Annotated in this window: 32 protein-coding genes and 1 pseudogene; 14 read left to right on the top strand and 19 right to left on the bottom strand. The window is 69.3% G+C overall.

Annotation, left to right across the window (positions count from 1 at the left end):
* Window positions 1–93: 93 nt before the first annotated feature.
* From ASF45_RS35510 to ASF45_RS21145, 3 genes are all read right to left on the bottom strand, one after another.
* Window positions 94–246 (bottom strand): hypothetical protein, encoded by a 153-nt coding sequence (locus ASF45_RS35510; protein ID WP_235580992.1) that lies wholly within the window; start codon window positions 244–246, stop codon window positions 94–96.
* Window positions 243–1,118, bottom strand: coding sequence for a branched-chain amino acid ABC transporter permease (locus ASF45_RS21150; RefSeq protein WP_056667446.1), 876 nt, complete (start codon window positions 1,116–1,118; stop codon window positions 243–245). The genes ASF45_RS35510 and ASF45_RS21150 overlap by 4 nt, the downstream gene beginning before the upstream one ends.
* 128 nt (window positions 1,119–1,246) lie before the next feature.
* On the bottom strand, window positions 1,247–2,383 hold the full coding sequence (locus tag ASF45_RS21145; RefSeq protein WP_056667442.1) for an ABC transporter substrate-binding protein: 1,137 nt from the start codon (window positions 2,381–2,383) through the stop codon (window positions 1,247–1,249).
* A 247-nt stretch (window positions 2,384–2,630) separates the two neighbouring features.
* Here ASF45_RS21145 and ASF45_RS21140 point away from each other — a divergent pair, with 247 nt between their 5' ends.
* Window positions 2,631–3,419: an enoyl-CoA hydratase-related protein gene (locus ASF45_RS21140; RefSeq protein WP_235580991.1), complete on the top strand. Its 789-nt coding sequence runs from the start codon at window positions 2,631–2,633 to the stop codon at window positions 3,417–3,419.
* 616 nt (window positions 3,420–4,035) lie between these two features.
* Here the strand turns inward: ASF45_RS21140 and ASF45_RS21135 are convergent.
* Window positions 4,036–5,124, bottom strand: coding sequence for a substrate-binding domain-containing protein (locus ASF45_RS21135; protein ID WP_056667439.1), 1,089 nt, complete (start codon window positions 5,122–5,124; stop codon window positions 4,036–4,038).
* Window positions 5,125–5,282: 158 nt separating this feature from the next.
* Here ASF45_RS21135 and ASF45_RS21130 point away from each other — a divergent pair, with 158 nt between their 5' ends.
* Together ASF45_RS21130 and ASF45_RS21125 are read left to right on the top strand one after the other, a co-directional pair.
* Complete coding sequence (locus ASF45_RS21130; RefSeq protein ID WP_056667436.1) at window positions 5,283–7,598, top strand: FdhF/YdeP family oxidoreductase; 2,316 nt, start codon at window positions 5,283–5,285, stop codon at window positions 7,596–7,598.
* Complete coding sequence (locus ASF45_RS21125) at window positions 7,598–7,861, top strand: hypothetical protein (protein WP_056667433.1); 264 nt, start codon at window positions 7,598–7,600, stop codon at window positions 7,859–7,861. The genes ASF45_RS21130 and ASF45_RS21125 overlap by 1 nt, the downstream gene beginning before the upstream one ends.
* On the opposite strand, the gene ASF45_RS21120 is transcribed toward ASF45_RS21125, so the two are convergent.
* From ASF45_RS21120 to ASF45_RS21110, 3 genes are read right to left on the bottom strand one after another with little or no spacing between them, the layout of a single operon-like run.
* Window positions 7,842–8,897 carry a 2-oxoacid:ferredoxin oxidoreductase subunit beta gene (locus tag ASF45_RS21120; protein ID WP_056667430.1) on the bottom strand — a complete coding sequence of 352 codons (1,056 nt, stop codon included), beginning with the start codon at window positions 8,895–8,897 and terminating at the stop codon, window positions 7,842–7,844. The genes ASF45_RS21125 and ASF45_RS21120 overlap by 20 nt on opposite strands.
* Window positions 8,894–10,717 (bottom strand): 2-oxoacid:acceptor oxidoreductase subunit alpha, encoded by a 1,824-nt coding sequence (locus ASF45_RS21115; RefSeq protein ID WP_056667428.1) that lies wholly within the window; start codon window positions 10,715–10,717, stop codon window positions 8,894–8,896. The genes ASF45_RS21120 and ASF45_RS21115 overlap by 4 nt, the downstream gene beginning before the upstream one ends.
* Complete coding sequence (locus tag ASF45_RS21110) at window positions 10,714–12,519, bottom strand: FAD-dependent oxidoreductase (protein WP_056667424.1); 1,806 nt, start codon at window positions 12,517–12,519, stop codon at window positions 10,714–10,716. Before ASF45_RS21110 ends, ASF45_RS21115 begins: the two co-directional genes overlap by 4 nt.
* 214 nt (window positions 12,520–12,733) lie before the next feature.
* Here ASF45_RS21110 and ASF45_RS21105 point away from each other — a divergent pair, with 214 nt between their 5' ends.
* Both ASF45_RS21105 and ASF45_RS21100 read left to right on the top strand, forming a co-directional pair.
* Window positions 12,734–13,246 (top strand): molybdopterin-dependent oxidoreductase, encoded by a 513-nt coding sequence (locus ASF45_RS21105; protein ID WP_056667422.1) that lies wholly within the window; start codon window positions 12,734–12,736, stop codon window positions 13,244–13,246.
* A gap of 55 nt (window positions 13,247–13,301) precedes the next feature.
* Window positions 13,302–16,322 (top strand): response regulator, encoded by a 3,021-nt coding sequence (locus ASF45_RS21100; RefSeq protein WP_056667419.1) that lies wholly within the window; start codon window positions 13,302–13,304, stop codon window positions 16,320–16,322.
* Here the strand turns inward: ASF45_RS21100 and ASF45_RS21095 are convergent.
* The 8 genes from ASF45_RS21095 to scpA all read right to left on the bottom strand — a co-directional run bounded on the left by ASF45_RS21095 (window position 16,319) and on the right by scpA (window position 25,647).
* Window positions 16,319–16,798 (bottom strand): VOC family protein, encoded by a 480-nt coding sequence (locus ASF45_RS21095; RefSeq protein ID WP_056667417.1) that lies wholly within the window; start codon window positions 16,796–16,798, stop codon window positions 16,319–16,321. The two genes, ASF45_RS21100 and ASF45_RS21095, sit on opposite strands and share 4 nt — an antisense overlap.
* A complete protein-coding gene (bioB, locus tag ASF45_RS21090) occupies window positions 16,795–17,850 on the bottom strand; it encodes a biotin synthase BioB (RefSeq protein ID WP_056667414.1) in 1,056 nt (351 codons plus the stop codon). The genes ASF45_RS21095 and bioB overlap by 4 nt, the downstream gene beginning before the upstream one ends.
* A gap of 288 nt (window positions 17,851–18,138) precedes the next feature.
* The gene (locus ASF45_RS21085) at window positions 18,139–20,187 is read right to left on the bottom strand and encodes an acetyl/propionyl/methylcrotonyl-CoA carboxylase subunit alpha (protein ID WP_056667411.1); all 2,049 of its coding nucleotides are present in this window, start codon (window positions 20,185–20,187) and stop codon (window positions 18,139–18,141) included.
* Between the two features lie 16 nt (window positions 20,188–20,203).
* Window positions 20,204–21,736: an acyl-CoA carboxylase subunit beta gene (locus tag ASF45_RS21080; RefSeq protein ID WP_056667410.1), complete on the bottom strand. Its 1,533-nt coding sequence runs from the start codon at window positions 21,734–21,736 to the stop codon at window positions 20,204–20,206.
* 26 nt (window positions 21,737–21,762) lie between these two features.
* Window positions 21,763–22,776 carry a methylmalonyl Co-A mutase-associated GTPase MeaB gene (gene meaB / locus ASF45_RS21075; RefSeq protein ID WP_056667408.1) on the bottom strand — a complete coding sequence of 338 codons (1,014 nt, stop codon included), beginning with the start codon at window positions 22,774–22,776 and terminating at the stop codon, window positions 21,763–21,765.
* A 2-nt stretch (window positions 22,777–22,778) separates the two neighbouring features.
* Window positions 22,779–23,198: a PIN domain-containing protein gene (locus ASF45_RS21070; protein ID WP_156473123.1), complete on the bottom strand. Its 420-nt coding sequence runs from the start codon at window positions 23,196–23,198 to the stop codon at window positions 22,779–22,781.
* Window positions 23,179–23,466, bottom strand: a complete 288-nt coding sequence (locus ASF45_RS21065) for a hypothetical protein (RefSeq protein WP_156473122.1) — start codon at window positions 23,464–23,466, stop codon at window positions 23,179–23,181. The genes ASF45_RS21070 and ASF45_RS21065 overlap by 20 nt, the downstream gene beginning before the upstream one ends.
* A gap of 30 nt (window positions 23,467–23,496) precedes the next feature.
* Entirely contained in the window at window positions 23,497–25,647 is a 2,151-nt protein-coding gene (gene scpA, locus ASF45_RS21060; protein ID WP_056667396.1) for a methylmalonyl-CoA mutase, read from the bottom strand.
* Window positions 25,648–25,763: 116 nt separating this feature from the next.
* On the opposite strand from scpA, the gene ASF45_RS21055 reads away from it, so the two are divergent.
* The 6 genes from ASF45_RS21055 (at window position 25,764) to ASF45_RS21030 (ending at window position 35,371) form a co-directional block, all read left to right on the top strand.
* The gene (locus ASF45_RS21055) at window positions 25,764–27,209 is read left to right on the top strand and encodes a short-chain fatty acyl-CoA regulator family protein (RefSeq protein ID WP_200932186.1); all 1,446 of its coding nucleotides are present in this window, start codon (window positions 25,764–25,766) and stop codon (window positions 27,207–27,209) included.
* An 88-nt stretch (window positions 27,210–27,297) separates the two neighbouring features.
* On the top strand, window positions 27,298–27,945 hold the full coding sequence (locus tag ASF45_RS21050; RefSeq protein ID WP_056667393.1) for a GntR family transcriptional regulator: 648 nt from the start codon (window positions 27,298–27,300) through the stop codon (window positions 27,943–27,945).
* Window positions 27,942–29,156 carry a CaiB/BaiF CoA transferase family protein gene (locus ASF45_RS21045; RefSeq protein WP_369802152.1) on the top strand — a complete coding sequence of 405 codons (1,215 nt, stop codon included), beginning with the start codon at window positions 27,942–27,944 and terminating at the stop codon, window positions 29,154–29,156. The genes ASF45_RS21050 and ASF45_RS21045 overlap by 4 nt, the downstream gene beginning before the upstream one ends.
* Window positions 29,157–29,197: 41 nt before the next feature.
* Window positions 29,198–30,172 (top strand): tripartite tricarboxylate transporter substrate binding protein, encoded by a 975-nt coding sequence (locus ASF45_RS21040; RefSeq protein WP_056667387.1) that lies wholly within the window; start codon window positions 29,198–29,200, stop codon window positions 30,170–30,172.
* 5 nt (window positions 30,173–30,177) lie between these two features.
* Window positions 30,178–31,095, top strand: coding sequence for a hydroxymethylglutaryl-CoA lyase (locus ASF45_RS21035; protein WP_056667450.1), 918 nt, complete (start codon window positions 30,178–30,180; stop codon window positions 31,093–31,095).
* Window positions 31,096–31,261: 166 nt separating this feature from the next.
* The gene (locus tag ASF45_RS21030; RefSeq protein WP_162244040.1) at window positions 31,262–35,371 is read left to right on the top strand and encodes a PAS domain-containing hybrid sensor histidine kinase/response regulator; all 4,110 of its coding nucleotides are present in this window, start codon (window positions 31,262–31,264) and stop codon (window positions 35,369–35,371) included.
* 8 nt (window positions 35,372–35,379) lie between these two features.
* Here ASF45_RS21030 and ASF45_RS21025 read toward each other — a convergent pair whose 3' ends face one another.
* A complete protein-coding gene (locus ASF45_RS21025) occupies window positions 35,380–36,504 on the bottom strand; it encodes an ROK family protein (protein WP_056667380.1) in 1,125 nt (374 codons plus the stop codon).
* Window positions 36,505–36,672: 168 nt separating this feature from the next.
* On the opposite strand from ASF45_RS21025, the gene ASF45_RS21020 reads away from it, so the two are divergent.
* The 3 genes from ASF45_RS21020 (at window position 36,673) to ASF45_RS21010 (ending at window position 41,745) form a co-directional block, all read left to right on the top strand.
* The gene (locus tag ASF45_RS21020) at window positions 36,673–38,184 is read left to right on the top strand and encodes a glycine betaine ABC transporter substrate-binding protein (RefSeq protein WP_056667378.1); all 1,512 of its coding nucleotides are present in this window, start codon (window positions 36,673–36,675) and stop codon (window positions 38,182–38,184) included.
* Between the two features lie 173 nt (window positions 38,185–38,357).
* Window positions 38,358–40,313 carry a secretin N-terminal domain-containing protein gene (locus ASF45_RS21015; RefSeq protein ID WP_156473120.1) on the top strand — a complete coding sequence of 652 codons (1,956 nt, stop codon included), beginning with the start codon at window positions 38,358–38,360 and terminating at the stop codon, window positions 40,311–40,313.
* Window positions 40,314–40,677: 364 nt separating this feature from the next.
* Window positions 40,678–41,745: an Ldh family oxidoreductase gene (locus ASF45_RS21010; RefSeq protein WP_056667369.1), complete on the top strand. Its 1,068-nt coding sequence runs from the start codon at window positions 40,678–40,680 to the stop codon at window positions 41,743–41,745.
* Between the two features lie 80 nt (window positions 41,746–41,825).
* Here the strand turns inward: ASF45_RS21010 and ASF45_RS21005 are convergent, their stop codons facing one another.
* The 3 genes and pseudogenes from ASF45_RS21005 to ASF45_RS35495 all read right to left on the bottom strand — a co-directional run.
* Window positions 41,826–43,262 (bottom strand): aldehyde dehydrogenase family protein, encoded by a 1,437-nt coding sequence (locus tag ASF45_RS21005; protein WP_056667366.1) that lies wholly within the window; start codon window positions 43,260–43,262, stop codon window positions 41,826–41,828.
* Window positions 43,263–43,277: 15 nt separating this feature from the next.
* Window positions 43,278–43,430, bottom strand: a pseudogene (gudD, locus tag ASF45_RS35500) (glucarate dehydratase); the annotation flags it as partial.
* 1 nt (window position 43,431) lies between these two features.
* Window positions 43,432–43,686 (bottom strand): enolase C-terminal domain-like protein (locus tag ASF45_RS35495; RefSeq protein ID WP_304440569.1); only part of this gene is annotated, 255 nt, incomplete at both ends.

The following is a 43,686-nucleotide window of genomic DNA, read 5'->3' as shown; positions in this document are numbered from 1 at the left end:
ACCGAAGAAGTTATCCACACCATGAGTCCCGCTGGGCTCTATCCAGGGTGGGTCAAGGTTCGATGGAAATGGCGGGTCAGGAATACGTGGAAATCAACAAGCGTAGCCCACCGTGAGGTTCAGCCCCATGGTGGCGATGATGTAGACCAGCCAGGACGTCAGCAGGTAGATGCCGTAGCTGCGCAGGAAGTGCGGCGTCAGCAACAGGGCGAGCGCCACAGTCGCGGCAATGGCGAGCTTCTTCATACCTTGCGCTCCACTTGTCTGCCCAGCAGGCCTTGCGGCTTGAACAGGATCACGACCATGAAGATCACCAGTGCGACGGCATCCTTGTAGGCCGGCGAGATGTAGGCCGCGGCCAGGTTCTCGCAGACGCCGACGATGAGCCCGCCCAGCAGGGCACCACGGCTGTTGTTGAAACCGCCGATGATGGCGGCGAAGAAGGCCTTCGTTCCCAGGCTCTCGCCCATGTCGAACTTGGCTAGGTAGGTGGGCGTGACCAGCAGTGCGGCCGCCGTGGCGAGCACGGCATTGATCGCGAAGGTGTAGAAGATCATGCGCGGCACGTTGATGCCCAGCACCGAGGCGCTCTCGGTGTTCTGCGCGACGGCCTGCATGGCCCGGCCCGTGACGGTTCTGGCCAGGAAGGCCTGGACCACCAGGACCAGCGCCAGCGCAAATGCGAAGGTGCCGATGTCGGTGGCAGAGACCGAGACGCCGAAGACATTGAACACGGTATCGGGGAACAGGCCGGGAAATGCATGCGCCTCGGCGCTGTAGCCCGCCCGCACCCCGTTGCGCATGGCGATCGACAGGCCGATGGTCGCGACCACGATGGGCATCATCCCGAACTTGAACAGCGGGTCGACGATGCCGCGCTTGAAGACCCAGCCGAGCACGAAGACCGCCACGCAGCACGACAGCACGAACCCCAGCCAGAGCGGGACGCCCGCCGACAGGAACATCAGCATGGTGAACGCCGGCAGCATGACGAACTCGCCCTGCGCGAAGTTGATGGTGCCGCTGGCCTGCCAGAGCAAGGTGAAGCCGAGCGCAGCCAGGGCGTAGATCGCGCCCGTGGACAGGCCACTGAAGAAGAGTTGGATGAAGTCGGTCATGTGGAGTTCAAGCCCGCCAGTGCGCGCGCTGCGGCCCGGCCCGGTCGGACGGCCGGGCACAAGGGAGGTGCTGTGCAGGAAGCGGCGCCCAACAACGGCGCCGAACGGAAAGCGGATCGGAGCCCGCCCTACCTGGCCGGCTTGAGCGTCTCGATGACCTGCGTCTTGCCGTTCGCGACGCGCACGAAGAAGCTCTCGCGGTCCAGGTCGCCCTTGTCGTCGTACGTGACATCGAAGAGCACGCCGGGGTACTTGTCGGCCGAGATCGAGATGCCGTGCATGGTCTTCGCGAAGGCCTTGGGATCGATCCTGCCGACCTTCTCGAAACCGGCGCGGGCCACGTGCATGCCGATGTAGCCCTTCATGGCGTTGTGGTCGGCCTTGATCTTGTACTCGGCCTGGTAGCGCTGCGCGAACGCCTGGACCGTCGGGTTGGGCGCATCGGCCGTCAGGCCCACATGCGCGATCACGCCATTGGCGGCCTCGCCGGCCAGTTCGATCACCTTGTCGTTGGCCAGCGTGGTCTCGCCGACGATGGGCTTGTCGTAGCCCTGCTTGCGCAACTCCTTCAACAGGCGTGCGGACTCTTCTTCGTTCGAATAGACGAACAGCGCATCCGCGTTGGACTGCTTTGCCTTGAGCACGGCGCTCGAAAAGTCCACCTGGCCCTGGTCGGTCGAAATGTCCGCGGCCACCTTGATGCCCTTGGCGTCCACCGCCTTGCCGATCATGTCCCGGCCGCCCTTGCCGAAGTCGTTGTTGACGTAGATGACCGCCAGCGTCTTGACCTTCAGGCTCTCGCTCAGGTAGCGCGCCACCTTGGGCATCGCCGCGGCCTGGGTGAACGAAGCGCGGAACACGTAGGGGTTGCCCTGCTGGGTGATGGCCGCGGCTTCGCCGCCGATGATGTTCGGCACCTCGGCACGCCGCGTCTCGTTCATCGACACCAGGATGGAGCCGGAGAAGACAGGCCCGATCACGAGCGGAACGTCCTGGTCGACGGCCTTGGCCGCCAGGCCCTTGGCGACGCCAGGCTGGGTTTGCGAGTCGAGCGCGGTGTACTGGATCTTCTTGCCCAGGATGCCACCGGCTGCGTTGATCTCCTTGACGGCCAGCTTCACGCCGTTGTCGAAGTTCACGCCCGCCGTGGCGCCGGGGCCCGACAGTTCGACGATGCCGACGATGGGCACGGTCTGCGCCGTAGCCATCGCACCGATGCCCGCCATCGCCATTGCGGCGGCCATCTTCTTCACGCGCTTGTTCATGATGTCTCCTGGTTGCTCGCGGCGACTCTAGGAGAACGGGCCACATTTGAAAATTGGCGCACGGACATAGCGCCCATGTGGAGAGCACATAGTGGGTGCAGGGCAAACCTGGGTCGCTCCGCCCTGCGCATGTCGATTCGTGATGAGGCCCATGCCGCGCACGGCATGGACATGCCCTTGCGGCCGTTCCCACAATGGGGAACGGGCCGCCCGGCCCCGGCTTGCCGACGACTTCCGAGGAGACACCTTGCGCAACTTCGCGTACCGCCACTGCCTGTACGAGACCGAGGGTCCGCTGCTGGTCCTGACCTTGAACCGGCCCCAGGTGCTGAACGCCTTGCACCCTGACGCCCACCGCGAGTTGGCCGACGCCTTCGACCGCTACGCAGCCGATCCCGGACTGCGCGTGTGCATCGTCACCGGCGCAGGCGACCGGGCGTTCTGCGTCGGCACCGATCTCAAGGAACTGGCGGCGACGGGCGACCATGCCAAGCCCTCGACCGGCTTCGCGGGAATCACCCACCGTTTCGACCTGTGGAAACCGCTGATCGCGGCCGTCAACGGCCACTGCCTGGGCGGAGGCATGGAAATCCTCGCCGCCTGCGACATCGGCGTGGCGTCCCGCAGCGCGAAGTTCGGCTTGCCGGAGCCACGCGTCGGGCTGGCGGCATTGGGCGGTGGCCTGCTGCAACGGCTGCCACGCCAGATCGGCACCAAGGACGCCATGGCGCTCGTGTTGACCGGCGCCTCGATCAGCGCTGACGAGGCCAAGCGGATCGGCTTGCTCAACGACGTCGTGCCCGCCGAGTCCGTCATGGCGCGGGCCAGGCAGTACGCGGCGGACATCCTGGCCTGCGCGCCGCTGGCGGTGCAGGCGTCCAAGCAGATCATGCTGCAGAGCCTTGCCGTCGCGAACCTGCAGGAGACCATGCACGAGAACTACCCGGCGGCCGTGCGCATGCTGGGGAGCAACGACGCCATCGAAGGGCCGCTGGCGTTTGCAGAAAAGCGCCGACCGAACTGGTCGGGGCAGTGAAGCTGCGACCTGCTGGCCCAGCGGGTCGAGGCGGCGCGTGGCGCCGCCCCATCGCACCGGCCTGAACTTCGGTGTCCCCACCCCCCTCACGAGCGTCATCGCGGAACGCGGCGGGCTGCTCTTTCCCCAGATCACAGACGTGTTCTCTGGCCAGGAGGCGATCGATCGCACCATGGTCAACACCTGGGAGGACAAGAAGGTTGCCGATGCCGTCAAGGTGGCGGAATGCCAGCGCGGCTGGGCGCGACTGGACACCGCCGCCGGCATCACCGAAGTGATCAAACAGCATGGAGGTGGAAGCGGTATCGCCTACCTGTGGGAGCAGCAGCTCTTGAACACGCCGGTTCCAGGCCGAGGGGCGACAGACGAGGGCCTGCCATGCGGATGCGGCCGCAGGTGCAGGGGCGACGCAGAGCGGCGCTGTCCAAGAAGAACGGGCCGCTGCTGCCGACATGCGAGCCTTCGGCCAAGGGCGGGCCGCTCAGAGTGCGCGGCGAGCTGGCGCTCAACGCCCCCTTGTCGCGCTGCGCACTGGCATCGCCGGGGAACAATTGCTGGCGGCCTCGGCACCACACGCACGGCCAGAACCCCGCGGTCCGCACAGCTGCAGGGCTTTTCACGGCTGCCCGTGCGATGCCAGCACCGGGTAGGCCTCGGCCAAGGGTGTCACCGCGCCCGCGGCCGCCGGGTCGTAGCCCGGCAGCGCGGCCAGCAGTTGCCGGAAGGCCGGATCGTGCAAGGCCTGCAGCACCGCCTGCAGCGCGGGCGTGGCCATGACGCCGCTGCGGCACAGCAGGAAATAACGCTCGGTCGCCACCGGCACGAAATCGAGCTTGAACTGGCGGGCGGGTGGCTCCAGACCGAAGCCCGCATCGGCCATGCCGCTGGCCACGTGCGCGGCCACGGCCGCATGGGTGTACTCGCCCTGCTCGAAGCCGGCAATCGCCGTCGACGCGAGCTGCTGGCCTGCCAGCAGCTGCTCCAGCAGGAAACGCGTGCCCGAGCCGGGTTGGCGATTGACGAAGCGCACGCCGGGACGCGCGAGATCGGCCAGGGCGAACAGTTCCTTGGGATTGCCCGCACGCACCATGAGGCCCTGGCGGCGCACGGCAATGTCGACCAGCTGCAGGTCCTGCCCGCGCAGCCAGCGCCCATAGTGCGCCAAGGCCGCCGCCTGCGTCGCTCCGATGGGAATGTGCAGGCCGGCCACGTCGCAGTCGCCGTCGCGCAGCGCCGCGGCGGCGGCCGAGCTGCTCGCGTACGAGAACGCGAGCGGGAGCCCGTCCGCGGCCAGCCGGTCGATCAGGCGCTCGATGGCGAAGCCGTGGCTGGCATGGATGCGCAGGGCCGCCGGCGCTTCCGCCAACGCGCCGCGCAGCTCCTGCGCCAGTTCCGACGACAGTGTCTCCAGCACCGGCCGCAGCCGGGCCTGGATGCGCCGGTCGGCCCAGGCGATGCGTGCGCCCAGCTCGGTCAGCGTCGAGCCCTTGCCGCGCGCCATGCGCATGAGTGGTGCCTGGAACAGCGCCTCGCCCTGCCGCACCAGCGCCCAGGCATGGCGGTACGACAGGCCCAGCACGCGGGCGGCGCTCTGCAGGCTGCCGGTCTCCGCCACCTGGACCAGCAGGTCGATCAGGCGCGCCGGCAGCGGCGCGCCCTGCGCGCCCTGGATGGTCCAGACCGGAACGATGGAGACCTGCTGCATCTGCGCTTGCCCTTTATGAACTCGACTTCCTATGCACCGGAGGCGTTGCCTCATATTGCCGCGCCGAGCGTTCGGCGCGAGGATGGCCGCCCGCACTCGGCCTGCGGCATTGTCGGTGCCGCCGCGGGCGGCGCCGGCACCACCGGGCCTACCACCCCATGAGCGAACAGAAGATCGAGTTCTACACGGGCCCCGCCGGCGGCTGGGGCGCGCTGAACAGCGTGAAGAACGCGCTGCTGCGCCAGGACATCCCCATCAAGGGCGCCAGGACGCTGCTGTCGGCCAACCAGCCCGATGGCTTCGACTGCCCGGGCTGCGCCTGGCCCGACCGCAACCACGCCTCGACCTTCGAGTTCTGCGAGAACGGCGTGAAGGCCGTGGCCGCCGAGGCCACGGCCCGGCGCGCCGGGCCCGAACTGTTCGCGCGCCACACGGTGGCCGAGCTACTGCAGCAGAGCGACTTCTGGCTCGAGGACCAGGGCCGGCTCACGCATCCCATGGTTTACGACGCAGCCAGCGACAGGTACCTGCCCATCGCCTGGGACGATGCCTTCGCGCTGATCGCGCGCCACCTGAACGCCCTGCCCGATCCCGACCAGGCCATCTTCTACACCTCGGGCCGGGCCAGCAACGAGGCCGCCTTCCTGTACCAGCTGTTCGTGCGCGAGTACGGCACCAACAACTTCCCCGACTGCTCCAACATGTGCCACGAGCCCAGCGGCAGCGGCATGAAGCCGCAGATCGGCGTGGGCAAGGGCACGGTGACGCTGGACGATTTCGAGCAGGCCGACGCGATCTTCATCTTCGGCCAGAACCCGGGCACCAACCACCCGCGCATGCTGGGCGAGCTGCGCGCCGCCTCCAAACGCGGCGCGCGCATCGTGAGCTTCAACCCGCTGCGCGAGCGCGGGCTGGAGCGCTTCCAGGATCCGCAGAGCAAGATCGAGATGGCGACGCTGGGCTCTACGCCCATCAGCTCGCACTACTTCCAGCTGCACAGCGGCGGCGACTTCGCCGCCGTCAAGGGCATGCTCAAGCGGCTCATCGAGCGCCAGGACGCGGGCGAGGAGGTGCTGGACAGCCGCTTCATCGCCGAGCACACCGTGGGCTTCGAAGCCCTGGCCGCCGATGTGCGCGCCGAATCCTGGGATGTGATCGTCCAGGAGGCCGGCCTCACGCTGGCCCAGATCCAGCAGGCCGCCGACATCTACATCGCCGCCGAGAGCGCGATCTTCTGCTGGGGCATGGGCATCACCCAGCACCAGAACTCCGTGGCCACCATCCAGATGATGGGCAACCTGCTCATGGCGCGCGGCAACGTGGGCCGGCCCGGCGCCGGCTTCTGCCCCGTGCGCGGCCACAGCAACGTGCAGGGCGACCGCACCATGGGCATCTGGGAGAAGCCGCCGGCCGCGCTGCTGGACCGCCTCGCCAAGGTGTTTCAGTTCGAGCCACCGCGCCGCAATGGCTACGACACGGTGGAAGCCATCCGGGCCATGCTTGCTGGCCAAGGCAAGGTGTTCTTCGCACTGGGCGGCAACTTCGCGGCCGCCACGCCAGACACCTACGCCACCTGGCGCGGCCTGCGCCAGTGCGCGCTGACTGTGCACGTGACCACCAAGCTCAACCGCAGCCATGTGGTGCACGGCAAGGAGGCGCTGATCCTGCCCTGCCTGGGCCGCACCGAGATCGACATGCAGGCCACCGGCCCGCAAGGCGTGACCGTGGAAGACTCGATGAGCATGGTGCACCTCTCCATGGGCATCAACCCACCGGCCAGCGAGCTGCTGCTGTCCGAGCCGGCCATCGTGGCGCGGCTGGCCGCCGCGACATTGCAAGGCCGCAGCCAGACACCCTGGCTGTGGTTGATCGAAGACTACGCGCGCATCCGCGACAAGATCGAAGCCGTGTTCGACGACTTCAAGGACTTCAACCAGCGCGTGGCGCACCCGGGCGGCTTCCGCCTGCGCAACACGGCCAGCGAGCGCGTGTGGAACACGCCCACGGGCAAGGCCACCTTCTTCCCGCACGCCGTGCCGCAGGACACGCCCGTGCACCGCGCGCGCCGCAGCGACAAGGCCCGCGACACCATCGTCTTCACGCTGCTGACCACGCGCTCGCACGACCAGTACAACACCACCATCTACGGCATGGACGACCGCTACCGCGGCGTGTTCGGCCAGCGCCGCGTGGTGTTCATCCACGCCGAGGACATCCGCGCGCTGGGGTTCGAGGACGGCGACCGGGTCGACATCCACACCGTCTGGGACGACGGACAGGAGCGCCGGGCCGACCGGTTCAAGCTCGTGGCCTACGACATCCCGCGCGGCTGCCTGGCGGCCTACTACCCCGAGACCAACCCACTGGTGCCGCTGTCAGCCACGGCCATCGCGGCGGGCACGCCGACCTCCAAGGCCATCCCGGTGGTGCTGACGCCGCATGCGCTGGCCGGCGCCACCGCCGCCGCAGCCTGATGCAGGACGAGGCGCCGCTGTCGACCCGCATCCTGCAGCAACTGGCCCAGGCGCCCGTGGGCGGCGGCATGTCGCTGCCGCGCCTGGGCAAGCGCCTGGGCCTCAACGCCAGCGTGCTGATGCGCGAGCTCGCGCTGATGGGCGATGCCGCCATCGGCGGCGTGCGCGGCCCCGGCTGGGCGCACGTGGTGCAACTGGACGGCCGCTGGGTCGTTCACATCACGCCCGCGGGACGCGCCTGGCTCAGCGCAGACCCGCGTTGATCCGGTCGAGCGCCTTGGTGCCGGGGCACAGCTCCGGTGCCTGCAGCCGGTTCAACGGCGTCTGGCTGGTCTGCAGCATGGCGTGCAGGTCCTCGACCTCACGGTCCACATAAAGCAGCCCGGTCAGCAGTTCACCGCGCGCCTGCTGCGCCACCACATGCTGCAGGGCCGCGGCACGGTCGCTGGGGTCGTGGTCGTCGCGCAGCTTGCGCAGGCGCAGCAGCGAGCCGTCGGCCTGCGGCAGCGTGAGCAGCTCCCCGGGAGCCGGCTCGGCCTGGATCTCGTCGGCCAGGCGGATGAAGTCGATGCGGTTCACGGCCTCGTTGTGGCCGCGCACGTAGTCGTAGCTCTTGGTGCTGCCGGCGTGGTTGTTGAAGGCCACGCAGGGGCTCACCACGTCGATGAAGGCCGCGCCACGGTGGCCGATGGCGCCGCGGATCAGCGGCACCAGCTGCGCCTTGTCGCCCGAGAAGCCACGCGCCACGTAGCTGGCGCCCAGCTGCAGCGCCAGGCCCACGAGGTCGATCGGGCTGTCGTGGTTGACCGCGCCCTTCTTGCTCTTGGAGCCCTGGTCGGCCGTGGCCGAGAACTGGCCCTTGGTCAGGCCGTAGACGCCGTTGTTCTCGACGATGTAGACCATGTTCACGCCGCGCCGCATGGCGTGCGCGAACTGGCCCAGGCCGATCGAGGCCGAGTCGCCGTCGCCCGAGACGCCCAGGTACAGCAGCTCGCGGTTGGCCAGCTGCGCGCCGGTCAGCACCGAGGGCATGCGCCCGTGCACGGTGTTGAAGCCGTGCGAGGCGCCCAGGAAGTAGTCCGGCGTCTTGGAGCTGCAGCCGATGCCCGAGAGCTTGGCCACGCGGTGCGGCTCCACGTCGAGCTCCCAGCAGGCCTGGATGATGGCGGCCGAGATCGAGTCGTGGCCGCAGCCGGCACACAGCGTGGAGATCTTGCCTTCGTAGTCGCGCCGCGTGTAGCCGACCTGGTTCTTCGCGAGCGAGGGGTGGTGGACCTTGGGTTTGGCCAGGTAGGTCATGCAGCGGTCTCCGGCTGGCGGTCCAGCGCCGAGGTGATGGCGCGGGCAATGAAGCGCGCCGTGATCGGCGTGCCGTCGAAATGCAGCACGCGCACCAGGCGCGCGGGGTCGGCATCGAGCTCGTTGACGAGCAGGCTGCGCATCTGCGCGTCGCGGTTCTGCTCGACCACGAACACACGTTCGTGCGCGGCGATGAAGCGGCGGACCGATGCCGGGAACGGGAAGGCGCGCAGGCGCATCGCGTCCACGTGCACGCCGGCGGCGGCCAACTGCTGCAGGGCCTCGTCCATGGCCGGGCTGGTGGACCCGAAGTAGAGGACGCCGAGCGGTGTGGCCTGCGCGGCCGCGCGCTCTGCGGGCGCAGGCACCAGATCGGCCGCGGTGGCGAACTTGCGCAGCAGCCGCTCGACGTTGTAGACGTAGTCCGGCCCGCGCTCGGAGTAGCGCGCATAGGCGTCGCGCGTGGTGCCGCGCGTGAAGTAAGCGCCCTTGCTTTCGTGGGTGCCCGGCAAGGTGCGCCAGGGGATGCCGTCGCCGTCCACGTCCTTGTAGCGGCCGAAGTCGCGGCCGGCCTCCAGCATCTCGGCCGTCATGATCTTGCCGCGGTCGTAGTCACGCCCCTCCTCCCACACGAAGGGTGCGCACAGGCGCTGGTTCATGCCGATGTCCAGGTCGGTCATCACGAACACCGGCGTCTGCAGGCGGTCCGCCAGGTCGAGCGCGGCGGCGGCATGCTCGAAGCACTCGCGCGGATCTTCCGGGAACAGCAGCACATGCTTGGTGTCGCCGTGCGAGGCATAGGCGCAGGCGAGGATGTCGGCCTGCTGTGTGCGTGTCGGCATGCCGGTGGACGGGCCGCCGCGCTGCACGTTGACGATGGTCACGGGAATCTCGGCGAAGTAGGCCAGGCCGATGAACTCGGTCATCAGCGAGACACCGGGACCGGATGTGGCCGTGAACGCGCGCGCGCCGTTCCAGCCCGCGCCCACCACCATGCCGATGGAGGCGATCTCGTCCTCGGCCTGCACGATGGCGTAGCGGCGCTCGCCCGTTTCCTTGTCTTCGCGGAATTGGCTGCAGTAGGACTGGAAGGCCTCGGCCACCGAGGACGAGGGCGTGATCGGGTACCAGGCCGCCACCGTGGCGCCGCCGTACACGCAGCCCAGCGCGGCTGCGCTGTTGCCGTCCACGAAGATGCGCTGGCCGACCTTGTCGGCCCGGCGCACGCGGATCGGCAGCGGCGCCTGCAGGTGCTCCTGCGCGAAGTCGCGGCCCAGATGCAGTGCGCGCACGTTGGAGGCCAGCAGCTTCTCCTTGCCCTTGTACTGCTCGCCGAACAGGTCGACGATGACCTGGGCCTCGATGTCCAGCAGCACCGACAGCGCGCCCACGTAGATGATGTTCTTGAACAGCTGGCGCTGGCGCGGGTCGCTGTAGACCGCGTTGGCGATCTCGGTCAGCGGCATGCCGATGACCGTGATGTCGCTGCGCAGCTGCGCAGGCGGCACGGGCCGCGTGCTGTCGTAGAAGAGGTAGCCGCCCGGCTCGATCTCGGCCAGGTCGTCGGCCCAGGTCTGCGGGTTCATGGCCACCATCATGTCGATGCCGCCGCGCCGGCCCAGGTGACCGGCCTCGCTGACGCGCACCTCGTACCAGGTCGGCAGGCCCTGGATGTTGCTCGGGAAGATGTTGCGTGGGCTCACGGGCACGCCCATGCGCAGGATGGCCTTGGCGAAGAGTTCGTTGGCCGAGGCCGAGCCCGAGCCGTTGACGTTGGCGAACTTGACGACGAAGTCGTTGACGGCGGCAATGGGGGTCATGCGTGGGCTCCCTGGCCGCTACCTGCCTGCGCCGTCTTGAACAGGAACTTCTGCATGTCCCAGGCGCCGGTGGGGCAGCGCTCGGCGCACAGGCCGCAGTGCAGGCACAGGTCCTCGTCCTTGGCCATCACGCGGCCGGTCTTGAGCGGGTCGGAGACGTAGAGGTCTTGGTCCGGGTGCAGGGCCGGCGCCTTCAGGCGCTCGCGCAGGTCGGCCTCCTCGCCGGGCGCCGTGAAGCTGATGCAGTCCATGGGACAGATGTCCATGCAGGCATCGCACTCGATGCAGGCCTCTTGCGCGAAGACGGTCTGCACGTCGCAGTTCAGGCAGCGCTGGGCCTCCTTGAAGGCGGTGGCGGCGTCGAAGCCCAGTTCCACCTCCACGCGGATGCTGGCCAGCGCGACCTCGGCCTGCGCCCAGGGCACCTTGAAGCGCGCCTCGGGCGCCACGGCGTTGTCGTAGCTCCACTCGTGGATGCCCATCTTGGTGGACACCAGGTTGCTGGTTCCGGCCGGGCGCGCCTGCACATCCTGGCCCTGCAGGAAGCGGTCGATGGACAGCGCCGCCTCATGCCCATGCGCGACGGCGGTGATGATGTTCTTGGGTCCGAAGGCCGCGTCGCCGCCGAAGAACACCCGCGGCAGCGAGGACTGGAAGGTCTGCGCGTCCAGCACGGGCAGGCCGTTCTCGTGGAAGGCGATGCCGCAGCTGCGCTCGATCCAGGGAAAGGCGTTCTCCTGGCCGACCGCGATCAGCACCTCGTCGCAGGGCAGCAGCACCTCGGGCGCGCCGGTCGGCACCAGCTGGCGCCGGCCCCGCGCATCGATCTCGGCGCGCACGATCTGAAAGCGCATGCCGGTGAGCCGCCCGCCTTCGTGCACGAAGGCCACGGGCACGTGGTAGTTCAGGATCGGGATGCCTTCGTGCTGCGCATCCTCCTTCTCCCAGGGCGAGGCCTTCATCTCGTCGAAGCCGCTGCGCACCACGACCTTGACGTCCTCGCCGCCCAGGCGACGCGCCGAGCGGCAGCAGTCCATGGCGGTGTTGCCGCCGCCCAGCACCAGCACCCGCCGGCCCGTGCGCGTGACATGGCCGAACGAGACCGAGGCCAGCCAGTCGATGCCGATGTGGACGTGGGCGCCAGCCTCTTGCCGGCCGGGCAGGTCCAGGTCGCGCCCGCGCGGGGCGCCGCAGCCCACGAAGACGGCGTCGAAGTCCTGCGCCAGCAGGTCGGCCATGGAGCTGATGCGCTCGCCGCCGCGGAATTCGACGCCCAGGTCCAGCACATAGCCGGTCTCCTCGTCGATGACCTCCTCGGGCAGGCGGAAACGCGGGATCTGCGTGCGGATGAAGCCGCCCGCCTTGGCCTCGCCGTCGAACACCGTGACGGCATAGCCCAGCGGTGCCAGGTCGCGCGCCACGGTCAGCGCGGCCGGGCCCGCGCCCACGCAGGCCACGCGCTTGCCATTGGGCGGCGCGGCCTGTGGCATGCGGTGCGCCACTTCGCCCTTCATGTCGGCCGCCACGCGCTTGAGCCGGCAGATCGCCACCGGTTCAGGCTGCTCCTGGCTGGCCTCCTCGACGCGGCCGCGCCGGCAGGCCGGCTCGCAGGGCCGGTCGCAGGTGCGGCCCAGGATGCCGGGGAACACGTTGGAAGCCCAATTGACCATGTAGGCATCGGCGTAGCGGCCCTGGCCGATCAGGCGGATGTACTCGGGAACGGGGGTGTGGGCGGGGCAGGCCCATTGGCAGTCGACGACCTTGTGGAAATAAGACGGACTGGCTACTCGCGTTGGCTGCAATCTTTGTCTCCTTGCCCAGCGGTGCCGGTGGCCCACTGGTCAGACCAGTCTACGCGCGGGGGCGGCGCCAGGCCTACGGTGAATCCCGCACCCGTGGCGCCCGCGCAAACGCACGCCTGGCGCACCAATTCGTCCAGGTATTCGCTATAGTTGTGCGCAGTAACGCCTTGAAACGCGGGGCGCTGCCGCACCATTTTTTTGCACGAGGTTCGCCATGACCCAGCCCCTGGCCAAGCTGCTCCGCCTCTTCGCGCTCCTCTTGGCCTGCCTGGCCCCGGGCTGGTCCGCCGCCCTGGACAAGCCCTCGGGCGAGGTGGTGCTGACCATCAGCGGCAAGGTCGCCCAGCCCAACGCCGGCCAGCGCGCCGTGTTCGACATGGCGATGCTGGAGAAGCTGCCCCAGCACAGCTTCTCGACCAACACACCCTGGCACTCCGGCCCCACGCGCTTCACCGGCCCGCTGCTGCGCGACGTGCTGGCCGCCGCCGGTGCCAACGGCAGCAAGCTCGTGGCCGTGGCGCTCAACGACTACAAGACCGACATCCCGTTCACCGACGCCGCCCGCTACGAGGTGATCGTGGCCCGGCTGCTCAACGACAAGCCCATGCCCGTGCGCGAGAAAGGCCCGCTGTTCATCGTCTACCCCTTCGACAGCAAGGCCGAACTCAAGGCCGAGACCTTCTACAACCGTTCGGCCTGGCAGCTGCACCAGTTGCAGGTGCAGTGACGCCACCGAACGCACCAGCGACCACCGGGCGCCGCCCGGCCTCTCGCCCCTCCGCATGCCGCGCAGCCAACGCCTCCTGCGCCTGCTGATCGCCAGCCTGGTGCTGGTCTACATCGCCATTGGCGTGCTGCAGTACCGGCAGTACCGGGCGCTGGACGACGTGATGCGCCGCGGCGACATCAACGCGCTGTGGACCTTCGCGCAGCTCAATGTCGAGTACGAGCGCTTCGACCACGCGCTGAACGCCCACCTGCTGGATGCGGTCGCCATGCCGCACAGCCAGCTGCAGCTGCGCTACGACGTGTTCATCAGCCGCGTGGGCGCGGTCGACAAGGGCACGGCCTACGAGCTCATGCGCGAGGATCCGGCCTACCAGCAGGGCATGGAGGAGCTGCGCCGCTTCATCACCGCGGGCGACCAGGTGCTGGGGCCGAACGCGGCGGCGAACCAGCCACGGGCGGCGCTGGAAGCGTTGCGCGAGCAGTACATGGCGATCCGCTCGCCGGTGCGCGACATGTCGCTGGCGGCCACCCAGTCCTCGGGCGAGCTGACCGACCAGCGCAACCGCGAGGTGCAGGCCCAGACCCTGCAGACCGGCATCCTGACCGCCTTCCAGTGCGTGCTGACGCTGCTGCTGGCCGGCGCGATGGCGCGCCAGTTCGCGGCCCGCCAGCGCGCCAGTGCCGAAGCGCTCCAGGCCCAGCGCGAACTCGTGGCCTCGCTCAAGCGCAACGAGGAGGCGCTGGAGGCGCGCGTGCAGGAACGCACCGCCGCACTCGGGGCGGCCAACGACAGCCTGCGCGCCCAGGAAGGCGCGCTGCGCCAGGCCCAGGCGCGTGCGGAGCAGGCCTCGCAGATGAAGTCCGATTTCCTGGCCAACATGAGCCACGAGATCCGCACGCCGCTCAACGCCGTGATCGGCATGAGCCACCTGATGCTGCGCACCGAACTCACGGCGCGCCAGCGCGACTACGTGCGCAAGACCCAGCGCTCGGGCCAGCACCTGCTGGACCTCATCAACGACATCCTGGACTTCAGCAAGATCGAGGCCGGCAAGCTGGAGGTGGAAAGCGTGGACTTCGACCTGCAGAACGTGCTGGACGGCGTGGCCGACCTGGTCGGCGAGAAGGCCACGGCCAAGGGCCTGGAACTGGTGTTCGACACCGAGGGCGCGCTGCTGCCGCGCCGGCTGCGCGGCGACCCGCTGCGCCTGGGCCAGATCCTCATCAACTACGCCAGCAACGCCATCAAGTTCACCGAAGAGGGCGAGGTCGTGGTGCGGGTGCGCCACCAGGTGCTGGCCGATGGCGCCGTGCTGCTGCGCGCCGAGGTGCAGGACACCGGCATCGGCATGACCGAAGAGCAGAGCACACGGCTGTTCCAGTCGTTCCAGCAGGCCGACAGCTCGACCACGCGCAAGCATGGCGGCACCGGCCTGGGCCTGGCGATTTCCAGGAAGCTGGCCGAGCTCATGGGCGGCGAGGTCGGTCTGGAAAGCCGCGAAGGCCAGGGCAGCACCTTCTGGTTCACCGCCAGGCTGCTGTTCAGCCAGCAGGCCGAGACGCCGCGGCTGTCGATCCCCGACCTGCGCGGCCGCCCCGTGCTGGTGGTGGACGACAGCCCGACCGCGCGCGAGATCCTGGGCACCATGCTCGAGCAGATGCATTGCAGCGTGGTCCAGGCCGCCGGTGGCGCCGAGGCGCTGGACCTCGCACGCGCGGCGCAGCAGGCCGGCCGGCCGTTCGAGGTGGCCTTCCTGGACTGGCGCATGCCGGGCATGGACGGCATCGAACTGGCCGGGAAGCTGGCGCGGCTCCCCTCCCCGCCCACGCCCGTGATCGTGACGGCGCATGGCCGCGAGGAAGTGCTGCAGGACGCGCAGCGGGTGGGCGTGGAGCTGCTGCTGGTCAAGCCGGTCAATCCTTCGCTGCTGTTCGAGACCGCGATGCGCGCACTGTCGGTGGCCCAGCCTGTCACCGAACCCGTGCCGCGCGCGGCGCTGCAGTCCGACGCGCCGCACCTGGCGCCGCTGCGCGGCGCGCTGGTGCTGCTGGTGGACGACAACGACCTGAACCGCCAGATCGGCACCGAACTGCTGCAGGCCGTGGGCATCCAGGTCGAGGTGGCCGAGGACGGCCAGCAGGCGCTCGACCGGCTCGCCGCCAGGCCCTGCGAACTGGTGCTGATGGACATGCAGATGCCGGTCATGGACGGGCTGGAGGCCACGCGCGCGATCCGCCGCAACCCGCTGTGGCAGCAACTGCCGGTGCTGGCCATGACCGCCAACGCCATGGCCATCGACCGCCAGCGCTGCCTGGACGCCGGCATGAACAGCCACATCGCCAAGCCGATCAACCCCAACGAGCTCTACGCCCAGCTGCTGCAGTGGCTGCCCCGGCGCGAGCGCGCGGCTGCGGCAGCCACTGCCGCAGCGCCGACGCGGGACACCCCGCTGGCAGACGACGACGCGCTGCTCCGCATCCCCGGCCTGGACGCCGCCGCCGGCCTGCGCCGCGTGCTGCAGCGGCGCAGCACCTACGACGGCCTGCTGCGCCGCTTCGTCGACGGCCAGGCCCAGACCGTCGCCACGGCGCGCACGGTGCTGGCTGCGGGCGACCGCGCGCAGGCCCAGCGCCTGCTGCACACGCTCAAGGGCACGGCCGCCACCATCGGTGCCGGACCGCTGGCCCAGGCGGCCCAGGCGGCCGAGACCATCCTGAGCCAGCCGCTGCGCGACGCGGCCGAGGAAGAACGCCTGCTGGTCGCCTGCGAGACGCTGTGCGCCCCGCTCGTGGCCGCGCTGCGCCAGGCGCTGGTGGCCGACGAAGCAGTCGCCACCCCGACCGCGGTGCAAGAGGTGGACTGGGCCACGGTGCGCCCGTTGACCGACCGCCTGCAGGCCCTGTTGGAGCAGGACGACGCCGATGCCATCGACCTGTTCCAGAGCAACGCCACCGTGCTGCGCCCTGCCCTGGGCGAGCACTACGACGGCATCGCAAACGCCATCGGCGACTTCGACTTCGGCGGCGCCGCGCAGCAGCTGCACAGTGCGCTGCCGGTTGCCGTACGAACCTAGGCCGGCAGCGCCAGCGCGGCAGCCACTTCCGGCGGCGCCTGCACCAGTTCGATCAACACGCCTTCGCCCGCGATCGGGAAGGCCTCGTTGGCCTTGGGGTGCAGGAAGCAGATGTCGTAACCGGCCGCGCCCTTGCGGATGCCACCCGGCGCGAAGCGCACGCCCTGGGCCGTGAGCCATTCCACGGCCTTGGGCAGGTCGTCGATCCACAGGCCCACATGGTTCAGCGGCGTGGTGTGCACGGCGGGCTTCTTTTCGGGGTCCAGCGGCTGCATGAGATCGACCTCGACCTTGGTCGGGCCGCTGCCGATGGCGCAGATGTCCTCGTCCACGTTCTCGCTCTCGCTGCGGAAGTTGCCGGTGACCGTGAGGCCCAGCATCTCGACCCAGAGCTTTTGCAGGCGCTGTTTGTCGGGCCCGCCGATGGCGATCTGCTGGATGCCCAGCACGCGGAAGGGGCGGTGGTTCGTGCTCATGCGTGTTCTTCCTGTTCGATGGAAATGGAGCGGGTGGCGTAGCCCAGCTTGTCCAGCAGCCGGCGGTCGGCATCCGCATCGGGGTTGCCGGTCACGAGCAGCTTGTCGCCGTAGAAGATCGAGTTGGCCCCGGCCAGGAAGCACAGTGCCTGCACCGGCTCGCCCAGCTGCTGGCGGCCGGCGGACAGGCGCACGCGCGCGGTGGGCATGGTGATGCGCGCGACCGCGATCACGCGCACGAAGTCCAGCGGGTCGATGGGCGGCGCATCGGCCAGCGGCGTGCCGGGCACGCGCACCAGGCTGTTGATGGGCACCGACTCGGGATACGGCTCCAGGTTGGCCAGTTGCGCGATCAGGCCGGCGCGGTGCACCGGTGCCTCGCCCATGCCCACGATGCCGCCGCAGCACACGCTGATGCCGGCCGCGCGCACATGGGCCAGCGTGTCGAGGCGGTCCTGGTAGGTTCGCGTGTCGACGATGTCGGCGTAGTACTCGGGGGCGGTGTCCAGGTTGTGGTTGTAGTAGTCCAGCCCCGCGTCGCGCAAGGCCACGGCCTGGTGCTTCTCCAGCATGCCCAGCGTGGCGCAGGACTGCAGGCCCAGGTCCTTGACGGTGCGCACGAGCTCGGCCACCTTCTCGATGTCGCGGTCCTTGGGCGCGCGCCAGGCTGCGCCCATGCAAAAGCGCGTGGCGCCGGCGTCCTTGGCGGCCTGGGCCGCATGGCGGACCTCGTCGACGGACATGAGCTTTTGTGCCTGCACGCCGGTGTCGAACTCGGCCGACTGCGGGCAGTAGCCGCAGTTCTCGGGGCAGCCGCCAGTCTTCACCGACAGTAGCGTGGCCAGTTCGATGTCGCCCGCGGGCCAGTGCGCGCGGTGCACGGTCTGGGCGCGGAACAGCAGTTCGTCGAACGGCAGGTCGAGCAGGGCCTGCACGTCCTCGACGCGCCAGCGCTGCGAGGCTGCGGGTGCTGCCCGGCGCGGCGGCGCGAAGTGCAGGGGCTGCGCTTGCGCGTCCGGGGCGGTGGAGGTCAACAGGGATTCTTGAGGCATCGCGTCCTTCCTGGTTTCAACGGCATCTGCGGCGATTGTGGAAGGCCCTCGCCGCGCCTGGGAAGCTTGCGGCCGCAGAAAGTCGGCCCTTTTTTCATGCCGCCAAGATCGTCCAAATCCACCGGGTCGATGGCAGACGATGCATGGCGTTGTGCCCCCGTTCGCGGCACTTGCGCACGGCCATTTTTGCGGCGCACGGTACTGCCGCGAACGTGCGGCGAACCCCGCGGAACCCAGGCCCGGGCCGCCGGACGATGGGCGCACTTGCGTGCACCCAGCGGCCCGGCTTCAGGCGAACTCGACGATGGGCTGGTCCACGGCCAGGCTTTCGCCCTTGGTGGCCAGCACCTTGCCGACCACGCCGTCGGCCGCGGCGAACAGCACGTTCTCCATCTTCATGGCCTCGATCACGGCCACGCGTTCGCCGGCCTGCACCTTCTGGCCCGGCTGTACCGCCACCTCGACCAACAGGCCCGGCATGGGCGAGAGCACGAAGCGGCTCATGTCCGGCGGCGCCTTGTAGGGCATCAGCTGGAACAGCTCGGCGCCGCGCGGCGACAGCACCAGTGCGTCGAGCTGCGTGCCGTTGTGCTGCACGCGGATCGCGAGCGGGTTCTTGGGCGTACCGCGCTCGACCTGGGCGCTGAAGGGCGCGCCATTGCTGGTACCGGCCAGGCGGATCGCGCCGAGCCGGCTGCCGCTTTCCAGCGCATAGCTGCGCGAGCCGACCTCCACGGTGCTGCCGCCGGTCTGGCCTTCGTAGCTGGTCACGCGCACGGGCGTGGCCTTGTGGTGGCCGTCCGCGCCCAGCGCTACGACCACGAAGTCCTGGCCCACCTTGAGGCCATGGCCCGCCATCTGGCCGCTGATGCCGCTGGCGCGGCCCAGGTAGCGCCGGTTGGCAAAGGCCGCCAGCGCGATCAGGAACTCGGGCTCGTCGTGCGGCACGTCCTCGGCATGGAAGCCATGGCCGTAGTGCTCGGCGATGAAGCCGGTGTTGAAGTCGCCCGCGACGAACTTGGGGTGCGCCAGCAGCGCGGCCTGGAATGGGATGTTGCTGCTGATGCCGCGGATGATGAAGCCGTTGAGTGCTTCCCGCATCTTGGCGATGGCCTCGTTGCGGTCGCGGCCGTGCACGATGAGCTTGGCGATCATCGAGTCGTAGTACATCGGGATCTCGCCGCCGTCCTGCACGCCGGTGTCCACGCGCACGCCTTGCAGCTGCTCGGTGTCGGCCGAGAACATGGTCTCCTGCGGCGGCGCGAAGCGCACCAGCCGGCCGGTGGACGGCAGGAAGTTGCGGAACGGATCCTCGGCGTTGATGCGGCACTCGATGGCCCAGCCGTCGCGCTTCACGTCGGCCTGCGTGAGCGGCAGCTTCTCGCCAGCGGCCACGCGGATCATGAGTTCCACGAGGTCCAGGCCCGTGATGCACTCGGTCACCGGGTGCTCCACCTGCAGCCGCGTGTTCATCTCCAGGAAGTAGAAGTCCTGGTTCTTGCCGACCACGAACTCCACCGTGCCCGCGCTCTGGTACTTCACGGCCTTGGCCAGCGCCACGGCCTGCTCACCCATGGCCTTGCGCGTGGCATCCGAGATGAAGGGCGACGGCGCCTCCTCGATGACCTTCTGGTGGCGGCGCTGGATCGAGCATTCGCGCTCGTTCAGGTAGATCACGTTGCCATGGCTGTCGCCCAGCACCTGGATCTCGATGTGGCGCGGCTGCTCGACGAACTTCTCGATGAAGATGCGGTCGTCGCCGAAGCTGTTGCGCGCCTCGTTCTGGCAAGCCGTGAAGCCCTCCAGCGCCTCCTTGTCGTTGAAGGCCACGCGCAGGCCCTTGCCGCCACCACCGGCGCTGGCCTTGATCATGACCGGGTAGCCGATGTCCCTGGCGATCTGCACGGCGCGCTCGGCCGATTCGATGGCGTCGTTCCAGCCCGGAATGGTGTTGACCTTGGCTTCGTTGGCCAGCTTCTTGGAGGCGATCTTGTCGCCCATGGCCGCGATGGAGTAATGCTTGGGGCCGATGAAGGCGATGCCCTCTTCTTCCACGCGCTTGGCGAATGCCTCGTTCTCCGACAGGAAGCCGTAGCCCGGGTGCACGGCCTCGGCGCCGGTCTGCTTGCAGGCTTCGATGATCTTGTCGGCCAGCAGGTAGCTCTCGCGCGAGGGCGCCGGGCCCAGGCGCACGGCCTCATCGGCCAGCTCGACATGGCGCGCGTCCTTGTCGGCGTCGGAGTAGACGGCGACGGTCTTGATGCCCATCTTCTTGGCCGTTTTGATCACGCGGCAAGCGATCTCGCCGCGGTTCGCAATCAGGATCTTCTTGAACATGTTCCTGTTCTCCGTCTCAGAGGGGGATGTTGCCGTGCTTGCGCCACGGGTTGTCGAGCTTCTTGTCCTTGAGCATCACGAGACTGCGGCAGATGCGCTTCCTCGTCTCGTGCGGCAGGATCACGTCGTCGACGAAGCCGCGCGCGCCGGCCACGAAGGGGTTGGCGAAGCGGGCCTTGTACTCGGCCTCGCGCGCAGCCAGCTTCACGGGGTCGGCCTTGTCTTCGCGGAAGATGATCTCCACCGCGCCCTTGGCGCCCATGACCGCGATCTCGGCGTTGGGCCAGGCGAAGTTCACGTCGCCGCGCAGGTGCTTGGAGCTCATCACGTCGTAGGCGCCGCCATAGGCCTTGCGCGTGATCACCGTGATCTTGGGCACCGTGCATTCCGCATACGCGTACAGCAGCTTGGCGCCGTGCTTGATGATGCCGCCGTACTCCTGGCTCGTGCCCGGCATGAAGCCCGGCACGTCGACGAAAGTGACCACGGGGATGTTGAAGGCATCGCAGAAGCGCACGAAGCGCGCGGCCTTGATCGAGCTCTTGATGTCCAGGCAACCGGCCAGCACCAGCGGCTGGTTGGCCACGATGCCCACGGTCTGGCCTTCCATGCGCGCGAAGCCCACCACGATGTTCTTGGCGTACTCGGGCTGGATCTCGAAGAAGTCGCCGTCGTCCACGGTCTTCGTGATCAGCTCCTTCATGTCGTAGGGCTTGTTCGGGTTCTCGGGCACCAGCGTGTCCAGGCTCAGATCCTGGCGGTCGGCCGGGTCGTTGCTGGGCCGCACGGGCGGCTTCTCGCGGTTGTTGAGCGGCAGGTAGTTGTACAGGCGGCGCAGCATCATGAGCGCCTCCACGTCGTTCTCGAAGGCCAGGTCGGCCACGCCCGAGCGCGTGGTGTGCGTGATGCCGCCGCCCAGCTCCTCGGCCGTCACTTCTTCGTGCGTGACGGTCTTCACCACCTCGGGGCCGGTCACGAACATGTAGCTCGAGTCCTTGACCATGAAGATGAAGTCGGTCATGGCCGGCGAGTACACGGCGCCGCCCGCGCAGGGGCCCATGATCATGCTGATCTGCGGCACCACGCCCGAGGCCATCACGTTGCGCTGGAACACGTCGGCATAGCCGCCCAGCGAAGCCACGCCTTCCTGGATGCGGGCGCCGCCCGAATCGTTGAGGCCGATCACCGGTGCGCCGACCTTCATGGCCTGGTCCATGACCTTGCAGATCTTCTCGGCATGGGCCTCGGAGAGCGCGCCGCCGAACACCGTGAAGTCCTGGCTGAACACGAACACCAGGCGGCCGTTGATCATGCCGTAACCGGTGACCACGCCGTCGCCCGGGATCTTGTTGTCGGCCATGCCGAAGTCCACCGAGCGGTGCTCGACGAACATGTCCCATTCCTCGAAGGTGCCGTCGTCCAGCAGCAGCTCCAGCCGCTCGCGCGCGGTCAGCTTGCCCTTCTTGTGCTGGGCGTCGATGCGCTTTTGCCCACCACCCAGGTGCGCCAGCGCGCGCTTCTTTTCCAGTTGTTCCAGGATGTCCTGCATGTCACTCCTCTAGCGGTTGTGTCTCTTCACGTCGATACGGATGCGCTGGCCAGCAGCTGGCGCGCGGCGGTGGATGCGGCGATGCGGCCTTCGGTGACGGCGGCCACCATGTCGGGCAGCTGCCCGCGCACGGCGGGGTGGGCGCGGAAGGCCTGCTTGAGGCCGGTCTCGATGCGTTCCCACATCCAGGCCAGGGCCTGCTTCTGGCGCCGGCTCTCCAGCCGGCCATTGGCGGTCTGCAGCGCGCGGAAGTGTTCGACCTTCTCCCAGAAGCGGTCGACGCCTTCGTTGCGCAGGGCGCTCAGCTGCATGGCGCGCGGGCGCCACAGGCTCTCGTCGTGGTGCGCATGGCCGGCGTTGCCGTGCATGCCCAAGAGGCGCAGCGACGAGGTGATCTGCGCCTGCGCGCGCGTGGCGGCGTCGGGGTCGATGTCGGCCTTGTTGATGACCACGAGGTCGGCGATCTCCATCACGCCCTTCTTGATGGCCTGCAGTTCATCGCCGGCGTTGGGCAGTTGCAGCAGCACGAACATGTCGGTCATGCCGGCCACGGCCGTCTCGCTCTGGCCCACGCCCACGGTCTCGACGATGACCACGTCGTAGCCGGCGGCTTCGCAGACCAGCATGGCTTCACGCGTCTTCTCGGCCACGCCGCCCAGCGTGCCCGACGACGGGCTGGGCCGGATGTAGGCGCGCTCGTGCACGGAGAGCTGCTCCATGCGCGTCTTGTCGCCCAGGATGGAGCCGCCCGAGACGGTGGACGAAGGGTCGATGGTCAGCACCGCGACGCGGTGGCCCTTGGCGATCAGGTACAGACCCAGGGCCTCGATGAAGGTGCTCTTGCCAACGCCGGGCACACCCGAAATGCCCAGGCGGAAGGCGCGGCCGGTGTGCGGCAGCAGCGCGGTCAGCAGTTCGTCGGCCTGGGCGCGGTGGTCGGCACGGGTCGACTCCAGCAGCGTGATGGCCTTGGCGATGGCGCGGCGCTGGGCAGTGCCTTCGCCGCGCAGCAGCGGCTCGGTCCAGGGGATGGATGGCATGTTCACAGAATGTCGAAGGCGCGGCCGTCGGGCAGGCGGTAGCGGGAGAAGTCACGCACGTCCATGGTCATGATGCGGGTCACGCCGGTCTCGCCCGCCAGCCAGACCAGCGAGGCATCGGCCAGGTCCATCTCGCTGCGCGGTGCGGTGGTGTAGCGCTGCATGAGCGGCACGAAGTCCGTCAGTGCCTCCTGGCCGAACGGAAAGACGGCCACGGCCCCCTGTCCCAGCCACTGCAACAAGGTATAGCGCTGCGGCGGCGACACGAGGTAGCTGGCTTCGACCACGCAGGGCCAGGTGGTCGACAGGGCCCAGCGCTCCAGCGAAGCCAGTTGCAGCAGATCGTGGTAGCGCTCGGCATGCGGCTGTTGCCGGCCAAACGCCGCCACCATCGCGCTGGCGTCAATCAGCGCTGAGGCCATGCTTGGCGCGGAGCTTGGCCACCAGCGCGGCGCGTGAGGCTTCCGTGTCGTAGGGCTGGTCGCTGCCTTCGAAGGCGTTGGCCACCGGCTGGTAGTCCGGGCGCTGCTCTTCCACCTTGAGCTGCTGCATCAGGGCGTAGGGGTCCTTGCGGTTGAGCGCACGCTCCACCGCGTCGATGATGAACTGCGACTTGGTGATGCCCTGGCGCTTGGCGGCAAGCTCCAGTTCCTTCTCCAGCAAGGGATCCATGCGAACGGATACAGCCATGGCGAACTCCGAAAATACGGTATTACCGTATCACAAAACAGCGGTTGTCGCCTTGCGGATCTGCTCCAGCACATCCTTGGCACTGGCCGGAATCGGCGTGCCGGGGCCATAGATGCCTTTCACGCCGGCGTCGTACAGCATCTCGTAGTCCTGCCGCGGGATCACGCCGCCGACGAACACGATGATGTCGTCCGCACCCTGCTTCTTGAGCTCTTCGATGATGGCCGGCACCAGCGTCTTGTGGCCGGCCGCCAGCGTGGAGACGCCTACCGCGTGCACGTCGTTCTCGATGGCCTGGCGCGCGCACTCCTCGGGCGTCTGGAACAGCGGGCCCATGTCCACGTCGAAGCCCAGGTCGGCAAACGCCGTGGCCACGACCTTGGCGCCGCGGTCGTGCCCGTCCTGGCCGAGCTTGGAGATCATCACGCGCGGGCGGCGGCCCTGCTCTTCGGCGAAGGCGTCGATCTCCTTCTTGAGCGCATCCCAGCCCTCGGCCGAGTCATAGGCCGCGGCGTAGACGCCGGTCACCTTCTGCGTGTCGGCGCGGTGGCGGCCGAAGGACTTTTCCAGCGCGTCGCTGATCTCGCCCACCGTGGCGCGTGCGCGCACGGCGTCGATGGACAGCGCCAGCAGGTTGCCGGTGTTGCTCTCGGCCGCAGCCGTCAGCGCGTCCAGCGCGGCCTGCACCTTGGCGCCGTCGCGCGTGGCGCGGATCTTCTCCAGCCGCGCGATCTGGCCGTCGCGCACCTTCATGTTGTCGATGGACAGGCTGTCGATCGCGTCTTCGCTCTGCAGCTTGTACTTGTTGACGCCGACGATCACGTCCTTGCCCGAGTCGATGCGTGCCTGCTTGTCGGCCGCGGCGGCCTCGATCTTGAGCTTGGCCCAGCCCGAGTCCACGGCGCGCGTCATGCCGCCCATGGCCTCGACCTCCTGGATGATCTCCCAGGCCTTGTCGGCCATGTCCTGCGTCAGCTTCTCCATCATGTAGCTGCCGGCCCAGGGGTCGATCACGTTCGTGATGTGGGTCTCTTCCTGGATGATGAGCTGGGTGTTGCGCGCGATGCGCGCGCTGAACTCGGTCGGCAGCGCGATGGCTTCGTCCAGCGCGTTGGTGTGCAGGCTCTGCGTGCCGCCGAACACCGCGGCCATGGCCTCGATGGTGGTGCGCACCACGTTGTTGTAGGGGTCCTGCTCCGTGAGGCTCCAGCCCGAGGTCTGGCAGTGCGTGCGCAGCATCAGGCTCTTGGGGTTCTTGGGCTCGAACTCCTTCATGATGCGGTGCCACAGCAGGCGCGCCGCGCGCATCTTGGCGACTTCCAGATAGAAGTTCATGCCGATGGCCCAGAAGAAGGAGAGCCGGCCCGCGAAGTCGTCCACGTTCAGGCCCTTGGCCAGCGCGGTTTTCACATACTCCTTGCCGTCGGCCAAGGTGAAGGCCAGCTCCAGCGCCTGGTTGGCGCCGGCTTCCTGCATGTGGTAACCGGAGATCGAGATCGAGTTGAACTTCGGCATGTGCTTGGCCGTGTACTCGATGATGTCGCCGATGATCCGCATGCTCGGCTCGGGCGGGAAGATGTAGGTGTTGCGGACCATGAACTCCTTCAGGATGTCGTTCTGGATGGTTCCGCTCAACTGCGCCTGCGAGACGCCCTGCTCTTCCGCCGCCACCACGTAGCCCGCCAACACCGGCAGCACGGCGCCATTCATGGTCATGGACACGCTGACCTTGTCCAGCGGGATCTGGTCGAACAGGATCTTCATGTCCTCGACCGAATCGATCGCCACGCCGGCCTTGCCCACGTCGCCCGTCACGCGCGGGTGGTCGCTGTCGTAGCCACGGTGCGTGGCCAGGTCGAAGGCCACCGACACGCCCTGCCCGCCCGCGGCCAGCGCCTTGCGGTAGAAGGCGTTGGATTCCTCGGCCGTAGAGAAGCCTGCGTACTGGCGGATGGTCCAGGGCCGCACCGCGTACATGGTGGCCTGTGGGCCGCGGATGTAGGGCGCGAAGCCGGGCAAGGTGTCCGTGTACTGCAGACCCTGCAGATCGGCCGCCGTGTAGAGCGGCTTGACGGTGATGCCATCCGGCGTGAGCCAGTTCAGCGCGGCCAGATCGCCGCCCGGCGCGGATTTGGCGGCCGCCTGTGCCCACTTCTGCAGATCGGCTTGATCCAGTGCCATATTGCTTGTCCTCTTGTATTGCAGCCTCGCAATGTTCGCAAAAGAGCAACGTCTACGCAACAAGTGAAAGTGCAATCATTGCAAACCTCACCTGCAATGATGCAAACTTTGCGAATATGGCCAAAGCATTCATGGGCGTGCACCTCAAGACGCTGCGCGAGCAGCGCGGCCTCACGCAGGCCGCGCTGGCGCAGGCGCTCAAGGTGTCGGCCAGCTACCTGAACCAGATCGAGAACAACCAGCGGCCGCTCACGGTCAACGTGCTGTTGCGCCTGCAGTCGGCCTTCGGCATCGATCTGCAACTGTTCTCCGAAGACGCGCAGACGCGCCAGCTGGCCGAACTGCGCGCCGTGCTGGCCGAGGGGCCGGACGCCGGCACGGTGCCGCAGGCCGAAGCGCAGATGCTGGCCCAGCAGTTGCCGGCCGTCTCCAAGGCCATCCTGGCGCTGCACAAGCGCGTGCGCTCGGCCGAGGAGCGGCTGGGCCTGATCGCCGAGAGCAGCGGTGGCGAGGGCTCGGCGGCCGGCACGCCGCTGCAGCCCTACGAGGAGGTGCGCGAATTCTTCTACGCGCGTCACGAGCCGCTGGCCCAGCTGGACGAGCGCGCCGAGCAGGTCTACGCCCAGCTGCAGGACAGCTTTCCACCGCCGCGCACAGCCAGTGCCGGCAACCTGTTCGCGGCACTGGAGCAGCGGCTGCGGCGCCTGCACGGCATTGCCGTGCGCTGCGAGTCGGGCTCCTCCATGGCCGAGCAGCCGCTGCGCAGCTTCGACCCCGCCAGCCGCACCATCACGCTGGCCGCCGGCCTCAGTCCGGCCCAACAGGCCTTCCAGCTCGGCGTGCAGCTCGCGTTCTTCGAGATGGGGGCCACGATCGACACCTTCATCCAGGCCAGCGAGTTCAGCACCGATGAGGCGCGCGCACTCGCGCGCATCGGCTTTGCCAACCACTTCGCCGGCGCGCTGGTCCTGCCCAACCGCATCTTCCAGGAGGCGGCTGAAGAACTGCGCTACGACATCGACCTGCTCAGCGAGCGCTTCGGCGTCGGCTTCGAGACCGTGGGCCACCGGCTCTCCACCATGCGCCACCCGCATGCGCAGAGCATCCCGTTCTTCTTCGTGCGTGTGGACCGGGCCGGCAACATGTCCAAGCGCCAGTCCTCGGCCGACTTCCACTTCTCGCGCACGGGCGGCACCTGCCCGCTGTGGAACGTCTACGAGGCCTTTTCGCAGCCCGGCAAGATCCTGACCCAGCTCGCCCGCATGCCGGACGGCCGCACCTACCTGTGGATCGCGCGCACCGTGGAGCACCGGCGCGGCGGCTACGGCACGCCGCACCGCATCTTCTCGGTGGCGCTGGGCTGCGACGTGCGCCACGCCAGCCGCCTGGTCTACGGCGACGGCCTGGCCGCCGACGCGGCCGAGCGCGCCGTGCCGATCGGCTCGGGCTGCAAGGTCTGCGACCGCGAGAACTGCGTGCAGCGGGCCTTCCCAGCCATGGGCCGGCCGCTCAGCATCGACCCGAACGCGCGGCGCTTCGCGCCCTACGCACCGGCCGGCTGAGGGGCGAACACCGCAGCTGCATGGGCCCGGCCTGCGGGTTTTTCATAATTATGAATTCAGAATAATGAATTCCAATCCCTTCCCAACCATGTCCGCTGTCCTCTCGCCCCGTCCCCTGTACGAAGACGCCGCCGAACTGCTGCGCCAGCGCATCCTGGGTGGCGACCTGCCGCCCGGCAGCTGGATCGACGAATTGCGGCTGGCCGAGCAGTACGGCATCAGCCGCACGCCGCTGCGCGAGGCACTCAAGGTGCTCGCGGCCGAAGGCCTGGTCACGATGAAGCCGCGCCGCGGCGCCTACGTCACGGAGGTGCCCGCCGCCGACCTCGACAAGCTGTTCCACCTGCTGGCCTTGCTGGAAGGCGATGCCGCGGCCGCCGTCGCGCGCCTGGCCACGCCGGCCGAACTCGACGAGCTCGACGTGCTGAACGCCAGGCTGGAACAGGCGGTGGACGACGGCCCAGCGTTCTACACGCTCAACGTCCAGTTCCACGCCCGCCTGCTGGCCCTGACCGGCAACCCCTGGCAGACCCAGCTCGTCAATGACCTGCGCCGGCTGATCCAACTGGCCCTGGTCGGCTCGCTCGGCACGGCGGGGCGCATCCAGGATTCGCTGCGCGAGCACCGGTCGCTGCTGCAAGCCCTGCGCCGGCGCGACGCCGAGGGCGCGACAGCGCTCATGCACGACCACATGCGCGGCGCCCTCGCGGCGGCGCGCCAACGTTCCTCCCTATGAAACAAGCCATGTCTTCTCCTGCATTCATGGACACCGACACGCTGCCCCTGCGCGGCATCAAGGTGCTCGAGCTCTCCCACATGATCATGGGCCCCATCACCGGCATGGTGCTGGCCGACCTGGGCGCCGAGGTCATCAAGGTCGAACCGCTGGAGGGCGACAACACGCGGCGCCTGAAGGGCTCGGGCATCGGCTACTTCCCGGTGTTCAACCGCAACAAGCAGAGCCTGGCGGTGGACCTCAAGTCCGCCGACGGCCAGGCCGTCGTGCGCCGGCTCGCGCTGCAGGCCGACATGCTGCTGGAGAACTTCCGCGACGGCGGCCTGGCCCAGTACGGGCTGGACTACGCCGCGCTGTCGGGCGAGAACCCCGGCCTGATCTACGTCTCGCTCAAGGGCTTCCTGTCCGGCCCCTACAAGCAGCGCACGGCGCTCGACGAGGTGGTGCAGATGATGGGCGGCCTGGCCTACATCAACGGCGCGCCGGGCCAGCCGCGCCGCGTCGCGCCCTCGGCCAACGACATCCTGGGCGGCACCTTCGGCGTGGTCGGCGCGCTGGCCGCGCTGCACGACCGGGCGCGCACGGGCCGTGGCCGCCACATCCGCTCGGGCCTGTTCGAGAACAACCTGCTGCTGGTGGCCCAGTTCGTCGCCCAGTACCAGCTGACCGGCCAGGCGCCCCAGCCCCAGGGCGGCGAGCGCAAGCCGCCATGGGGCGTGTACGACATCTTCGACACCACCGACGGCCGCGTCTTCGTGGCGGCCGTCAGCGACGCGCAATGGCGGGCCTTCGCCCGCCGCTTCATGCCGCCGCAATGGGGCGAGGACCAGCGCCTGGCCACCGCCGTGGGCCGCGAGGCCGCGCGCGCCTGGCTGGTGCCCGGCATCGCCGAAGTGCTCAAGGACTGGAACACGGCCGATCTGTGCCGTGCGCTGGAAGACGCCCAGATCTCCTTCGGCCCCGTGCGCGAACCGCACGACATGGTCAACGACGTGCACCTGCGCCAGGGCGGCGCGCTGCTGCCCACCGACCTGCCCGACGGCGGCCACATCGACGCCGCGGCCCTGCCGATCGAGTTCGACGGCATGAAGGCCGGCAAGCGCCACGACCCACCCGGCATCGGCGCGCACACGCGCGCCGTGCTGCGCACGCTCGGCTACGACGAAGCCCAGGTCGAGGCCATGCTGGCCGCCGGCACCGTGCGCGGCTGAGCCCCGACACCACCACCCGGCCCGAAGAGGAGACAAACCACATGCAACGCCGCACCCTGAACCTGCTCGCATTCGCCGCCGCCCTGGGCGCCGCCGCGCCCGCCATCGCGCAGACGCCCGGCTACCCGAGCAAGCCGATCCGCATGATCATTCCGTCCACGCCCGGCGGCGGCACCGACTTCATCGGCCGCCTGCTCTCCACCAAGCTGGCCGAGATGAACGGCTGGTCCATGGTGCCGGACAACAAGCCCGGCGCCGGCACCGCGCTGGGCCTGGCCGAGGCCGCGCGCGCCAGCCCGGCCGGTTACGACCTCGTGGTCGGCCAGACCGACAACGTCTCGTTGATCCCGCTGCTGCTCAAGGTGGCCTACGACCCCATCAAGGACCTCACGCCGGTGGCCCTGGTCGCCACCACGCCCATGATCCTGGTCGTGCCCGAGAACTCGCCCTACAGGAGCCTGAACGACATGGTGCAGGCCGCCAAGGCCGCGCCCGGCACCGTCAGCTACGGCACCTCGGGCACGGGCGGCGGCGCCCACATCAGCATGGAGCTGCTGCAGGGCGCGGCCGGCTTCAAGGCCCAGCACGTGCCCTACAAGGGCTCGACACCGGCGCTGGCCGACGTGATGGGCGGCCACCTCGCGATGGCAGCCACTTCGATCTCCTCGGCCACCACGCTGCTCAAGTCCGGCAAGATGCGCGCGCTGGCCGTGACCTCGCCCGGGCGCGTGGCCGCCGTGCCCGATGTGCCCACCGTCGCCGAGGCCGGCCTGCGGCATGCCGACTTCGTGACCTTCTACGGCATCTTCGCGCCGGCCGGCCTGCCGCAGCCGCTGCTGCAGCGCCTGAACGCCGACTTCAACAAGATCCTGGCCATGCCCGACGTGCGCAGCGCGCTGCAGGGCAACGGCCTGGAGCCGCAGCCCATCTCCGCCGAGGAGTTCGCCGCCATGGTCAAAGCCGACATCCAGAAGAACCGCGCCGTGATCCAGAGCGCCCACATCAAGGTCGAGTGAACACCATGGCGAACGACACCGTCACCGTCTGCGAGGTCGGCCCGCGCGACGGCCTGCAGATGGCGCGCGACATCCTGCCCACCGAGGTCAAGCTGCGCTGGATCCGCCAACTCGCGCAAGCCGGCCTGCGCGAGATCGAGGTCGGCAGCTTCGTCTCGCCCGAGCGCGTGCCGCAGATGGCCGACACCGCCGCCGTGGTCCGCGGCGCCCTGGCGATCGAAGGCCTCACGGTCTGCGCGCTGGCCGGCAACCTGCGCGGGGTGGTGGCGGCCCACGCCGCCGGCGCCCACGTGGTCGCGATCCCGATCTCGGTCAGCGACACGCACAGCCGCGCCAATGTGAACAAGGGCACGGACGCCCAGATCGAGATGGTGCGCTCGGCCGTGGACTGGGTGCGGGCACAGGCGCGCCCCATGCGCATCGACGTCGCCGCTGCCACCGCGTTCGGCTGCTCCATGGAAGGCCAGGTGCCGCTGCAGCGGGTGGTGGACGTGGCCGCGGCGCTGGCCGCCACGGGCGCCGACACCATCGCCCTGGCCGACACCGTGGGCTACGCCAACCCGGCCCAGGTGCGTGCCACGGTGCGCGCCGTGCGCGCCGCCGTCGGTCCGCGCCTGTCCAAGCTGCACCTGCACGACACCATGGGCATGGGCCTGGCCAATGCCCTGGCCGGCCTGGACGAAGGCATCCGCGCATTCGACAGCTGCCTGGGCGGCCTGGGCGGCTGCCCCTTCGCACCGGGCGCATCCGGCAACATCGTGACCGAAGACCTGGTCTTCATGCTCGCCAACATGGGCCATGCCACCGGCATCCGGCATGCGGCGCTGGTCGCGGCCCGCCAGCTGCTGGCCGACGCGCTGCCCGGCGAGACGCTGCGCGGTGCCACGGCCGTGGCCGTGCTGCCACGCAGCTTCGCCGGCTGAGCAGCCAGCGCATACACGCCCGGCCCCGTCGCGCGCCGCGGCAGATTTGCTACAAACGGTGCCACCCGCAGGCCCTGCGGTCACCGTGCGCACAAGTCCTTGAGGCAAGATGTGTCGGCGGCGGCAGGAGCCATGCGCACCACCTCGCCGCCAACGGAGCCATTGCATGCCGCCATCGCCAGCGCCGACACCCGCCGACGCCCCGCCTGCCTTGCGGCCCATCCACCTGTGGACAGCCGTGGCGGCGCTGGCCTGGCTGCTGGCCACCTTCCTCGCGGGCCACCTGCTGTCCAGCCGCATCGTCGGGGCCCAGGTCGAGAACCTTGCCGATGGCGCCCGGCTGGACGCCTCGGCCACGGGGCGGCTGATCGACCGCATGTTCGTGGAGCTCGGCAGCGTCTCCAACATGGCCGCGCACCAGGTCGACGTGATCGACGCCTCGCGCCGCTTCGTCGTCAACACGCCCATCGAGACCGCCCAGACCTCCGCCGAACGCGCGGCCACGCTGTCGCAAGACCCACTGGTGCGCAATGTCGGCAACTACCTGCGCCGGCTGATCCAGGACCTGAGCTACGACCAGATGTTCGTGGTCAACCGCTCGGGCACCGTGATCGCCAGCGGCGACTGGACCGAGCCCGGCGGCCTGCTGGGCGCCAGCTACGGCGACCGCGACTACTTCTACCAGGTGCTGCTCGAGGGCGTGGGGCGGCGTTTCGACATGGGCAGCGACGGCCGCCACCCCGGCTTCTACGTAGCCAGCCGGGTGGACGCCAACGACGGTACCTTCGGTGCCGTGGTCGTGCGGCTGGACACCGGCACCATGAACGAGATGCTGGCCGGCCAGCGCATCGCCGCCATCGTCGACGGCGACGGCATGGTGCTGGCCTCCTCGCGGCCGGACTTCGTGCTGCACCGCGTTGGCGCGCTGGCCGGCGAAGCCCACGCGCCGCCCGCAGCGCCCATCCCCCCCACCGCGGCCGCGCCAGCCATGCTGGCCGTGCAGCGGCCCGGGCAACTGCTGCATGCCAACCACTGGCTGGTCAACGACACACCCTATGTGGTGGAACGCGCCGACCTGTCCGAGCCCGGCTACCAGCTCCTCACGCTCAGCGCGATGGACGCGGTCGCGCCCATGCGCCAGCTGCACCGCACGGTCACCGGCATCGTGGCGGCGCTGGGCCTGCTGCTGATCCTGCTGGCGAGCCGCTCGCTGAGCCAGATGGCACGGCACCGCCACGCCGCGCTGCAGGTCGGCGCCGAGCATGCGGCCTTCCTGCAATCGGTGCTCGACGCGGTGCCCACGCCCATGTTCTACAAGGACGCACGAGCGCGCTTCCTGGGCATCAACACGGCATTCGGCCACGCCTTCGGTGCCGACCCGGCGCAGCTGCTGGGTCAGGACGGACTGGCGCTCGGCGCCATGGACGAGGACCGCGCCCGCCAGCTGCAGCAGGAGCAGCTGGCGCTCGTGCACGGCCGCGGGACCTTCCAGCGCGAAGAGGAGTTCCACTTCGCCGACGGCAAGCTGCACCCCACGCTCTACTCGGCCAGTGCCATCGCGCGGCCGGACGGCTCGTCTGCCGGCATGGTGGGCGTGGTGGTCGACATGCTGGACCAGAACAAGACCCAGGAAGCCTTGCACAAGGCCAGCGCGCGGCTCAACGTGGCGCAGGACGCGGGCGGCATCGGCCTGTTCGACCTGGATCTCGTCACCAACGAACACTATTGGAGCCCGCAGCTCGAGCGCCTGTGGGGCCTGGAAGGCACGACCGACCGCAGCTACTGGACCTGGAACAAGCGCCTGGTCGAGCAAGACCAGGAGCGTACCGGCAAGAGCTTCTTCGGTGCGCTGAACGACCCCGAGGCCTTGACCCACCGCGACGAGTTCAGCATCCTGCTGCCCGACGGCAGCATCCGTGTCCTGCAGACCCACAGCCGCATCGAGCGCGACGCCCAGGGCCGCGCCATCCGCATGACCGGCGCGCAGATGGACGTGACCGCCCTGGTGCGCGCGCGCGACGATGCCGGCGCGGCCAGCCGCGCCAAGAGCGATTTCCTGGCCAACATGAGCCATGAGATCCGCACGCCCATGAACGCCATCATCGGCATGTCGCACCTGGCGCTGAAGACCGAACTGACACCGCGCCAGCGCGACTACATCGCCAAGATCCAGCAGTCGGGCCAGCACTTGCTGGGCATCCTCAACGACATCCTGGACTTCTCCAAGGTCGAGGCCGGCAAGCTGGACGTGGAGTCGACGCCCTTCGAACTGGACGGCATGATGGCCACCGTCTCCGGCGTGGTAGCCGACAAGGCCACGGCCAAGAACCTGGAGCTGGTGTTCGACGTGGCGCCCGACGTGCCGCAGCAGCTCATTGGCGATCCCTTGCGGCTGGGCCAGATCCTCATCAACTACGTCAACAACGCCATCAAGTTCACCGAACAGGGCGAGGTCGGCATCGTGGTGCGCGTGGACAGCCTGCACAGCGTGCAGGGGGGCACCGGACCGCAGGCGGTGCTGCGCTTCGAGGTGCGCGACACCGGCATCGGCCTGTCGGAAGAACAGATGGCCCGCCTGTTCCGCAGTTTCGAGCAGGCCGACACCTCCACCACCCGCCGCTACGGCGGCACCGGCCTGGGCCTGGCCATCAGCAAGCAGTTGGCCGCGCTGATGGGCGGCGAGGTCGGCGTGCGCAGCGAACTGGGCCAGGGCTCGGTGTTCTGGTTCACGGCCAGGCTGGGTCTGGGGGAGCGCCGCGCGGCGGCGGCGCTGCCGCTGGTCGACCTGCGCGGCCAGCGCGCGCTCGTGGTGGACGACAACGAGCATGCCGCCGCCGTGCTGGGCGAGATGCTCGAGCACATGTCGCTCAAGGTCACCACCGTGCACTCGGGCGCGCAGGCCGTGCTGGCCGCGCGCGACGCGGCCGACGCCGGCCAGCCCTTCGACTTCGCCATGCTGGACTGGCGCATGCCCGGCATGGACGGCCTGCAGACCGCCGAGGCCATTCGCGCGCTGGCGCTCGGGCGCCAGCCCGAATTCATGATCGTGACCGCCTATGGCCGCGAGGAAATCGTCCAGGGCGCCCAGCAGGCCGGCATCCAGCACCTGGTGCTCAAGCCGGTCAGCGCGTCCGTGTTGCTGGACACCATGATGCGTGCCAGCCGTGGCGCCGCGCTCCCCGCCGCCATCCCGGCGACCGCCAGCCGCAGCAGCGCGCTCGATGCACTGCGCGGCATGCGCGGCGCACGCATCCTGCTGGTGGAGGACAACGACCTCAACCAGCAGGTCGCGGGCGAACTGCTGCGCGACGCCGGCTTCGCCGTCGACATCGCCGACAACGGCCGCATGGCCATCGACATGGTGCAGGCCCAGGCCGCGCGCACGCCGCCCTACGACCTGGTGCTCATGGACATGCAGATGCCGGTCATGGACGGCGTGACCGCCACGCGGCTGCTGCGCGAGGATCCGGCCCACGACGGCATGCCAGTCCTGGCCATGACGGCCAACGCCATGCAGGCCGATCGCGACCGCTGCCTGCAGGCGGGCATGCAGGACTTCATCGCCAAGCCCATCGAGCCCGATGCCATGTGGCTGGCGCTGGCGCGCTGGCTCAAGCCGCGCGCCGGCCTTGGCAGCGATGCCGCCGCCGGCCCCGCGCCCGGCCCCACGTCATCCGCCGAGCCGCCCGGCCTGCCCGTGGTCGCCGGACTGGATGTTGCATCGGGCCTGCGCCGCGTGATGGGCAAGCAGGCGCTGTACCGCCAGCTGCTGGAGAAGTTCGCTGCGGGCCAGTCTCTGGTGCCCGAGGCCATCGTGCAGGCGCTGCAGGACGAGGACCCGGCCACGGCCGAGCGCCTGGCGCACACGCTCAAGGGCGTGGCCGGCAACATCGGCGCGCACGACCTGCAGCAGCATGCCGCCGCGCTCGAGGAGGCACTGCGCGAGCGCCAGCCGCGTCCCGCCGTCGACGCCACGCTGGCGGCGGCCGCTGCCAGTCTGCACGCGCTGCTCGACGCGCTGCGCCCGCATCTGGTGCCGGCCGCGGCGCCTGGCGCCGACATGCCCGCGCCCGCCGCGGGCCCTGCCCGGCAGGCGCTGCTGCAGCGCCTGGCCCAGCTGCTGGAGCAGGACGATGCCGAGGCCGCCGAACTGCTGGCCGAGCACCAGGCCGCGCTGGGCGCAGCGCTCGGGCCGCACTACGCGGCGGTGTCCCAGGCCGTGGCCGACTACGACTTCGAGGCCGCGCTGGCCGCGCTGCGCCAGGCCACCGGGTAGCGCCGCTCTCAGTCGGCCGGCTGGGCCCGCGGCCCCTTGTTCACATAGCTGGCGTTGCCCAAGCCCGTGCCGATGGTCAGCACGGCCCAGCGCTTCACATCGCGCATGAACGGCAGTTCCGACAGGCCCTGCACCACGGCGTCGTTGTGCATGAGCACCTGGGTCGCTTCCTTGCCGACCACGGGCAGCTTCTCGCGCAACGCCGTGGGCAGGTGGAAGGTGTCGGCCGCCCAGTTGCCAGGCAGGTTCTGCGCGCCGCGCGCGATGCTGCCGTCCTCGCGGATCAGCCCGGGGCAGGCGATGCCGACGAAGGGCGCGAGCCGGATGCGCCGGCGCTCGGCCCAGGCGATCATGTCCGTGAGCATGGCCACCAGCCCGTCGACGAGCGCCGTGCGGCTGGGCTCGTCGTCCGCATGGCGCCACTTGGCACGGCGCACGACCTTGGCGCGCGAGAGGTCCGCCGCCTTGTCGCGCCGGAACTTCACGATGCCGCAGCGCACATTCGTGCCGCCGATGTCCAGCGCCAGCAACGCATCCGCGTGCAGGGCGAAATGCGGCGGCGCCAGGTGCACCCAGCCGATCAGGCCACCGTCGTCGGGCTCGTGGCGCAGGCGCGCCAGCTCCACCGGGATCTCGGCCACCTGGCACAGCGCTGCCGCCTGCAGGATCGCGAGCTCACCGACCTCGCTCTCGGGAAAACCGCCGCCGATCACGATGCGCTGCACCCCGCTCCAGGCCTTCTGGCGCATGAAGCGCTCGATCACGTCCGTCAGCTCGACCGCGAACTCCTCGATCGCGCCGCGCACGATGTCGCCGGCCTCCGAGGCGGCCGGGCCATGCAGGGCGCGGTCGAGCGTCTTCTTGCTGAGCTGGGCCGAAGGCAGCTTGCCGAGCGGATCGTCGCGGCCCTTGTCGCGGCAGCGCTTGCGCCAGACATCGAGCAGCTTGCGGAAGGCCGTCTGGCTCGCACGGTCGCCCACGAAGCCGTCCTCGTCCGACACCTCCAGGTTGTAGCCCGCGATGTCGAGCGTCTCCAGACTCGCCGTGCCATGGTGTGCACCCACCACGCTGGGCATGTGGCGCTTCTTGGGCTTTCCGGCCGGCTTGGGCTTGCGGGTCTCCTTCTTGCTCATGGATGCGTTTCCTTGTCTGTACCTTGTGGATGCGGCGCGCCACGATCTTGCAGTGCGCCAGCAACCACGGCCGCGGGAAGGCGCGCGCGCCGCACATGGGCCGGGCACGCATTCGCACGTAGGACGCCTGCCCATGACGCGCACGCGGCCCACCACTACACTGGCCCGATGCCTGCTGCGCGCCACGTGTTCTCTGCTGTCTGGGTCGTGCTGGTGTTGCTCTTCGCATCCAGCGCAGCGTCCGCCGCCGACGAAGGCGCATTGCGCGTCGGCTCCAAGCGCTTCACCGAGTCCTATATCCTGGCCGAGATCCTGGCCCAGACGGCCGCGCCGCAGCTGCGCAGCGCGCCCACCGTGCGCCAAGGACTGGGCAACACCGCCATCGTCTACGAGGCACTGCGCTCGGGCGCGATCGACCTGTACGCCGAGTACACCGGCACCATCTCGGCGGAAATCCTGCGCAGCCCCACGCCGCTCGCGCGCGAGGCCATGCAGGCCGCGCTGGCGCCGCTGGGCCTGGGCGTGGCCATCCCGCTCGGCTTCAACGACGGCTACGCGCTCGCCATGCGCGCCAGCGAGGCCGAGCGCCTGGGCATCCGCCGGCTCAGCGACCTGGCAAGCCACCCGGCCCTGAAGTTCGGGCTGTCCAACGAGTTCATCGGCCGTGCCGACGGCTGGCGCGGCGTGGCGAAGCGATACACGTTGCCGCAGCAGCCCACGGGACTGGACCATGGGCTGGCCTACGACGCCGTGACGGCTGGCCAGGTCGACGTGATCGACATCTACACCACCGACGCCAAGATCGACCACCTGGGCCTTCTGGTGCTGGAAGACGACCGCGCCTACTTCCCGCGCTACGACGCAGTGGTGCTGTACCGGCTCGACGTGCCGCAGCGCCTGCCCCAGGCCTGGGCTGCGCTGCAGACCCTGGAAGGCCGCATCGACGAGCGCGCCATGATCGCCATGAACGCGCGCGCCGAGTTGCAGGGCCAGGGCTTCGACCGCATCGCACGCGATTTCCTTGCCGGCGGCGCGGCGGCATCGGACCACGCCAGCGGCTTCATGGCCCGCCTGTTCGGCCCCGACCTAGCCCGCCTCGCGCGCCAGCACCTGCTGCTTGTGGCCGTGTCGGTGGGCCTGGCCACCTTGATCGGCGTGCCGGTCGCCATCTGGGTGTTCCCGCACCTGCGGCTGCGCGCGCTGGTGCTGGGCGCGGCCGGCCTGCTGCAGACCGTGCCCTCGCTGGCGCTGCTGGCCGTGCTGATCTCGGCGATCGGCACCATCGGCACGCTGCCCGCGCTGATCGCGCTGACCCTGTATTCGCTGCTGCCCATCATGCGCAACGCCGTGACGGGGCTGGCGGACGTGTCCGACGGACTCAAGCAGGCCGGCACCGCCCTGGGCATGACGCCGGGGCAGAACCTGCGCCTGGTGCAGTTGCCGTTGGCCCTGCCCACCCTGGTCGCGGGCGTGCGCACGGCCACCACGATCGCCATCGGCACCGCCACCATCGCGGCCTTCATCGGCGCAGGCGGTTTCGGCGAGCGCATCGTGACGGGCCTGGCGCTCAACGACAAGCAATTGCTGCTGGCCGGCGCATTGCCCGCCGCGGGGCTGGCACTGCTGAGCGAGGCAGTGTTCGAGCTGCTGGAGTGGGTGCTGCGCCGCTGGCGGCGCTGAGCCGGCATCCGATGGTCCGGCCCCGCGCGGGCCCGTGACGGCTAGCGCACCGAACGCACACCGCAGCACGCTTCTTCGCAAAGCTATACACGCGCCACACAGGGGCAGCACACCGGCTGCCCAGAATGCGGCGCTCGCCGTTCCGACGGCTTTTTGCGCGCCTGCCTCACCCCATGAGATCTGTTCCCAGCCTCTCTCGCCTCGGGGCCTTGCTGTTGCTGTGCGGCCTGGGCCTGCCACCCGCCCTGGCCAGCGGCCAACCGCTGCCGAACACCGTCACCCTGGACTTCACCGACGCCGACATCGCCGGCGTGGCACGCACGCTAAGCGTGATCACCGGACGCAACATCGTGGTGGATGCGCGCGTCCAGGGCACGCTGTCGCTGCATTCGGAAACATCGGTCACGCCGGCCCGGGCCTGGGAGCAGTTCCAGGCCGCCGTGCGCATGCGGGGCTACACCGTGGTGGAGGCGGCAGGCCTGTACAAGATCGTCCCCGAAGCCGAGGGCAAGCTGCAGGCCACCTCGGTCCAGGCGGGGGCGGGCCCGCTGCGCGGCGACCAGATCGTGACCGAGATCTTCCGGCTCAGCCATGAGAACGCGAACAACCTGGTCCCGACCCTGCGGCCACTCATCAGCCCGAACAATGTGCTGAGCGTCAACGCCGGCAACAACACGCTGGTGGTCACCGACTACGCCAGCAACCTGGCACGGCTGCGCACCCTCATCGCTGCGCTGGACACGCCCAGCGCCACCGATGTGGAAGTCATGCCCCTGCAGCATGCGGTGGCGGCCGATCTGGCGGCCACCGTGCAACGCCTGACCGAGACCGCCGGCACCGCGGCCAGTGCGAACGCCTCCACCACCGGCGCCGCAACGGCCACGCCTGCCGGTGCGGGCGGATCCGCAGGCGCCGGCACCGGCGCGTCCATCCTGGCCGATCCCCAGAGCAACAGCCTGTTGGTGCGCGCGCCCAACCCGGTGCAGCTGGCCTTCATCCGCGCGCTGGTGGCCCGGCTCGACCACCCGCGCAAGAACGCCAACGTCCACGTGGTCTACCTGAAGAACACCGACGCCACCCGCCTGGCCCAGGTGCTGCGGGCGGCCTTCCCGGCGGACACCGCGGGCGGCAACCGCGCCAGCGCATCGACCGCGCCGGCGGCTGCATCCAAGGTCAGCGCCGGCATCCCGGCCAGCAGCACCGAGGGCAGCACCGGCACATCGCAGTCCACGGCCGCGGTGACCGCCACCGCCCAGCCGTCCACCGGCGGCGAGGTCCAGGCCGACCCGGCCAGCAACGCGCTGATCATCAGCGCGCCCGAGCCCCGCTTCCAGGAGATGCGCCTGGTCATCGAACAGCTGGACGCGCGCCGCGCCCAGCTCTACGTGGAGTCGCTGGTGGTGGAGGTGGACGCCAGCAGGAGCGTGGACCTGGGCGTGCAGTGGAGCAAGCTTTTCGACATCAGCAGCAGCACCTCGCTGACGCTGGGGACGGTGGCGGTCGCGCTGGAGTCGATGGCGGGCACCAACATCCTGTCCACCGCCAACCTGGTCACGCTGGACAACGAGGAGGCCAAGATCGTGGTGGGCCAGAACGTGCCCTTCGTCACGGGCTCGTACACCAGCACCAGCAGCAGCAACCCGTTCCAGACCGTGGAGCGCAAGGACGTGGGCATCACGCTGCGCATCCGGCCGCAGATCGGGCAGAACGGCAACATCCGCATGGCGATCTACCAGGAGTCCTCGTCGGTGGTGTCCACCAGCAGCACGCTCGGGCCGACCACCAACAAGCGCTCCATCGAATCCAACGTGGTGGTCAACAACGGCAAGATCATCGTGCTGGGCGGGCTGATCGAGGACAGCTACGCCGACAGCGCCGCACAGGTGCCCGCGGTGGCCGACATCCCTGTGCTCGGCACCCTGTTCCGCAGCATCAGCCGCTCGCGCAAGAAGACCAACCTGATCGTCTTCCTGCGGCCGATCGTGATGGCCGATGCGGGCGCCAGCAGCGCGCTGTCGCTGGACCGCTACGACTACATCCGCGCCCAGCAGCAGGCCCTGCCGGCGGACATCCACCTGCTGCCCCAGGAGTCCGGCCCGCCATTGCTGCCGCGCGCGCCCGGCAACTGACCCTGGTGACGCCCGCCGGCGTCGCGTTGAACCAGGCAACGGGAAAGCAGGCGGTTGTTCTGAATCGTCACCGGCACTTTCTGTGCCGTCGGTGTTGGCGCGCTTGCCAGCGTGAATGAACAATCCAGGTGAACGATCCACCTTGCCGCGCTGGCGCTCGTCACCCAGCGCGCGAGCGGCCCAAGCGCGCAGGCCCAGGTGGTGATCCGCGCGCCTCAGCAACAGCACGCCGGCCTCGCTGCCCAGGTCGCCGCCATCGAAGTCCGCTTCGACAACGCGCCGGTCAACACGCCCGAAGTCCAGGTTGTTCTCCGTACACTTTGGCATCGGCAGCCCCCCCAATGAACCCGCTTCAGGTACCGGCATGGAAACCACCACCTCTTCACGCCAGCGCCTCGACGCCCGGCAACTCACCACCTTCGCGCACGGCCTGCTGGTCCGCGCCGGAATGCCGCACGACAAGGCGGATGCCGTCGCCGCCGTGCTGGTGGATGGCGATCTCATGGGCCACACCACGCATGGCCTGCAACTGCTCGCGCCGTACCTGGCCGAGATCGAGAAGGGCAGCATGCGTCTGGAAGGCGAGCCCGAGGTCCTGTCGTCGCACCCTGCCGCCCAACTGTGGGACGGGCTTCGGCTGCCGGGGCCCTGGCTCGTGCTGCAGGCACTGGAACACGCCGCAAGGACAGCCAGGGTGCAGGGCACTGGCACGGTCGTCATCCGGCGCAGCCACCACATCGCCAGCCTGGCGAGCTACCACCGCCGCGCCGCAGAACAGGGCCTGGTGCTGGTGCTGACCTGTTCCGATCCGAACTCGGCCAGCGTGGCGCCGTTCGGCGGCCTGGACCCGGTGTTCACGCCGAACCCGATCTCGGCGGGCTTTCCGACCGGCGGCACGCCCGTCTCGGTGGACATCTCCACCTCCACCACCACGAACGGCCTCACGAACCGCTTGCATCAGGAAGGCGGCAAGCTGCCAGCCCCCTGGCTGCTGGACGGGCACGGCCAAGCGTCCGACGACCCCGGCGTGCTGTTCACCGAGCCCAAGGGCACCATCCTGCCGCTGGGGGGCCTGGACTCGGGCCACAAGGGCTACGGGCTGTCGCTGCTGGTCGAGGCCCTGACTGGCGGCCTGGCCGGCCATGGCCGGGCCGATCCGCGCGAGGGCTGGGGCGCCACCGTCTTCCTGCAGGTCATCGACCCCGCGGCATTCGCCGGGCAGGCCGCGTTCACGCAGCAGATGGACGAGGTCGCGCGCCAATGCCGGGCGTCCAGGCCAGCCGATGCGCAGCGGCCGGTGCGCCTGCCCGGCGAACGCGCCTACCGGCTGGCACAGAGCCAGGTGGAACAAGGCGTGGTGCTGCACGAAAGCATCCTGCCCGCGCTCGTGCCCTGGGCGGCGAAGTACGGCGTTGCGCTGCCGAACGGCTGAGCACTGCGCGGCAAGCAGACGCGCATGCAAGAACGGCGCGGCTGCCGAAGCAGCCGCGCCGTGCATGCGCAGGCGGGGGATCAGGCCAGCGTGTAGGCCGTCTTCACCGTGGTGAAGAACTCCTGCGCGTACTTGCCCTGCTCGCGCGGGCCGTAGCTCGAACCCTTGCGGCCACCAAAGGGCACGTGGTAGTCCACACCCGCCGTCGGCAGGTTCACCATGACCATGCCGGCCTGGCTGTGGCGCTTGAAGTGCGTCGCGTACTTCAGGCTGGTGGTGGCGATGCCGGCGGACAGACCGAACTCGGTGTCGTTGGCTGTGGCCAGGGCCTCCTCGTAGTCCTTCACGCGGATCACGCTGGCCACCGGGCCGAAGATCTCTTCCTTGTTGATGCGCATGGTCTTGGCGCTCTCGCTGAACAGCGCGGGCGACATGTAGAAGCCGTCCGTGTCCAGCTTCAGGCGTTCGCCGCCTGCGGCCAGCGTCGCGCCTTCGCCCTTGCCGATCTGGATGTACTCCAGATCCTGGTCGAGCTGGCTCTGGCTGGAGACCGGGCCGATGTCGGTACCCTGCGCCAGCGCATCGCCGACCTTGATCTTGGCCATGCGGGCTTGCATCGCCTCGATGAACTTGGGGTAGATGCCTTGCGTGACGATCAGGCGGCTGGACGCCGTGCAGCGCTGGCCGGTGGAGTAGAACGCGCTCTGCACCGACAGCTCGACGGCCTGGTCCAGGTTGGCATCGTCCAGCACGACCTGCGGGTTCTTGCCGCCCATCTCCAGCTGCACCTTCTTGCCCGACTTCACGCATTCCAGCGCGATGTTGCGACCGACGCCGGTCGAACCCGTGAAGCTGATGGCATGGATGCCGGCATGGCCGACCAGCGCATTGCCGATCACGCTGCCGCGGCCCATCACCAGGTTGAACACACCCGCCGGGATGCCGGAGCGGCTGATGATCTCGGCCAGCGCCCAGGCGCTGCCCGGCACGAGGTCGGCGGGCTTGAGCACCACGCAGTTGCCGAAGGCCAGGGCCGGGGCGATCTTCCATGCCGGGATGGCGATGGGGAAGTTCCAGGGCGTGATGAGGCCGACGACGCCGACCGGCTCGCGCGTGATCTCCACGCCGATGCCAGGACGCACCGAAGGCAACGTCTCGCCAGCCAGGCGCAGGCATTCGCCGGCGAAGAACTTGAAGATCTGGCCCGCGCGCGTGGCCTCGCCAATGCCCTCGGCTCGGGTCTTGCCTTCCTCGCGCGCCAGCAGCGTGCCCAGCTCTTCCTTGCGTGCCAGGATCTCGGTGCCGATCTTGTCCAGCGCGTCGCTGCGTGCCTGCACCGAACCCGTGGCCCAGGCCGGGAAGGCGGCGGTGGCGGCGGCCACGGCCGCATCCACCTGGGCCGCATCGCCCTGGGTGTACTGGCCCAGCACGTCGGCCAGGTTGCTGGGGTTCAGGTTGGGGCTGTAGCTCTTGCCCGCGACCCATTCGCCGTTGATCAGGTTGTCATGGTTTTGCATCGATTGACTCCAGGTTCAGCGGACCATGCAGGGCCGCTTGTTGTCGAACTTCCAGTTCGGGATGAGGTACTGCATGGCCACGCCGTCGTCGCGAGAACCCAGGCCATGCTGCAGGTACAGCCGGTGCGCCTTCTCGACCTCGGCCATGTCCAGCTCCACGCCCAGGCCNCTGCATGGCCACGCCGTCGTCGCGAGAACCCAGGCCATGCTGCAGGTACAGCCGGTGCGCCTTCTCGACCTCGGCCATGTCCAGCTCCACGCCCAGGCCCGGCTTCTTGGGAACCTGCACGTAGCCGCCCTCGATCCTGAAGGGCTCTTTCGTGAGGCGCTGGCCGTCCTGCCAGATCCAGTGCGTGTCGATGGCCGTGACCTTGCCCGGTGCGGCCGCGCCCACGTGCGTGAACATGGCCAGCGAGACGTCGAA

This window comes from Pseudorhodoferax sp. Leaf265 (assembly GCF_001422365.1).
Taxonomy (GTDB): domain Bacteria; phylum Pseudomonadota; class Gammaproteobacteria; order Burkholderiales; family Burkholderiaceae_C; genus Pseudorhodoferax.
Note: the sequence above shows the minus strand (reverse complement) of the source record. Positions and strands in the feature narration are given on the sequence as shown.

Excerpts from the sequence above, each read along its gene's own strand:
- ASF45_RS21085 (WP_056667411.1), bottom strand. The coding sequence starts at position 20,187 with ATGTTCAAGAAGATCCTGATTGCGAACCGCGGCGAGATCGCTTGCCGC.
- ASF45_RS21015 (WP_156473120.1), top strand. The coding sequence starts at position 38,358 with ATGAGATCTGTTCCCAGCCTCTCTCGCCTCGGGGCCTTGCTGTTGCTG.
- ASF45_RS21050 (WP_056667393.1), top strand. The coding sequence starts at position 27,298 with ATGTCCGCTGTCCTCTCGCCCCGTCCCCTGTACGAAGACGCCGCCGAA.
- ASF45_RS21135 (WP_056667439.1), bottom strand. The coding sequence starts at position 5,124 with ATGCAGCAGGTCTCCATCGTTCCGGTCTGGACCATCCAGGGCGCGCAG.
- ASF45_RS21095 (WP_056667417.1), bottom strand. The coding sequence starts at position 16,798 with ATGAGCACGAACCACCGCCCCTTCCGCGTGCTGGGCATCCAGCAGATC.
- ASF45_RS21070 (WP_156473123.1), bottom strand. The coding sequence starts at position 23,198 with ATGGCCTCAGCGCTGATTGACGCCAGCGCGATGGTGGCGGCGTTTGGC.
- bioB (WP_056667414.1), bottom strand. The coding sequence starts at position 17,850 with ATGCCTCAAGAATCCCTGTTGACCTCCACCGCCCCGGACGCGCAAGCG.
- ASF45_RS21010 (WP_056667369.1), top strand. The coding sequence starts at position 40,678 with ATGGAAACCACCACCTCTTCACGCCAGCGCCTCGACGCCCGGCAACTC.
- ASF45_RS21100 (WP_056667419.1), top strand. The coding sequence starts at position 13,302 with ATGCCGCGCAGCCAACGCCTCCTGCGCCTGCTGATCGCCAGCCTGGTG.
- ASF45_RS21120 (WP_056667430.1), bottom strand. The coding sequence starts at position 8,897 with ATGACCTACCTGGCCAAACCCAAGGTCCACCACCCCTCGCTCGCGAAG.
- ASF45_RS21125 (WP_056667433.1), top strand. The coding sequence starts at position 7,598 with ATGCAGGACGAGGCGCCGCTGTCGACCCGCATCCTGCAGCAACTGGCC.
- meaB (WP_056667408.1), bottom strand. The coding sequence starts at position 22,776 with ATGCCATCCATCCCCTGGACCGAGCCGCTGCTGCGCGGCGAAGGCACT.
- ASF45_RS21065 (WP_156473122.1), bottom strand. The coding sequence starts at position 23,466 with ATGGCTGTATCCGTTCGCATGGATCCCTTGCTGGAGAAGGAACTGGAG.
- ASF45_RS35510 (WP_235580992.1), bottom strand. The coding sequence starts at position 246 with ATGAAGAAGCTCGCCATTGCCGCGACTGTGGCGCTCGCCCTGTTGCTG.
- ASF45_RS21020 (WP_056667378.1), top strand. The coding sequence starts at position 36,673 with ATGCCTGCTGCGCGCCACGTGTTCTCTGCTGTCTGGGTCGTGCTGGTG.
- ASF45_RS21115 (WP_056667428.1), bottom strand. The coding sequence starts at position 10,717 with ATGACCCCCATTGCCGCCGTCAACGACTTCGTCGTCAAGTTCGCCAAC.
- ASF45_RS21030 (WP_162244040.1), top strand. The coding sequence starts at position 31,262 with ATGCCGCCATCGCCAGCGCCGACACCCGCCGACGCCCCGCCTGCCTTG.
- ASF45_RS21025 (WP_056667380.1), bottom strand. The coding sequence starts at position 36,504 with ATGAGCAAGAAGGAGACCCGCAAGCCCAAGCCGGCCGGAAAGCCCAAG.
- ASF45_RS21145 (WP_056667442.1), bottom strand. The coding sequence starts at position 2,383 with ATGAACAAGCGCGTGAAGAAGATGGCCGCCGCAATGGCGATGGCGGGC.
- scpA (WP_056667396.1), bottom strand. The coding sequence starts at position 25,647 with ATGGCACTGGATCAAGCCGATCTGCAGAAGTGGGCACAGGCGGCCGCC.
- ASF45_RS21040 (WP_056667387.1), top strand. The coding sequence starts at position 29,198 with ATGCAACGCCGCACCCTGAACCTGCTCGCATTCGCCGCCGCCCTGGGC.
- ASF45_RS21005 (WP_056667366.1), bottom strand. The coding sequence starts at position 43,262 with ATGCAAAACCATGACAACCTGATCAACGGCGAATGGGTCGCGGGCAAG.
- ASF45_RS21080 (WP_056667410.1), bottom strand. The coding sequence starts at position 21,736 with ATGCAGGACATCCTGGAACAACTGGAAAAGAAGCGCGCGCTGGCGCAC.
- ASF45_RS21055 (WP_200932186.1), top strand. The coding sequence starts at position 25,764 with ATGGCCAAAGCATTCATGGGCGTGCACCTCAAGACGCTGCGCGAGCAG.
- ASF45_RS21045 (WP_369802152.1), top strand. The coding sequence starts at position 27,942 with ATGAAACAAGCCATGTCTTCTCCTGCATTCATGGACACCGACACGCTG.
- ASF45_RS21130 (WP_056667436.1), top strand. The coding sequence starts at position 5,283 with ATGAGCGAACAGAAGATCGAGTTCTACACGGGCCCCGCCGGCGGCTGG.
- ASF45_RS21105 (WP_056667422.1), top strand. The coding sequence starts at position 12,734 with ATGACCCAGCCCCTGGCCAAGCTGCTCCGCCTCTTCGCGCTCCTCTTG.
- ASF45_RS21035 (WP_056667450.1), top strand. The coding sequence starts at position 30,178 with ATGGCGAACGACACCGTCACCGTCTGCGAGGTCGGCCCGCGCGACGGC.
- ASF45_RS21150 (WP_056667446.1), bottom strand. The coding sequence starts at position 1,118 with ATGACCGACTTCATCCAACTCTTCTTCAGTGGCCTGTCCACGGGCGCG.